This window comes from Arthrobacter sp. SLBN-53, assembly GCF_006715585.1.
Lineage (GTDB): Bacteria > Actinomycetota > Actinomycetes > Mycobacteriales > Mycobacteriaceae > Mycobacterium > Mycobacterium neoaurum_A.
Map to the genome: position 1 here is coordinate 2,229,856 of NZ_VFNN01000001.1, position 55,801 is coordinate 2,285,656.

Below are 55,801 nucleotides of genomic sequence, written 5' to 3' on the forward strand. Positions count from 1 at the left end.
CACAGGTCACCATCGTCACTCCCGGTGAGCCGGTGGCAGCCGGACCGTTCGACATCACCCTCGTCGTCGGTGACCACTGCCCGCCTGATCGTTTCCCCGGCGCCATCAGTGCCCCGGTGACACCACCGGTGCGGGCCGCGGCGTATCGCTGCGGTGAGGCCTGGTCGACGCTCATCGCCCACCGCCGCAGCGGGCGCACCCTGTTGGTGGTGGGCAGCGCCGGTTTCGTCACGGGCGCGCTGAGCGGCCATCGCGCCGAGGTCGTCTATCTGGGGGTCGGGCAGCTGGGACTGCAACCGGAGCGCTATCTGGTGGACTACTGGAACGAGACGGTGCGCACCGTCGGCGCCCGCCGTGTGGTGCTGATCCACTGGGATGATTTCTTCCGGCCGCTGGACCGGCCGCTGCGCGCCCTGCCCTATGCCGCCGACGACCTCGATGTCTCGATGCGGGTGCTGACCCGCCTGGCCGCCGACGACGGCGTCGACCTGCACCTGCCGACCCTGTGGCAGCCGACGGACCCATGGCGCTGACCCTGGCGATCGCCGCGCTGGCCGCGGTGCTCGGCGTCGCCCTGTTCGCGCCGCGCTGGCAGGCGCCCGTCGCGCTGGCCGCCGCCGGCCTGGTGGTCGGGACCGGCGCGGTGTCCTTGGCCGCGGCCACCGACGAGGTGACCGAACTGGCACCGGTGGTCGGCTTCCTGGCCGCGGTACTGGTGCTGGCCCGGCTCTGCGACGACGTCGGGTTGTTCCACGCCGCGGGGGTGATGATGGCCCGGGCGACCGCTGGTGGCCAGAATCGGCTGCTGGCATCGGTTTTCGGGATATCGGCGGTGGTGACCGCGGTATTGAGCCTGGACGCGACCGTGGTGTTGCTGACCCCGGTGGTCCTGGCCACCGCGCGGGCGCTCACGGTGCCCGCGCGTCCGCATGCCTACGCCACCGCGCATCTGGCCAACAGTGCCTCGCTGCTGTTACCGGTCTCCAACCTGACGAATCTGTTGGCCTTCAGCGCCGCGGGCCTGACCTTCCTCCATTTCGCGGCCGCGATGACGCTGCCGTGGATTGCCGCGATCGCCGTCGAGTTCGTGCTCCTTCGTTGGCTTTTCGCCAAGGATCTGCGTGTCGCCCCGCAGCACGATGCTCCCGATGAACCACTCCAGGTGCCGATCTTCGCCATGATCGTGGTGGGACTGACCCTCGCCGGGTTCGCGGTCACCTCCCTGGTCGGATTGTCCCCCGCGTGGGCGGCGCTGGCCGGCGCCGTGGTCCTCGGTGTGCGGGCATTGCTGACCCGCCGCACCACCGTGCGCAAGATCGTGGTGGCGCTGGACATCCCGTTCCTGGCATTCGTGTTGTGCCTGGGCATCGTGGTCGCCGCGGTCATGCACAACGGGCTGGAATCGGCGATGCATCGCATCATGCCGAGCGGGCAGGGACTACCGGCGCTGCTGGCCATCGCAGCGGTGGCCGCGGTGTTGTCCAATGTGGTCAACAATCTGCCCGCCGTGCTGGTCATGTTGCCGTTGGCCACCCCGATCGGGCCGGCCGCGGTGCTGGCGGTGCTGATCGGGGTGAACGTCGGGCCCAACCTGACCTATGTCGGCTCCCTGGCGAACCTGTTGTGGCGCAGCGTGGTCCGCCGCGATATGAAAGCCGGGTTCGGCGAGTTCAGCCGTATCGGGCTGGTGACCACGCCCGCGGTCCTGGTCGCCGCGGTGCTGGGCCTGTGGGGCTGGATCCAGCTCTTCGGGCTCTAACCGCGACGCTGGCGGGCGATCTCGGCGAGCACGACACCCGCGGCCACCGATGCGTTGAGCGATTCGGTGGGTCCGGCCATCGGGATCGAGACGATGGCATCGCAGTTCTCCCGCACCAGTCGCGACAGACCCTTGCCCTCCGAACCGACCACCACGACGGTCGGGCCCGAGGCGTCCAGTTCGTCGAGCGTGGTGTCACCCTCGGCGTCCAGGCCGACGATCTGCAGGCCGGCATCGGCCCAGCTCTTGAGGGTGCGATTGAGGTTGGTCGCCCGCGACACCGGAAGCCGGGCGGCCGCACCGGCACTGGTGCGCCAGGCCACCGCCGTCACCGAGGCCGATCGACGCTGTGGGATCACCACACCATGTCCGCCGAACGCCGCCGTCGACCGCACGATGGCACCCAGGTTGCGGGGATCGGAGATGTTGTCCAGCGCCACCAGCAACGCGGACTGGCTGTCGCGCTGGGCCGACTTCAACAGGTCGTCGGGATGGGTGTAGACGTAGGGCGGCACCTGCAGGGCCAGCCCCTGGTGCAGACCATTGCTCGACATCCGGTCCAGGTCGTGCTTCTGGACCTCCAGGATGGCGATGCCGGAATCGGCGGCCCGCTGTACGGATTCGGTGATGCGCTCATCGGCGTCGACGCCGAGCATGACGTAGAGCGCGGTGGCCGGCACACCGGCGCGCAGGCACTCCACGACCGGGTTACGCCCGAGGACGTATTCGGTCTCATCGGTCTTGCGATGGCGACCCTGTTGCGCGCGCGCGGCCTTGGCCGCGCGCTTACCGGCCGGATGGTGAGGCCGGTCCTTGGCCGCGGGGGTGGCCCCCTTGCCCTCGAGCCCCCGCCTGCGGACGCCGCCGGAGCCGACGGTCGGGCCCTTCTTGGTGCCCTCCTTGCGTACCGCGCCGCGACGCTGTGAATTACCCGCCATGGGTGTTGTCCCCTTCCAGCAGCGACCACTGCGGGCCGTCTGCGGTGTCGGTGACCTCGATACCGGCTTCCTTGAGCCGGTCGCGGATGGCGTCTGCGGCCGCCCAGTCACGTTTCTCACGAGCCTCGGCGCGCCCGGCGAGCGCCCAGTGCACCAGGACGTCCACGGCGGCCAGCGCCGCCGAAGTCTCGTCGCGGGTTTCCCAACGTTCGTCGAGCGGATCGCAGCCGAGGATCGCCATCATCGCCCGGATCGACCGGGCGGCGGCCATCGCGCCGTCGTGATCACCGGCGTCCAGCGCGCGGTTCCCTTCGGCGCGGGCGCTGTGCACCTCGGCCAGCGCGATCGGCACCGCGAGGTCGTCATCGAGCGCCGCCTCGAACTTGTCGGTCCAGGTGCTCGGTTCGATCGCGCCGACGCGGTTGCGCACCCGGTGCAGGAAATCCTCGATACCGGTGTAGGCCTTGGCCGCATCCTGCAGCGCGTTCTCGGAGAACTCGAGCATCGAGCGGTAGTGCGCACTACCCAGGTAGTACCGCAGTTCGGCAGCCCGAACACGTTGCAGCACAGCAGGAATCGCAAGCACGTTACCCAGCGACTTGCTCATCTTCTCGCCGCCCATGGTGACCCAACCGTTGTGCAGCCAGAATCGCGCGAACCCGTCGCCGGCCGCCTCGGCCTGGGCGATCTCGTTCTCGTGGTGCGGGAAAACCAGATCCATACCGCCGGCGTGGATGTCGAACTGCGCCCCCAGATACTCCTGGCACATGGCCACGCATTCGGTGTGCCACCCGGGGCGCCCACGACCCCACGGCGTCGGCCACGACGGCTCCCCCGGCTTGGCGCCCTTCCACAGGGTGAAATCACGCTGATCCCGTTTCCCCGTGGCGATGCCCTCGCCCTGGTGGACGTCATCGACCCGGTGGCCGGAGAGCTTGCCGTAATCGGGCAGGCTCGCGACGTCGAAATACACGTCACCATCACCGACGTAGGCGTGGCCGCGGTCGATCAGGCGCTCGATGAGTTCGACCATCTGGGTGATGTGTCCGGTGGCGCGAGGTTCCGCCGAGGGCGGTAGCACCCCGAGTGCCTCGTAGGCCGCGGTGAAGGCGCGCTCGTAGGTTGCCGCCCACTCCCACCACGGGCGGCCGGCGTCGGCGGCCTTGTTGAGGATCTTGTCGTCGATATCGGTGACGTTGCGGATGAACGCGACATCGAGGCCCTTTGCGGTCAGCCAGCGCCGCAGAACGTCGAACGCGACACCGCTGCGCACGTGGCCGATATGGGGCAGTCCTTGAACCGTTGCGCCGCACAGGTAGATCGACACATGGCCGGGACGCAGCGGCTCGAAATCACGAACGGCACCGGCAAGGGTGTCATACAGCCGTAGACCAGTCATCCCGGCCAACCGTTCGCTCCGCTCACGACGGGCCAGCTTACCGGCCTGCCGCGGGCTATCTGACCACAAGGGCCGTGGCGACCGCCGCCAGGCCCTCGCCGCGGCCGGTGAGCCCGAGCCCGTCGGTGGTGGTCGCCGACACCGACACCGGCGCCCCGATCAGATCGGACAGCACCGCCTGCGCCTCGACGCGGCGCGGACCGACCTTGGGCCGGTTACCGATGACCTGAACGGCGGCATTGGCCACCCGGAAACCCTCGGTATCGAGGAGCCCCCGGACATGGCGCAGCATGTCGGCGCCGCTGACGCCATGCCACTGGGGTTGATCGGTACCGAAGACGGCACCGAGATCACCGAGGCCGGCGGCGCTGAGCAGCGCATCACACAATGCGTGCGCGGCGACATCGCCATCGGAATGGCCCGCGCAGCCGTCGGCTTCGGTGAACATCAGACAGAGCAACCAACATGGTCGCTCGGCCTCGATGGGATGAACGTCGGTACCCAGACCGACGCGCAGATCCATCACATTCAGGACGCGGCGGCCAACGCCTCGTCGAGAATGATGGTGGCCTTCTCGTCGTCGGTGTTCTCGGCCAGCGCCAATTCACCGACCAGAATCTGGCGAGCCTTCGCCAGCATGCGCTTCTCACCCGCGGACAGACCGCGCTCCTGGTCACGACGCCACAGGTCGCGAACCACCTCGGCGACCTTGTTCACGTCACCGGAAGCCAGCTTCTCCAGATTTGCCTTGTACCGGCGCGACCAGTTGGTCGGCTCCTCGGTGTGCGGCGCGCGCAGCACCTGGAAAACCTTGTCGAGGCCTTCCTGGCCCACGACGTCACGCACCCCGACGTACTCGGCGTTGTCCGCCGGAACGCGAACCGTCAGATCCCCCTGCGAAACCTTGAGGACGAGGTATTCCTTCTGCTCACCCTTGATGGTGCGGGTTTCGATAGCCTCGATCAACGCAGCACCGTGGTGTGGATAGACGACGGTGTCTCCGACCTTGAAAATCATCAGTTTCGAGCCCCTTTCACAAGTCGATCTTATCACGGGGCCGGCCGGGGCGCGGATCAACAATGCAGGTCAGGGGCACCGCAGCTGAAGACTAGGGGTTGACACGGCGCTGGATACATGCAGTTGGACTGCTGTCCAGGTGGGCCGCGGGCGCCGTCGGAAGCCCTCGGCTACCGCCGCGAATCACGACCTACTACAGTGCATAGTCGAATCCGTCCGGTTAGCAGGAGGCTCAAGTGGTCGCAGTGAACCGCTCCAACACGCGTGCGTCCCGCCTGGCCGCCGGCGCCCTGATCGCCGGCCTCGCGCTCACCGGCTGCAGCGCGGGCCAGATCTCGCAGAGCGCCAACCAGCAACCAGCCGTCAATGGCACGGTGCACAACGTCGGCACCATCGCGTTGCGCAACGTGTTCCTGCGCGCTCCGCAGACCACCGACTATGTCCGCCCGGGCACCCCGGTGGAGCTGCTCTTCGCCACCGCCAACAACTCCAGCGACGTGACCGACAAGCTGGTGTCCATCACCTCCGATATCGGCACCGTCACCCTCAGCGGGCCGACCACGGTGCCGGCCGGCGGAATCCTCGTGGCGGGCAAGCCCGACGATCCGATGGAACTGGCCATGGTCGAACGTGCCGACGAGACACAGGCCGAGGTCACCCTGACCGAGCCGATCTCCAACGGGCTCACCTACGACTTCACCTTCAACTTCGAGAAGGCCGGCGCCACCACCTTCGCGGTGCCCATCTCGGCCGGTGAGGTGCCGCGCCGCGACGGCGAGCCCAACGAGGGCATGGGACCGGTCGGCGGACACGGCGAAGGCCACTGAATCTGACGTTCTGTCAGGGGTGACGGCTACCGTCGTCACGTGGCTTCGAAAGTACGTTCGCAATACCGATGCTCGGAGTGTCATCACGTCACGCCCAAATGGGTGGGGCGCTGCTCTGATTGCGGCACCTGGGGAACGGTCGACGAAGTCGTCGCACTCAGTGCGCTGAGCGGCGGATCCGCCCGCCGTGCGGTCGCACCGTCCTCGCCCGCCGTCCCCATCACCTCGATCGATCCCGGTGTCACCCGGCACCTGCCCACCGGCGTCGACGAGCTGGACCGCGTCCTCGGCGGCGGCCTGGTGCCGGGGTCGGTATCCCTGCTCGCCGGCGATCCGGGGATCGGGAAGTCCACGTTGCTGCTGGAGGTCGCCCATCGCTGGGCCCGCAGCGGCAGGCGCGCGCTGTACCTGTCCGGGGAGGAATCCGCCGGACAGATCAGGCTGCGCGCCGAGCGGACCGGCTGCACCCACGAGGAGATGTATCTGGCCGCCGAGTCCGATCTGCAGACCGCGCTCGGTCATATCGAGCAGGTGCGGCCCACCCTGGTCGTGGTCGACTCGGTACAGACCATGTCGAGTGCCGAGTCCGACGGTGTCACCGGCGGTGTCACCCAGGTCCGCGCCGTGACGACCGCGCTCACCTCGTACGCCAAATCGGCCGGCCCCGACGGGGTCGCGCTGCTGCTGGTCGGTCACGTCACCAAGGAGGGTGCCATCGCGGGCCCCCGTTCGCTGGAACATCTCGTCGATGTGGTGCTGCACTTCGAAGGTGATCGGAGCTCGGCGCTACGGATGGTGCGCGGGGTGAAGAACCGGTTCGGCGCGGCCGATGAGGTCGGTTGTTTCCTGATGCACGACAACGGGATCGAATGCGTGGCCGACCCGTCCGGGTTGTTCCGCGACCAGCGGCCGGCGCCGGTGTCGGGCACCGCGGTGACGGTCACCCTGGACGGCAAGCGGCCGCTGATCGGTGAGGTGCAGGCGCTCATCGGCGCCGAGAAGACCGGCAGTCCGCGGCGCGCGGTCAGCGGTATCGACTCAGCCCGCGCCGCCATGATCACCGCCGTGCTGGAGAAACGCTCCAAGCTGCCGCTCGGCCAGCACGACATCTACGTGTCCACCGTCGGCGGCATGCGACTGACCGACCCGTCCTCGGATCTGGCGGTGGCCATGGCCATCGCATCGGCCTATACCGAGATCGCGATGCCAGCCACCGCGATAGCCATCGGCGAGGTCGGACTGGCCGGAGATCTGCGCCGGGTGAACGGGATGGACCGCAGGCTCGCCGAGGCCGCCCGGCTCGGCTTCACCCACGCCGTCGTGCCGCCCGGGGTCAAGGACGTGCCCGCCGGTCTGACGTTGACGGTCGCCGACGACATCGGGACGGCATTGCGGCGGTTGCGCTCGATCGACCACAATGGCTCCCGATCCAAGGAGGAGCGATGGCGGTGACATCCAGGGGCAACCGCAACGTGGTGCATCTGGCCCGTCCGACCATGCGCGAGACACTGGGTCGGTTGGCACCGGGTACCGCGCTGCGCGACGGTCTGGAACGCATCCTGCGTGGCCGCACGGGAGCGCTGATCGTGCTGGGTTACGACGACAGCGTCGAGGCCATCTGCGACGGTGGGTTCTCCCTCGACGTGTTGTACGCACCGACCAGGCTGCGCGAGCTGTCGAAGATGGACGGCGCCGTGGTGCTGTCCACCGACGGGAGCCGCATCCTGCGGGCCAACGTCCAGCTCGTCCCGGACGCCTCCATCCCGACCGACGAGTCGGGCACCCGACACCGTTCGGCCGAACGCACCGCGGTGCAGACCGGGTTCCCGGTCATCTCGGTCAGCCACTCGATGAGCATCGTGACGGTATACGCGGCCGGTGAGCGCCACGTCGTGCCCGACACCCCGACCATCCTTTCCCGGGCCAACCAGACCGTTGCCACCCTGGAGCGGTACAAGTCCCGTCTCGACGAGGTGAACCGGCAACTGTCCACCGCCGAGATCGAGGATTTCGTGACGCTGCGCGATGTCATGACGGTGGCCCAACGCCTGGAGATGGTGCGCCGGATCAGCCTGGAGATCGACGCCGACGTCGTCGAGCTCGGCACCGACGGCCGCCAACTCAAGCTGCAACTGGAGGAACTCGTCGGCGACAACGACACCGCCCGCGAGCTGATCGTGCGTGACTACCACGCCAATCCGGACCCACCGAGCGCGGCGCAGGTGAGCGCGACGCTCGAAGAGCTCGACGCCCTGTCGGACAACGAACTGCTCGACTTCACCGCGCTGGCAAGGGTTTTCGGGTATCCCACGACGATGGAGGCCCAGGATTCGGCGATGAGCTCACGTGGCTACCGGGCGATGGCCGGGATTCCGCGGTTGCAGTTCGCCCATGTCGACCTGCTGGTGCGCTCGTTCGGATCGCTGCAGGGCGTTCTGGCAGCCAGCGCCACCGATCTGCAGTCGGTCGACGGTATCGGTTCGATGTGGGCGCGCCACATCCGCGAGGGCCTGTCCCAGCTGGCCGAGTCGACGATCGCCGACCAGCTGAGCTGACTCAGTTGCCCGGGGGCTGACCGGTGCCGTCGTGCGGCGGGCCATCGGCGGGCGGGGCATCGGCAGGCGGCGCGGGGGCACCCGGCGGGGCCGCCTCGGCGAGGATGAACGGCACCGTCGCCGAGCGCAGATTGCCCAGCTGCACCACCAGGTTGTAGGTCCCGGGGCCGATCGGTTCGCGCGGCAGCGGGCAGTTGGGGGCGGAGCCCATTCCGGTCCAGGTGACCTCGGTGGTGACCTGCTCGCCGGGCGCGAACTCCTTCACCAGCGTCTCGTTGGACGGCGCGCAATCCAGGTTCGACCACAACCGCTTGTTGTCCAGCGAGTACACGTAGGCGGCCAGGACGGCGGCACCGACATCGCGCTTGCAGGCGACCAGACCGATATTGGTGACCACCATGGTGAACTTCGGCTGATCACCCATCACATAGTTGGGTGCGCTGGTGATGCCCTTGACCGCCAGGGTGGAGTCCGGGCAGTCCTCACCGGCCTGCAGCACCGGCGGGGGAACCACCGCGGTGGTCGGCGTCGGCGTCGGGGGTGGCGCCGCCTGGGCCGGCGGAACGACCGGGGTCTTCACGCCCGGCTCCTCCCCCGGCAACGGGGTCGGCGCGGCGGATGCGGGAGCCTGTTCGGCCGACTGCTCGGCGGCGGTCGGATCGGTGCTGGTGCTGTTGGAGGCGACGATCGCGATGATGCCGGCGACGATCGCGATGACGACGACCGCAACCCCTATTGCCAGCGCTCTGCGGCGCCGGTAGATCTCCGGTGGCAGCGGGCGGTGCGGTTCGGTGTCTAGCACGACCTCAACGGTAAGCCGGGGTCAGGTCAGGTTGGCCGAGGCGGATCGGCGTGTCTCCTGTGACCTTACAAAGATCGTTTCGTGACAACCGGGCCCGCACTCGGCGGTCCGCTCACTGCTCGCCGATGTCTCCGAGGTGGGTGCGCAGCTGGACGCGGCCGTCGGAGAGGTGATACGTCAGGCCGACGATGGCCAGAGTGCCGGAGCGCACCCGATCGGCGATCACGGTGGAGCGGGCCATCAGCTGTGCGGCGGTTTCCTCGACATGGCGTGCCTCGAACTCGTCGACCCGGCCGAGGCCGTCCCGGCGGCCCGCCAGGATGGAGGGCATCACGCGTTCGACGATGTCGCGGATGTAGCCGCCCGGGATCTCCCCGGCGTCCAAGGCGTTGAGGGTGGCCTTCACCGCACCGCAGCTGTCATGGCCGAGCACCGCGATCAGCGGCACGTTGAGCACCGCGACGGCGTACTCGATCGAGCCCAGGACGGCGGTGTCGATGACATGGCCCGCGGTGCGCACCACAAACATGTCGCCGAGGCCCTGGTCGAAGATCAGCTCGGCGGCAACCCGGCTGTCACCACACCCGAACAGCACCGCGGTGGGTGTCTGCGCCTCGGTCAGGCGTGCCCGGTCTTCGATCCCCTGGCTGGGATGCTCGGGCCGACCCGCGACGAAACGCTCGTTACCCTCCTTGAGTGCCTTCCACGCGGAGATCGGATTCGAGTTCGGCATGAGCAGAAGTATGCCCCAGCCCGAATACGGCATCGACCCCGGCGAGCTTCTGGCGTGGTTCGACTCCGCCGAGCGCGACCTGCCGTGGCGACGACCGGAGGTCACCGCCTGGCAGATTCTGGTCAGCGAGTTCATGCTCCAGCAGACCCCGGTGAACCGGGTCGAACCGATCTGGCTGGATTGGATTGCGCGGTGGCCGACACCATCGGCCACCGCTGCCGCGTCCGCCGCCGATGTGCTGCGCGCCTGGGGCAAGCTCGGGTATCCGCGCCGCGCCAAGCGGTTACACGAGTGCGCGGCGGTCGTCGCGGCCGAACACGGTGACGTGGTGCCCGCCGATGTCGAGACCCTGCTCGGACTGCCCGGCGTCGGCGCCTACACCGCGCGGGCCATCGCCTGCTTCGCCTACCGCCAACGGGTTCCCGTCGTCGATACCAATGTGCGCCGGGTGGTGGCCAGGGTGGTGCACGGCGTCGCCGAGACCCCCGCCCGTTCCGGCGACCTCGCCGAGGTGGCCGCCCTGCTCCCCGAAGGCCCTGCCGCCCCGCGCTTTTCGGCCGCGCTGATGGAACTCGGCGCAATCGTGTGCACGGCGCGCAACCCCCGCTGTGGGATCTGCCCGTTGAGCTCGTGTCGGTGGAAGTCGGCCGGCTACCCGCCGGCGAGCACCCCGGCCCGCCGCGTCCAGCGCTACGCGGGCACCGACCGTCAGGTCCGCGGCAGGCTGCTCGACGTGCTGCGGGCAGGCACCGGACCGGTCACCAGGGCCCAACTCGACGTCGCCTGGCTGACCGATACCGCCCAGCGTGACCGGGCGCTGGATTCGCTGCTGACCGACGGTCTCGTGGAGCAGACCTCGACGGGGCTGTTCGCCCTGGCCGGCGAAGGTGACGATGCGGGTGAGGGACGAGCCCGCTGAGGAACCGAGCATCCCACCACGAAGGTGACGATGCAGGTGAGGGACGATGCGGGTGAGGACTAGGCGCTCTGCTCGCTGGCGTCGTCGCAGGAGAACCGGCGCCGGTAGTCCGACGGTGTGACCCCGATGACGCGGCGGAAGTGGTGGCGCAACAGCGTCGCGGTACCGAATCCGCAGCGGTCGGCGACGCGGTCGATGTCGAGGTCGGTCTCCTCGAGCAGACGCCGGGCGTAGAGCACCCGCTGGTCGGTGATCCACTGCATCGGGGTGCGTCCGGTCTCCTCGACGAACCGGCGGGCGAAGGTGCGCGCCGACATGTTGGCCCGTGCCGCCAGCGCCGCCACCGTGTGTTGCTTGTCGAGGTTGGCCAACATCCAATCCAGCTGCGGGGCAAAGCCTTCCGAGTAGCGAACCGGGATCGGCTGGTCGATGTACTGGCGTTGCCCGCCATCGCGTTGCGGGGGGACGACCATCCGGCGGGCGATCTTGTTGGTCACCTCCGCACCCAGCTCCCGGCGCACCAGATGCAGGCAGGCATCGATACCTGCGGCGGTGCCCGCGCTGGTGATCAGGTTCCCGTCGTCGACGAACAGCACATTGCGGTCCACCCGAGCGGTGGGGTTGGCGGCGGCCAGGTCGTCGGCGTGCATCCAGTGCGTGGTGCACGGCCTGCCGTCGAGCAGACCGGCGGCACCGGCCAGAAACGCCCCCGAACACACCGTCAGGACGGTCGACCCGGATTCGACGGCCCGTCGGACCGCCGCCAGCGCCTCTGGCAGATAGTCGGATCCGGCGATCGCCGGGATGGCGACCAGGTCGGCACCGATCAGATCATCGAGCCCGTGGTCGGGGGTGAGGGTGGCACCCACCGAGGTGCGGACCGGCTCGCCGGCGCGAGGGCCGCACACCTTGAAGTCGAAGTTGGGGACGCCGTCGGCAGAGCGGTCGATGCCGAAGACCTCGCAGATCACGCCGAACTCGAAAATCGCTAGACCATCCAGCACCAGCACCGATACGCTCGATATCGCCATGGCAGCATTTTATCTGAAGGTGTCTTTTCTGCCACTGTTGGCGGAATATCGATCAACGGAGCATTACTGCCATGACCACCGCACTGACCTACCTCGCCCTCATCGCCGTCCTGCTCGCACCCTTCGCCCTCACCCTCGCGCTCGGCCGCGCCGCCCGGCGCTCGGGCATCCTGCGCCTGCACCTCGACCAGTTCCGCATCGCCGCGCCACTGGCAGGCAGCTTCCACGCCGACGACCGTGACGGACTGCGCGCCCAACACGACATCGACGCGATCCACAGCAGGTTCGCCGAGCATCCGACGTGGCCGACCTCAAGCGCCTCCGGTGAGCGCCGCTAAGAACCCCTCGACGGCCTCGCGATAGACCTCCGGCGCATCGTCGTGGATCAGATGACCGGCCCCTGGAACCGGACGATACGTTGTCCGATAACCGATTTCGTGCATCCGACGCATCTGGCCGGGCGGCGCGACGGTACCCTCGGCCTCCAGGAGCAGCACCGGCGCCCGCACCGCCTCCCACTGCTGCCAGTAGTCGCGCATGCCCCACTGGCCGGCGATCTCGATCCAGCGTTCGACATGCCCGTGCAACCGCCACCCCGTGGCCGTGCGGTCGAACGCCTCCAAGAAGTACTGCCCGGCCACCGGTCCGAACTCCCGATAGACCTGCTCGGCGGTCTCGAACTCCACCGGCAACGCCTGCACCCACGGTTCCCATGGCCCGGTGGTGCGGCCGCGGAAGTCCGGCGCCATGTCCTCGACCACCACGGCGGCCACCAGGTCCGGGCGTTCGGCGGCCAGACACCACGAGTGCAGACCGCCCATCGAATGGCCGATCAGCGTCACCGGGGTGCCCAACACGGCCACCGCGTCGGCCAGATCCTGTACGAACCGCTCGGTGCTGATCGGGTGCGGATCGTCGACGTCGCGGCCGCGGTGCCACGGGGCGTCATAGGTGTAGACCGCACCCAGTTCGGTCAGCCACGGCAGCTGCCGCGACCAGGTACTACCCCTGCCCATCAGGCCGTGCACCAGAACCAGCGGGGCCCCGGCGCCACCGCGCGCAGTCAGAAGTTCGGTCCGCATGCCGACATCCTGCCCGGGCCGGACACGGGTAACCTCATGCCATGCCCGTCGTGAAGATCAACGCCATCGAGGTCCCGGCCGACGCAGGCCCGGAACTGGAGAAGCGGTTCGCCCACCGCGCCCACGCCGTCGACAACCAGCCCGGCTTCCTCGGCTTCCAGCTGCTGCGCCCGGTCAAGGGCGAGGATCGCTACTTCGTGGTGACCCAGTGGGAGTCCGAAGAGGCCTTCCAGGCCTGGGCCAGTGGCCCGGCCGTCGAGGCGCACGCCGGACAGCAGACCAAGCCCGTCGCCACCGGCGCGTCACTGCTGGAGTTCGAGGTTGTGTTGGACGTTGCGGGGACCGGCAAGTAACGCGCCGCGGCGCGTAATCGCTCTCACCGCGCTGGCCGCCGCCGTGGCCGTGATCGGTTCCGGCTGCACGCATACCGGGCCGCCGGTGGCCGAGGCCGCCTACGGCATGCACATCGAGACCAACACTCCGCAGGGGCTGCGCGCCAAGCAACTGCTGGACATGGTCAATTCCGACTGGCCGATCGGTGTGGTGCCCGTCGCGACGCTTGCCGCCCCGCAACAGGTCGAGTTCGTCGCCGGCGCGATGGATCGACTGTGGGCGGACCGCCCCATCACCGTCACCGCGCTGTCCCTCGGTGCCGGTGAAGCCACCCTGCATGTGCGCAACTCCTACAACGTCGAGCAGAAGATCGAGATGCGCACCGGCGACGGCGGCCTGGTCGACCGGTTCGAGGTGACCGTCGAACCGCCCAAGATCACCCAGTGGTCCGATATCGACACCGAGATCCAGAAGTCCGGCGCCACCTATGCCTACCAGGTGTCCAAGGTGTCCGACGGCAGGTGCGACATGGTGGCGGGAACCGATGTCGACACCGCCATGCCGTTGGCATCGATCTTCAAGCTCTACGTCCTGCTGGCGCTGGCCGAGGCCGTCAACGCGGGCACCGTCTCGTGGGACGAGCAGCTGACCATCACCAAAGAGGACAAGGCCGTCGGCTCCGCGGGCTTCAACGATCTGGACCCGGGATCACGAGTATCGGTCAAGGCCGCTGCCCAGCAGATGATCTCGGCCAGCGACAACATGGCCACCGATATGTTGATGGCACGCCTGGGGCCCGGCGCGGTGGAACGGGCGCTGGTCGCGGCCGGACATCACGACCCGTCGTCGATGACCCCGTTTCCCACTGCGCACCAACTGTTCTCGATCGGCTGGGGCAAACCGGATGTCCGCGAGGAGTGGAAGAGCGCGTCACCGCAACGGCGTGCCGCCATGCTGGCCCGTACCGGAACGTTGCCCTATGAACCGGATCCGATGCTGACCCGCGTCCCGGCGTCGCCATACGGCATCGAGTGGTACGGCACGCCGATGGACATCTGCCGGGTGCACGCCGCGCTGCAGGCCGCGGCCACCGGGCCGGCGGCACCCGTGCGCGACATCCTCTCGGCCACCCCCGGTATCGAACTGGACAAGGCGCGATGGCGTTATGTCGGGGCCAAGGGCGGCAACCTGCCGGGCGATCTGAGCTTCAGCTGGTACGCCGAGGACCGCACCGGACAGGGCTGGGTGGTCAGCTACCAGTTGAACTGGCCGGAGTACCGCAGCCTGACCGCGGCCACCTGGCTGCTGTCGATCGCAACCCAGTCATTCGGGCTCATTCCCTGACAGACGGGCGCGCTGGGCCCGCCTTCACAGCGAGTCGATGGCGGCACGCAGCTTGGCGGCGGCCTCGTCGGCGATCTCACGCATGCCGGGTCGGTCGGAGACCTGGACCATGATCTGCGGGTCCATCGCGTCGACGATCACCGTGCCCTTTTCACCAGAGGTGTCCGCGCGGACAGCTACATTGCAGGGCAACAGCAATCCGATCTGGCGGTCGGCGTTGACCGCGCGGTGGGCCAGCGGCGGGTTGCACGCACCGAGGATCAGATAGTCCTCGATGTCCTCGCCGAGCTTGGCCTTCAGGGTCGCCTTCATGTCGATCTCGGTGAGCACACCGAAACCCTGGTCCGCCAATGCTTTGCGGGTGCGCTCCACCGCATCCTCGAACGTCGTGTGCAGCGTGGTCGACAGTGCGTAGCTCATGTTTCCTCCATTTCGTCGTCGTTCACGCACCCTCAACCTATCCAGCTCGGCCCCGGACATCGGCTGGTTCAGCGCAGCCGCAGCGTCCAGGCACCGCGGAAGTGCACGGTCACGCGGGCCGCCGGCGCGATATCGACGCGCCAGAAGGATGTCGGTGCCGCGTTCAGTGCGGTCAGGATGACGGCCCTGATGACGGCGGGATGGGTGACCGCGGTGTGCCGGCCACCGCGCGCGGCCACACCGTCGAGCCAGTGACGCACCCGGTCGCACAGTGCGGCGATCGACTCGCCGCCGTGCGGAGCCGCCGTCGGGTCCGTCAGCCAACTCGCCAGCCCGGCGGGGTCCACATCCTGCAGTGACATCCCCCGCCACCGACCGCAGTCGAGGTCGGCCAGCGCGGGTTCGATGGCCGCCGGTCCGCGCAGCGCCTGCGCGGTCTGGCCGGCCCGCTGCTCGGGGCCGCAGCACAAAATGCCGGGATCTGTGCCGGTTCGAGTCGCTGCGAGGTCGGCGACCTGGCGGGCACCGAGCGCGTTGAGAGGTTCGTCGGCGGGGAATCGTCCGGCTGCCATCGCCTCGGTCATGCCGTGAGAGACGAGGGTCAGCCGGACGACCTCACTCACGCCGCGACGAACTCGCGCTTGTTCTCCAGGAGCCGCGACACCAGTGCGGCGAACACCAGACCGATCGTCGCCCACATCACCAGCTGCGTGCCCAGCGAGTAGAGCCGGAACTGGTAGAGGTCGTCGGCGGGGAACGCGCCGAAGATGATCACGCCTGCGTCATCGCGGATCGGGCCGGGAGTCTCGGCGATGGTCGGCATGATCAGGAACACCACGGCGATCGCCACCAGGTAACCGGCACCGCCGATCAGAGCGGCATTCCAGGCACCGAACCTGTCGGCCAGCCGCCGCCCCGCCAGCACCGCGCCCACCAGCAGCGCCGCCGACAACACGGTCAACAGCAGATACAGCAGGGTGCGCTGCTGGATCGTCTCGTCCAGGCTGACCGCCGGCGGGTTCGGCGGGTACTTCAGCGACGGCACGATCCATAACGCGATCAGCATGCCGCCGGCCAGCAGGACGGCGGTGGCCCTGGCCGACAGCGTGGAAATCCGTCCGTACGCGACACAGAACAGGACGGCCAGCAGCGCGCCCATCGCCACACTGAACGCGACCAGCCCGAAGCCCAACCCGATCGTGGACTGGACGGTCCGGGTGATCTCGATGCCACCGTCGGCACCGTGTTCATGAGCGTGGCCGCCGTGCTCGATCGCCTGATGTGCGGCGCTGACGCCGTCCTCGAACTCGATGGCACGGTCGATGACCGGCTCGATGAAGATCCAGGACCAGACGAATGCGAGTACGCCGCCGAGGGCGCCGGCCAGGAGGCCGCGCCCGATGATTGCCTTTTCCATCGGTTTTTGTTCTGCTTTCGGCGTCTAGTGGCAGGGGAAGCCGAGCAGATGGCGGGCGTCATGCACGAACTCGTGGATGACGGTGTTGGCGCCGAACACGGAGGTGGCGCCCTGATCCATACCGACGAAGTAGAGCACCAGCAGGGCGAAGAATGCCGTCAGCGACAGCCAGGCCACCGCGCTCGCGGCGGACAGGTCCACCGCACGTGCACCGGCCCTGGGGGTTTCAGCAGAAGTCATATCCGATCCTTTCGGGAGTTCGCGTCCCAGATTCGTATCGTTGGGACGGACACCGGGTCTGACTTTCACAGTGGCGCGACCGTTCTGGGATTGCACCAGATTCCGTCATCCGTCGAGAGCAGTTCGGATACTACGCCGGTCCTTCGGATGCGGATAGACAAAGCCCCCCGCCGGATTGCTCCGGGCGGGGGGCTCTGTGCAGTTGTCGTTACTCGGCCGCGGTGGCCGCCAGATCGGCGTCCTCCGTGGACCCGGCCGACTTGGGCCGGCCCGCGAACGTGAACTTCGCGTTCTCGCCGGCACCCTCGCCGTCCCAGCCCTCGACGTCGACGGTGACGATCTGACCCGGTCCGACCTCTTCGAACAGGATCTTCTCCGACAGCTGGTCCTCGATCTCGCGCTGGATGGTGCGACGCAGCGGCCGCGCACCCAACACCGGATCGAAACCACGCTTGGCCAGCAGTGCCTTGGCCTGGTCGGTCAGCTCCATCTCCATGTCCTTGGCCCGCAGCTGGTTGCCGACCCTGCCGATCATCAGGTCGACCATCTGGATGATCTCGTCCTGCGTCAGCTGGTGGAACACGATGATGTCGTCGATACGGTTCAGGAACTCCGGACGGAAGTGCTTCTTCAGCTCGTCGTGCACCTTGAGCTTCATCCGCTCGTAGTTGTTCTCGCCGCCACCTTGGGTGAACCCGAGACCCACCGCCTTGGAGATGTCGCTGGTACCCAGGTTGGAGGTGAAGATCAACACGGTGTTCTTGAAGTCGACCGTGCGGCCCTGACCGTCGGTGAGACGGCCGTCCTCCAGCACCTGCAACAGGGTGTTGTAGATCTCCTGGTGCGCCTTCTCGATCTCGTCGAACAGCACAACGGAGAAAGGCTTGCGGCGCACCTTCTCGGTGAGCTGGCCGCCCTCTTCGTAGCCGACGTAGCCCGGAGGGGCACCGAACAGCCGCGACGCGGTGAAGCGGTCGTGGAACTCGCCCATGTCGATCTGGATGAGCGCATCGTCGTCGCCGAACAGGAAGTTCGCCAGCGCCTTGGACAGCTCGGTCTTACCGACACCGGACGGGCCGGCGAAGATGAACGAACCCGACGGGCGCTTGGGATCCTTGAGCCCGGCGCGGGTGCGGCGGATCGCCTTCGAGACGGCCTTGACGGCGTCCTCCTGGCCGATGATCCGCTTGTGCAGCTCGTCCTCCATGCGCAGCAGACGCGTGGTCTCGGCCTCGGTGAGCTTGAACACCGGGATACCGGTCCAGTTGCCGAGCACCTCGGCGATCTGCTCATCGTCGACCTCGGCAACCACATCCAGATCACCGGAGCGCCACTGCTTCTCACGCTCGGCACGCTGCGCGACGAGGGTCTTCTCCTTGTCGCGAAGGTTGGCGGCCTTCTCGAAGTCCTGCGCGTCGATCGCCGATTCCTTCTCCCGGCGGGCGTCGGCGATCTTCTCGTCGAACTCGCGCAGGTCCGGCGGAGCAGTCATCCGGCGGATCCGCATCCGGGCACCGGCCTCGTCGATCAGGTCGATCGCCTTGTCCGGCAGGAACCGGTCGTTGATGTAGCGGTCGGCCAGGGTGGCCGCGGCCACCAGCGCACCGTCGGTGATGGACACCCGGTGGTGCGCCTCATAGCGGTCACGCAGACCCTTGAGGATCTCGATGGTGTGCTCGACGGTCGGCTCGCCGACCTGCACCGGCTGGAAGCGGCGCTCCAGGGCGGCGTCCTTCTCGATGTACTTGCGGTACTCGTCGAGCGTGGTGGCACCGATCGTCTGCAGCTCGCCTCGCGCCAGCTTCGGCTTGAGGATCGACGCGGCGTCGATGGCGCCCTCGGCGGCTCCGGCACCGACGAGCGTGTGCAGCTCGTCGATGAACAGGATGATGTCGCCGCGGGTGTTGATCTCCTTGAGCACCTTCTTGAGGCGCTCCTCGAAATCACCGCGGTAGCGACTGCCGGCGACAAGGGACCCCAGGTCCAGGGTGTAGAGCTGCTTGTCCTTGAGCGTCTCGGGGACCTCGCCGTGCACGATCGCCTGGGCCAGGCCCTCCACCACGGCGGTCTTACCGACGCCGGGCTCACCGATGAGTACCGGGTTGTTCTTGGTGCGCCGGCTCAGCACCTGCATGACCCGCTCGATTTCCTTCTCACGGCCGATGACCGGATCGAGCTTGCCCTCCATGGCGGCGGCGGTCAGGTTGCGGCCGAACTGGTCGAGGACCAGCGAGGTCGACGGGTTGCCGGATTCGCCTCCGCGACCTCCGGTGCCCGCCTCGGCGGCTTCCTTACCCTGGTAGCCGCTCAGCAGCTGGATGACCTGCTGACGGACCCTGGTCAGTTCGGCGCCGAGCTTGACCAGCACCTGGGCAGCCACGCCCTCGCCCTCGCGAATCAGACCGAGCAGAATGTGCTCGGTGCCGATGTAGTTGTGGCCGAGTTGCAGCGCTTCGCGCAGCGACAGTTCCAGCACCTTCTTGGCCCGCGGCGTGAACGGGATATGCCCCGAGGGCGCCTGCTGGCCCTGGCCGATGATCTCCTCGACCTGGCTGCGCACCCCTTCCAGGGAGATACCCAGCGACTCCAGAGACTTGGCCGCTACGCCTTCACCTTCGTGGATGAGGCCCAGCAGGATGTGCTCAGTGCCGATGTAGTTGTGGTTGAGCATCCTGGCCTCTTCTTGGGCCAGGACGACGACCCGACGGGCACGGTCGGTGAATCTTTCGAACATCCGTGGTTACCTGCTCTTCCTCACGTGGGTCGGCAACGTGCGCTGAACTACTCGCCGCTCCTTGCGTCCACTGTAGTGGGCACGCGACACGGGTGCTTTTCTCGGTGCCGCGGTTTAAGACATAACGCGCGGCGAAGCCAGAACGTTTCCCGAAAGGGGATGCACAGAGTTCGCCGTCAGCGAAGTTGTTTACCCGGCCGACCGTGGCGCAATCGAACTTTTCGTGGCGATCAGGTCGCCGCGTGGAATGCGTCGATGACCTCTGCCGGGATACGGCCGCGGGTCGAGACATTGTGACCGTTGCGGCGGGCCCAATCGCGGATGGCCGCGCTCTGCTCGCGGTCGATGGCGGCGCGGCCCCGCCCGGTACCCGCCGAGCGGCCGCGACGCCGACCGCCGACCCGCCGTCCAGCCTCGACCCACTGCTTGAGGTCACCGCGCAGTTTGGCGGCGTTCTTGGAAGAAAGGTCGATCTCGTAACTCACACCGTCCAACGCGAATTCCACGGTTTCGTCCGCGGCAGCTTCACCGTCGAAATCGTCAACCAGCGTAACGGTAACTTTCTTCGCCATTCAGCTCACACTGACCCTTCTGTGGCCATACCTAGATTTGTCCCGAGACCCTGCGGCAATGCTTACATATGTGCCGAACTCATTCAACAACCGCACCGTTAATGGGCTCAGATTGAGTGTCTGCGCACAATCGGGAACAAAACTGTCTCCCTAATCGTCAGCCCCGTCAAAGCCATCAGCAGTCGGTCAATACCCATTCCGGTGCCGGTGGTCGGCGGCATCGCGTACTCCAGAGCGGCCAGGAAATCCTCGTCGAGGCGCATTGCCTCGTCGTCACCGGCCGCCGCCGCCCTGGCCTGCGCGGCAAAACGTTCGCGCTGGACCACGGGATCGATCAGTTCGGAGTATCCGGTCGCCAGTTCGAACTTGCGCACATAGAGATCCCACTTCTCCGTCACGCCCGGAATGCTGCGGTGGGCGCGGGTCAGTGGGCTGGTCTCGACCGGGAAATCACGCACGAAGGTCGGTTCCCACAAGTTCTCACCGACAGTGTGTTCCCACAGTTCCTCGACCAATTTCCCGTGGCCGTAACCGCGATCCGATGGAATCTCGACCCCGAGCCGGTCGGCAATTGACAACAGGTGTCGCAGTTCGGTGTCCGGGGTGATCTCTTCCCCCAAAGCGGCCGACAGTGACGGGTACATTTCCAGCGTCTGCCATTCGCCATCAAGATCATAGATAGTGCCATCGGCGAGTGGCACCTGGCGAGTTCCCAACGCCTCGTCGGCAACTTCCTGAATTAGTTCACGAGTGACGATCGCGGAATCGTCGTATGTCCCGTAAGCCTGATAAGTCTCCAACATCGCGAATTCCGGCGAATGCGTGGAATCGGCGCCTTCGTTCCGAAAGTTCCGATTCAGCTCGAAGACCTTCTCGAAACCACCGACAAGACACCTTTTCAGGAACAGCTCCGGGGCGATCCGCAGGTAGAGGTCGGTGTCGAGGGCATTCGAGTGCGTGACGAACGGCCGCGCGGCGGCACCGCCGGGCAGCGTCTGCAGCATCGGCGTCTCGACCTCGAGGAAGCCCCGGCGCTCCAACGCCGAGCGCACCGCGCGGACCACCGCAATGCGCTGTCTGGCGATGCTGCGCGCCTCGGGGCGCACGATCAGGTCGACATAGCGCTGCCGCACCCGCGATTCCTCGCTCATCTCCTTGTGCGCAACCGGCAACGGCCGCAGCGCCTTGGAGACGATCTGCCAGGAATCGGCGAGCACGGACAGCTCGCCGCGGCGCGAGCTGATGACCTGGCCGTGGGCGAAGACGATGTCGCCGAGGTCGACGTCGGCCTTCCAGGCGTCCAGCGACTCCTGGCCCACCTCGGCGAGGCTGATCATGAGCTGCAGCTGGGTGCCGTCACCGTCTTGCAGCGTGGCGAAGCACAGCTTGCCCGAGTTGCGGGCGAAGACGACCCGGGCGGCCACCCCGACCAGGTCCCCGGTCTGGGTATCGGCGGCCAACTCCGGATACGCGGCCCGCAGCTCGCTCAGGCTGTGGGTGCGCGCCACCTGCACCGGGTAGGGGTCACGGCCTTCGGCGAGCAGGCGCTCACGCTTGGCCTGACGGATCCGGTACTGCTCGGGGATGTCGTCTTCATCAGAACTCACGACATGCCAGCTTAATCAGCGTCGACCACGCTGGTTGTCGCGGTTGCGCTCGAACACCAGCCGCAGCCCCTCCAGGGTCAGGTGCTGGTCGTAGTGACCGACGGTGCGCAGGTCCGGCAGCACCAGCGGCGCCGAGTTTCCGGTGGCCACCACGGCCACATCGGAGCCGCCGAAACCGGAGACATCGGCCCTGATGCGGTCGACCAGTCCATCCACCAACGCCGCGAAACCGAACACCGCACCGGACTGCATGCATTCCACGGTGTTCTTGCCGATCACCGAACGCGGTCGGGTGAGCTCGACCCGGCGCAACGCCGCAGACCGCGCGGCGGCGGCATCGGAGGACACCTGCACGCCGGGAGCGATGGCACCGCCGAGGAACTCCCCTTTGGCCGAGACCACGTCGACGCAGATCGATGAGCCGAAGTCGACGACGATGGCCGGTGAGTTGTACTTGCTGTAGGCCGCCAGGCAATTGACGATCCGGTCGGCGCCGACCTCCTTGGGATTGTCGACCAGCAGCGGGATCCCGGTGCGCACACCGGGTTCGATGAGCACCTGGGGAATCGATGGCCAGTACTGGTCGAGCATCAGCCGGATCTCGTGGAGCACCGAGGGCACCGTCGACAGGGCGGTCGCCCCGGTGAGGCGCTCGGAGTCGTCACCGATCAGACCGTCGATGGTCAACGCCAACTCGTCGGCGGTGACTTCGGATTCAGTGCGAATACGCCAGTGCTGCACCACTTTTCCGTGCGTCCCCGGGCCGGCTATGAGGCCGACCACGGTGTGGGTGTTGCGGACGTCGATGGCGAGCAGCACGGCTAGCGGGGTGACATCAGGCCGGCGGCGTCGGCCGGCACATGGGCGGGATCGGAACCGAGATCGATCTGTTTGTTCTCGGCATCGACGAAGACGATCCGGGGCTGATACGTGCGCGCCAGGGAATCCTCGATGGTGGCGTAGGCGATCAAGATGACGAGATCACCGGGATGGATCAGATGTGCTGCCGCACCGTTGATCCCGATCACACCGGTTCCACGCTGCCCGGTGATGGCGTAGGTGACCAGTCGATTGCCGTTGTCGATGTCGACGATGGTCACCTGCTCGCCTTCGAGGATATCGGCGGCGTCCATCAGGTCGGCGTCGATGGTGACCGAACCGACGTAGTGCAGGTCGGCCTGAGTCACCGTGGCACGGTGAATCTTCGATTTGAGCATCGTGCGTAACATCAGTTCCTCCAAGGCAATTCGTGCTCGTCAAAAGGGACGTCCGGACCGGGACCGGACGGCACCCCGAGATCGATCGCGATATTGTCCAGCAGCCGGGTGCGGCCCAGCCGGACGGCCAGCAGCATGCGCGCCCGCCCGGTCTGCGGCGCGGGCCCCAACCAGGTGTCGCGGACCTCCAGGTAATCCACGCTGATGGCGGGGACCTCCTCCAGGACCGCCCGCGCGGCGTCCAGCGCGGCGTCGGCACCCTCGCCGGCGGCGTACGCCCCGGCCAGCAATGCCGACGGAATGGCCAGTGCCTGTTCGCGTTCGAGTTCGTCGAGGTAGCGGTTGCGTGAGGACATCGCCAGCCCGTCGGATTCCCGAACGGTGGGCACGGCGACGATCCGGGTGTCCAGGTTCAGGTCGTCGGCCATCTGCCGCACCAGCACCAGCTGCTGGTAGTCCTTCTCGCCGAAGAACGCCTGGTCGGGTCGCACGATCTGGAGCAGCTTCATGACGACGGTCAGCATGCCCGCGAAATGCGTGGGCCGGACCGCGCCCTCCAGCTGAGATCCCAGCTCACCGGGGTGTATCGAGGTACGCGGACCTGCCGGGTACATATCGGCCGCGGTGGGGGTGAACGCGATCTGCACGCCTTCGGCGCGCAGCGCCAGCAGGTCCTCGTCGAGGGTGCGCGGATAGGCGTCGAGATCCTCACCGGCCCCGAACTGGGTGGGATTGACGAAGATCGACACCACCACCACCGAGCCCGGTACCTGCTGTGCGCGGCGGATCAGGGTGAGATGGCCGTCGTGCAGGGCACCCATCGTCGGCACCAGCATGACGCGCCTGCCGGTGCTGCGCAGGGCCCTGGTCACCTCGGCGATCTCGCCGGGCCGTCGATAGATGTTGAGTTCCCCGGCCGTGAACGCCGGCGGTCGGCGATCGATCACGATGTCTCCTTCGCAGCGCCGTTGTCGAGTAGTACGTCGAACACGTCCGCAGGCGCGTGGGCACGCTGGGCCGTCCGCAGTGAATTGGCCCGATAGGCCTGGGCCAGCGCCGGATCCGTCTCGGTGAGCGCACCGAGATGACGTGCCACCGCGGCGGCGTCGCCGCGGGCGACCGGACCGGTCAGGGCGGCCTGGCCGCGCTGCAGCGCGTTCTCCAGTGAGGCGCGCGCCAACGGGGCGACGATCCGCTCGGCCAGCCCGCCAGGGGCGTCGCCGATGAGCTCCTGGCCGAGCAGCTCCTGTCCGCGCAATGCGTCACGCAACGCCTCGATCGCGTCGAGCACCACGGTGATCAGGTGGTTTCCGGCGTGAGCCAGCGCGGCGTGATAGAGGGTGCGGGCGTCCTCGCGGACCCGGAACGGTTCGCCGCCGATCTCAAGGACGAGCGACTGGCCGATGGCGTAGCCGATCTCATCGGCCGCGGTCACCCCGAAACAGGCGTCGGACAACCGGTCGATGTCCTCGTCGGAACCGGTGAAGGTCATGGCCGGATGGATGGCCAGCGGCAGGCATCCCTGTTCGGTCAGCGGCGTCAGGATGCCGATCCCGTTGGCGCCGGAGGTGTGTACCACGATGGTCCCCGGTCGTACCGAGCCCGTGCCGGCAAGACCGCTGACCAGCGCCGCCAGCTCGGCATCGGGCACGGCCAGCAGCAGCAGTTCGGCGCGGGCAGCGACCTCGTGCACCGGAACGATGGCGGTGTCCGGTAGACGGCGAGCTGCGCGTTCGCGCGACGGCACCGAGATGGCGCTGCAGGCGACGACGACATGTTCGGCGCGTTCGAGCGCGACCCCGAGCGCGGTGCCGACCCGGCCTGCCGAGATGATGCCGACGCTGAGCCGGGCCGGACGCAGTCCGTCGACCATGACAGACGACCTCGCAGATTCGCTGGTACTGAAACGTTGCGGTCCTGCCGTCGCAGGTACCGCACGGGCTGCGGTGAGCCTAGCTCACTCCTCGCGACGCCTGCGTCGGCCGCCTCCGCCGGGGCTGGCCTGCAACCGGGACAACAATTCGGAGACCGGCTGGCCACCGCTGTGCTGACCGCCGGGCTCGGGCTCGGGTGCCGCGGGTGCGTCGTCGGGTCCGCGATGCCGCGGCGCAGGGGCAGGCGGCATCGGGTCCACCGGCGGGGCGACCGGCGGAGTCTGATCGGCCTCGGGCGGCACCGCGTGCCGGGACCGCCGATATGCCTCGGCCATATCGGGATTGGCATGGCGGCCGCGGCGCGCTTCCCGATCGGCCACTGCATCGGGCATCGGGGTGGGCGGTGAGGTGGGCATCGGGGTGGGCGGTGAGGTGGGCACCGGGGCCGGGGCGGGTGGCGGGACGGGCGGGGTCTGTGGCTCCGGCTCCGGTGGGCTCCAATTGCTGCCCGGGGCGCCGGCCGGAATCCACTGGCCGTCGGCCGGGGCCGGGTTCCACTGTGCCACCAGCGGTTCGGCTGGTTCGACCGGCTCCACGCGCGGGGGCACCACGGTGGGCGCAGGGGTCGGAGTCGTGGTGCGCCGCTGCCACGGCGGCGCGGACTGCTCGCCCTGGGGGCTCTCCGATGCCCGCCGATGCGCACCCCCGGCGGGCTCGGCCGGCGGCGCCCATCCGAACTCGGGTGGCTGCGGTTCGACGGGCACGTCGATGATCGGGCTCTCCTCGGTGCGCGGTTCAGCCTCACTGCGCACGGGGGCGTCGATCCGGCTGGCGATGACCCGACCCGCCGGACGTTCGGTCTCAAGGGCCGGTCGCTCGTCGAGATCGGCGTCGAAGAGGATCTCCAGGTTGGCCCGCAACGCCGCGAGTTCGGCGCGCAATGCGGCCACCTCGTCGGAGGACTGGGCGCGCAGCTCAGCGGACAGCTCGCGACGCAACTGGGTCTCGACGGCCAGTTCGTACTCACGACGGGCCGAGATCTCGCGGTCCAGCTGCAGGTCGTACACGTATTTCAGGTCGCGCACCTTGGCCTGGTCCAGATCGCTCTGCCTGCGATAGATGAAGGAGGCGAAGGCCGCGGCCACCGCCGCCCACAGGGCCAGCACCACAGCCAGTTTGAGCAACTCGACACGATTGGTGAACACCAGCACGGTGCTCGAGACGATGGCCAGGACCAGCAGGACGGTCAACAGCACCCACCCCGGCCTGCGGTTGACGCGCCGAACGCGCATGCCGCGGGAGGGGTCGGTCATGGGCTCCGACTGTACCGGTCGCAGGTGGCATCGCGTGGCGACCGGTGCGGCGATTCGCCCTAGTCGGCCGCACCTGGAAGCGGATCGGCGGTGTCGTTCTGGTCGTCCGGTGATTTGCAGCAGTACTGCAGCCACAATCCCGCGGCGACCAACACGAGCGCGCACACCGCGGCAACCACCGCACCGCCGGTGTCCTCGCCGGCGACCCGCACGGTGTCCCGGCGCGGCAGCAGGTAACCGAGAACGCCGGTCCACCACCCCAACACCAGCGCCCCCACCCAAGCGGATGCCTTCGCGATGAGCACCGACCGGGCCACCGCGAGCGGATGCAACCGTCCCGCCCCCACGCCGACCTTGCCGTCGGCGATCCGACGGCGCACGAACTGCCCCCAGACCGCTATCGCGACGGCAACGGCCAGCAGCGAGATCCCGCTCCACGCCGTGATCGGCGGGAACCACCGGTACAGGCTGATGACGAGCAGGTAGCCGATAACCGCCGCCACGGCGGTGGCCGCTGCCAGATCACGGACGCGGGTCGGTCCCATCAGAGTGCCAGCATCAGATCGGTGCGGCGCACACCGGCAAGCTCCTCGGCGGCCAGCTCGGCCAGCAGGTCGGCGACCGGCCGTCCCGACAGTTCGGCCTCCGGATCGGCCGCCAGCCACGGGATCAAGACAAAGGCACGTTCGTGGCCGTGCGGATGCGGCAGCGTCAGATCGCTTTCGCTGCACAGTAATTCGACGCCGTTGTCGTCTCGGCAACAGATGACGTCGACATCGAGGGTGCGTGGGCCCCAGTGCACCTCGCGGACGCGGCGAGCCGCGGCCTCCAGGGCCTGCCCACGCCGCAACCAGCCGTAACCGTCGAGTGCGGGGTCGTCGGCGATCAGCACGGCGTTGAGGAAGGCGCCCTGTTCGACCCCGCCCCAGGCGTCGGTCTCGTAAACCGGCGAGACCGCAGCGACGCGCGTCCCCAGGTCGTCGACGACCGATTGCAGATGGGCCAGCCGGTCACCCAGGTTGGAGCCGATCGACAGCACCGTCCTCACCGGGCACCGCGCCGGGACCGCCGCGCCACCACGGCGACATCGTCGAAGGCCAGCGGAATGGGCGCCGACGGTTTGTGCACGACGACCTCGACGGCATGGATCCGTTCGTCGGTCATGACGTCCTCGGCGATCTCGGCCGACACCGTCTCGATCAGGTTGCGCGGCGGCCCACCGACGATGTCGGCGGCCCGCTGGGCCAACCCGCCGTAGTCGACGGTGTCGGCCAGGTCGTCACTGGCCGCGGCCGCGGCCAGGTCCACCCAGACGGTGATGTCGATGATGAAGTCCTGGCCGTCGCGGCGCTCGTGGTCGAACACGCCGTGGTGGCCGCGCACGTTCAAACCCCGCAGTTCGATGCGATCAGCCATTTTCCTCCTCCAGTGCGCCGGACCAGGCCGCGAGAACCTTCAGCGCGTCGACCGAGGCCTGCACATCGTGAACCCGCACACCCCAGGCACCGTGCTGGGCGGCCAGTACCGACACCACGGCGGTGGCGGTCTCGCGTCCGCCGGGTGGTCGGGCCGTGCCATCCGGCCCGGCCAGCAGCGCGCCGAGAAAACGCTTGCGTGAGGCGCCCACCAGCACCGGTATGCCGGTGCCGACGAACTCGGGCAGGGCACGCAGCAGTTGCCAATTGTGTTGTGCGGTCTTGGCGAATCCGAGGCCCGGATCGATGATGAGGTTTGCTGGGTCCACCCCCGCCGCCACGGCGGCATCCACGCTGCGCAGCAGTTCCGCACGCACCTCGGCGACGACGTCGGTATAGGCGGCAACATCGTGCGGGTCGTCGGCCCGCACCGACCGCCAGTGCATCAGCATCCAGGGCACCCCGGCCTCGGCCAGCAGGGCGGCCATGTTCGGATCGGCCCGCCCGCCGGAGACATCGTTGACGATCGCGGCGCCGTGTTCGAGCGCGGCGCGTGCCACCGCCTCGTGCATGGTGTCGATACTGACGGTGACGCCGGCGGCCGTAAGTTCACGCACGACCGGCACGACACGGGCGGTTTCCACGGCGGGGTCCACGCGGACCGCCCCCGGCCGGGTCGACTCACCGCCGACGTCGATGATGGCGGCGCCGGCGGCAACCATGGCGTGGGCGTGCTCGAGGGCGCGGTCTCGATCGAGGAACAGGCCGCCATCGGAGAACGAATCATCGGTGACGTTGAGGACACCCATCACCCGCATGCGCGTGGAGCTCACCGGCGCAGGATCAGGTCCAGTGCCTCGGCCCGGGACGCGTTGTCGGTCTTGAACTGACCGCGCACCGCTGATGTGGTCGTCACGGCACCGGGTTTGCGAATGCCACGCATCGCCATGCAGAGGTGCTCGGCCTCCATCACCACGATGACCCCGCGCGGATCGAGCTTGCGCATCAGCGCGTCGGCGACCTGCGCGGTCAGTCGTTCCTGCACCTGCGGACGCTTGGCATACAGGTCGACGAGTCGGGCGATCTTGGAGAGCCCGGTGACGCGACCGTCCCGGCCGGGGATGTAGCCGACATGGGCGACCCCGTGGAAGGACACCAGGTGGTGCTCGCAGGTCGAATACATCGGGATCTGCTTGACCAGCACCAACTCGTCGTGCTGCTCATCGAAGGTGGTGTTGAGCACCGCGTCGGGATCGGTGTAGAGCCCCGCGAAGATCTCCTTGTATGCCCTGGCCACCCGTGCGGGGGTGTCGATGAGGCCGTGCCGGTCCGGGTCCTCGCCGACTGCCAGCAGCAGTTCTCGCACCGCCGCTTCCGCGCGCGGCTGATCGAACTCGGCCTGGACGAATCCGCTCGTGCTCTCGCCGTTCTTGCCCGACGTCGTCATCGACGCTCCGTTTCTGGTCAACCTCGTGGAGGTGGCGGATTCTGCGGCGGGGGGCCGTAGTGGCCCGGCGGCGAACCGTGTCGAGGGCCACCGTACTGCCCGTGCTGGGGATCGGGTTGCCCCTGCTGCGGCGGACCGTACTGCTGCTGTGGCGGGGGGCCGTACTGCTGCTGCGGCGGCGGCCCGTACGGCGGTGGCGGGGTTCCCTCGCGCGGCGGCCAGCCCGGTGCGTGCCAGCCCGCGGGGGCGCCGTAGTCGGGTTGGGCGTGGCCACCGGGAGCGGCGTGCGCACCGTGGGAGCCATTGGACCCGTTGGCACCCGATCCGTTGGCACCCGATCCGTTGGCACCATTGTTGCCGCCGTCGGCGGGCCTGTTGGCTTCCGCCGCCCGGCTGGCCTCCAGGATCGCGGCCTTATAGGCGGGCTCCTTCACCGGCGGCGGCCACGGCTCACCACGTTCGATCGCGATCTCACCCGGCGTCTTGATCGGCGGCTTGTCCGACGGTATCCGGCCACCGAAGTCATTGAAGATGGTGATCCGGGGACGCTTCTTGACCCCGTCGAAGATTGCTTTGAGCTCCTTGCGGTGCAGGGTCTCCTTCTCCAGCAACTCGCCGGCCAGGATGTCGAGCACGTCGCGGTACTCGGTGAGGATCTCCCAGGCCTCGGTGTGCGCGGCCTCGATCAGCTTGCGCACCTCGTCGTCGATGATCTGCGCGACCTCGTGGCTGTAATCCGCCTGGGTGCCCATGGAGCGGCCCAGGAACGGATCGCCGTGTTCGGTGCCGTAGCGGACCGCGCCGAGCTTGGCGCTCATGCCGTACTCGGTGACCATGGCGCGGGCGATCTTGGTGGCCTGCTCGATATCGGAGACCGCCCCGGTGGTGGGCTCGCGGAACACCAGTTCCTCGGCGGCGCGGCCGCCCATCGCGAACACCAGCCGCGCGACCATCTCCGAGCGGGTCATCAGGCCCTTGTCATCCTCGGGTACCGCGACGGCGTGCCCGCCGGTCCGGCCGCGGGCCAGGATGGTGACCTTGTAGATCGGCTCGATATCGGGCATCGCCCACGCCGCGAGCGTGTGGCCGCCCTCGTGGTAGGCGGTGATCTTCTTTTCCTGCTCGCTGATGATGCGGCTCTTGCGGCGCGGACCGCCGACGACACGGTCGACGGCCTCTTCGAGCGCGGCGCCGGTGATGACGGTCCCGTTCTCGCGGGCGGTCAGCAGCGCCGCCTCGTTGATGACGTTGGCCAGATCGGCGCCGGACATGCCGACGGTCCGCTTGGCCAGCCCGTCCAGGTCCGCGTCGGGTGCGATCGGCTTGCCCGCCGAGTGCACCTTGAGCACGGCGCGGCGCCCGGCCAGGTCCGGGTTGGACACCGGGATCTGGCGGTCGAAGCGGCCGGGACGCAGCAGCGCGGGATCCAGGATGTCGGGGCGGTTGGTCGCGGCGATCAGGATGACGCCCTGGCGATCGCCGAAACCGTCCATCTCGACGAGCAGCTGGTTCAGCGTCTGCTCGCGTTCGTCGTGGCCACCGCCGAGGCCGGCGCCGCGCTGACGACCGACGGCGTCGATCTCATCGACGAAGATGATGCAGGGGCTGTTCTGCTTGGCCTGCTCGAACAGGTCACGCACTCGTGAGGCGCCGACACCGACGAACATCTCGACGAAGTCCGAACCCGAGATGGTGAAGAACGGCACCCCGGCCTCACCGGCGACGGCGCGCGCCAGCAGGGTCTTGCCGGTACCGGGAGGACCGAACAGCAGCACACCGCGCGGGATCTTCGCGCCGAGCGCCTGGTAGCGGCTCGGGTTCTGCAGGAAGTCCTTGATCTCGTAGAGCTCCTCGACGGCCTCGTCGGCGCCGGCCACATCGGCGAAGGTGGTCTTGGGCATGTCCTTGGAGAGCTGCTTGGCCTTGGACTTGCCGAAGCCGAAGCCCATCCGGCCGCCGGACTGCATCCGGGAGAACATGACGAACAGCCCGACCAGCAGGAGCAGCGGGAGCATGTAGATGAGCAGGGTGCCCAGCACACTGCCCTGGTTGACGACCGTGTTGATCTTGGCGTTCTTGGCGCTGAGCTTGTCGAACAGCTGCACACCCACGCCGGTGGGGTACTTCGTGAGGATCTTGTCGCTGTTCTCGGTGTCACCGTTGCCGGACTTCAGATCGAGGCGCAGCTGTTGCTCGCGATCGTCGATCTGGGCGCTGTTGACGTTGCCCGCCTCGATCTGGGCCATCGCCACCGAGGTGTCCACCGGCTTGTAGCCGCGGGTGTCGTCACTGAAGTAGAAGAAGGACCACCCAAGCAGCAGCACCACGGCGATCGCCGTGAGCGTGCGAACGACATTCTTACGGTTCATACGTCAGTTCGGTTCATCGATATTCGCGGCCGCGCGAGTGCGCCGGCCGACCCGGTCCTTCCGATATACGCAGTTGGGAAACTTAAGGCTACCGCTTGAACAACGATCGGAAGTTCCCGGCCGGGATGCTCGTCACGGCCGGGAACGTGTGCTTGGGTGAGACGATGCTCACACCAACCCAGCGGTTAGTTGATACCAACGGCGTGACGCTGCGCGTGACGGAGGCAGGTGAGCGCGGCAACCCGGTGGTGGTGCTGGCTCACGGCTTCCCCGAGCTCGCACATTCCTGGCGCCACCAGATCCCTGAGCTGGCGGCCGCCGGCTACCACGTTTTGGCCCCGGACCAGCGTGGATACGGTGGCTCCTCGCGGCCGGAGGCGATCGAGGACTACGACATCATCGAGCTGACCAACGACATCGCCGGACTGCTCGACGATGTGGGCACCGAACGCGCGGTGCTGATCGGTCACGACTGGGGCTCCCCGGTGGTGACGAACTTCCCGCTGTTCCATCCCGATCGGGTCCGCGCGGTCGCCGCGCTGAGTGTTCCGCCGATCCCACGGGCATCGGCCCCGCCCACCCAGATCTGGCGCGGGATCTTCGGCGACAACTTCTTCTACATCCTGTATTTCCAGGAACCCGGGGTCGCCGATGCCGCGCTGGGCGCCGATCCGCGGGCCTCGCTGCAGCGGATGGTCGCCTTGGAGGGCTTCGGCGGCCCGGTCGACGAAATGGCCGGCAATCCGCTGCCCCCGCTGCCCGAGTGGATGAGCGCCGAAGAGTTCGACGAGTACGCCCGGGCTTTCGAGGCGACCGGCTTCACCGGCCCGTTGAACTGGTACCGCAACTTCGACCGCAACTGGGAGCTCACAGACCCGGCTGCCGGCCGGGTGGTCACCACCACCATCACCGCACCCGTGCTGTTCCTTGCCGGCAGTGCCGACCCGGTGCTGAGCTTCACCCCGCGAGACCATGTCCGTGAGGTGGCCACCGGCGAGTACTACGAGGTTCTGCTCGAGGGTGCCGGCCACTGGCTGCAACAGGAGCGCCCGACCGAGGTCAATGCCGTGCTGCTGGAGTTCCTCGGGGGGCTGGCGTGAGCGCGCCGCTGAACTTCGGGGTGTTCCTCACCCCGTTCCATCCGCCCGGCCAGTCCCCCACCCTGGCTCTGCAGTACGACATGGACCGCGTCGAGGAGCTGGACCGGCTGGGGTATGACGAGGCCTGGTTCGGTGAACACCATTCCGGCGGTTACGAACTGATCTCCTGTCCCGAGGTGTTCATCGCGACCGCCGCCGAGCGCACCCGCCACATCAGACTGGGCACCGGGGTGGTGTCACTGCCCTATCACCATCCGCTGATGGTGGCCGACCGCTGGGTGCTGCTGGACCATCTGACCCGTGGCCGGGTGATGTTCGGGACGGGCCCCGGCGCACTGCCCTCGGACGCGTACATGATGGGCATCGATCCGGTCGACCAGCGCCGGATGATGCAGGAGTCCCTCGAGGCGATCCTGGCGTTGTTCCGGGCGGCGCCCGACGAACGCGTCGATCGCCAGACCGATTGGTTCACGCTGCGCGACGCCGCGCTCCAGGTTCGGCCATACACCTGGCCATATCCCGAGATATCGACCGCGGCAATGGTTTCCCCGTCCGGTCCGCGACTGGCCGGCCAGCTGGGAACCTCCCTGTTGTCGTTGTCGATGTCGGTGCCCGGCGGTGCGGCAGCGGTGGAGACCACCTGGGATATCGTCACCGACCAGGCCCAGCGGTCCGGCCGCGACGTCCCCGATCGCAAGGATTGGCGGGTGCTGGGCATCGTGCACGTCGCCGACACCAAGGAGCAGGCCATCGAGGACTGCACCTACGGGTTGCAGGACTTCGCGAACTATTTCGGCGCGGCCGGTTTCGTCCCGCTGTCCAACGCGACCGATGGCGGCGCCGATGATGCCCGCGCGTTCGTCGAAGACTATGCGGCCAAGGGAAATTGCTGCATCGGCACCACCGACGAGGCAATTGCCTACATCCAGGACCTGCTGGATCGCTCGGGCGGATTCGGCACCTTCCTCATGCTGGGACACGACTGGGCCTCACCGGCGGCGACCTACCACTCCTACGAACTGTTCGCCAGGGAGGTGATCCCGCATTTCAAGGGTCAGCTGACCGCTCCGCACGCCTCCCACGAGTGGGCGAAGGGTATGCGAAATCAGTTGCTCGGCCGCGCGGGACAGGCGATTGTCAACGCGATCACCGACGCCGCCGAAGACTCCGCACCCAAGGCGACGAGCTGATGCGCGCCGCCGTTCTGCGCAATGGTGCGATGGTGGTCCGCGACGATGTCCCCGAACCCGTCCCCGTCCCCGGCCCAGGTCAGGTGCTGGTGGCGGTCAAGGCCTGCGGGATCTGCGGGTCGGACCTGCATTTCGCCTCGCATGGCGAGGAGATGTTGGCGGCCGGCGCGGAGATGGAGGGCATGCCCGACACGCTGTCAGGCATCGATCTTGCCACCGATGTCTATATGGGCCACGAGTTCAGCGCCGAGATACTGGACGCGGGCCCAGGTACCGACGCGCCCGCCGCCGGCACGATCGTCACGTCGGTCCCGGTGCTGGTGTCACCGTCCGGTCTGGAGATGATCGTCTACAGCAACTCCACCGTCGGCGGTTACGCCGAGCGGATGCTCCTGTCGGCACCGCTGCTGCTGCCGGTGCCCAACGGACTGGACCCGCGGCATGCCGCGCTGACCGAACCGATGGCCGTCGGTCTGCACGCGGTGAACACCTCGCAGGTCCAGCGCGGGGAGACCGCGCTGGTGATCGGGTGTGGGCCGATCGGGATCGCGATCATCGCCGCGCTGCGCTACCGCGGTGTGGAAACCATTGTGGCGTCTGACTTCTCACCCACCCGACGTGAGTTGGCCGCGCGGATGGGTGCGCACGTGACGGTCGATCCGAGCCAGGGATCACCGTTTCACCGGAGCACGCCGGCAGTGGTGTTCGAGGCGGTGGGCGCCCCGGGCATCCTCGACGACGTCATGCGCAGGGCACCGGCAGGTACCCGGGTGGTGATCGCCGGAGTCTGCATGCAACCCGACACGGTGCACCCGTTCTTCGCCAGCGCCAAGCAGCTCAGCCTGCATTTCGTCTTCGGCTACGACCCGGCCGAGTTCGCCGAGTCGCTGCGGGCCATCGCCGAGGGGGATATCGACGTGGCCCCGATGATCACCGGCGAGGTCGGACTCGACGGTGTGGCGGAGGCCTTCGCCGATCTGTCCGATCCCGAGCGGCATTGCAAGATCCTCGTCACGCCGTGAACGGTTATGGTGCGAACATGACCTTCGCGCAACGATTGCCGGTCCGTGTCAGCCTTGCAGCCCTCGCCGGCGCCCTCGCCATCGGGATGACCGCCTGTGATTCGAACTCCGGTCCGGTCGCGACGGGTCAGCCCGCCGCGTCGACGGGTCGACAGGTCACCGTGGTGGGCTCTGGCGAGGTGCAGGGCACCCCGGACACGTTGACGGTGTCGGCGGCGATGGAGGCGATCGCGCCCGACGTCTCCGGCGCACTGAACCAGACCAGTCAGCGCCAGCGAGCCGTGATCGACGCGTTGACCGGTGCCGGCATCGAGGAACGCGATATCAGCACCAGCCAGGTGTCGCTGCAGCCGCAGTACAACAACGACGGCACCCGCATCGACTCCTACCGCGCCAGCAACGGGGTGGACGTGAAGATCCGCGACGCCGGCCGGGCCTCCGACGTCCTGGCGCTGATAGTCGACGCCGGTGGCGACGCGACACGGATCAACTCCGTGAGCTATTCGATTGCCGACGACTCCCAGCTGGTGCGTGACGCACGCGCCCGTGCCTTCGAGGACGCCAAGGCCCGCGCCCAGCAGTACGCCGAACTGTCGGGCCTGGACCTGGGTGACGTGGTGTCGATCTCGGAGGCCTCCGGGTCGACTCCCCCGCCCCCGATGCCGATGCCCCGCGGCGCAATGGCCGAGGCGGTTCCACTGTCACCAGGACAGCAGACCGTCGGGTTCACCGTCACGGCGGTGTGGGAACTGAGCTGACCCCAGACGTCTGTCGGCAGTGACGGGGCCAGCTCAATCCCAGGCGGCGCCTGATTCGCTGTGTAGTTGTCAAGGTGCGCTTCAGCTTTGGGGCCTCGGGGCTTTGGGGCGTTGGGGGTTATGCGGCGGTGGGTAGGTCGGTCATGGTGCGTCGGGTGTGGGAGCGCAGATGCTCCGGTTCGGCCCCTTCTGGTGTGTGGGGTGGGATGAACCAGGGGTGGCGGTCTGGGCCGAGATAGACCTGCCAGCCACCGTGATGGATCAAGCTTTGGTGCAACCGGCACAGCAGCACCCCGTTGTCCACACTCGTTGCACCCCCGGCGCTCCAGGGGTGGATGTGGTGGGCATCGCACCACGACACCGGCCGCCCACACCCGGGATGGGCGCACCCACCATCGCGGACGGCCAGCGCTTTACGGATCGCCGGGGTGAACAACCGCTGGGCGCGCCCGACATCCAACGGCACCCCGGCGTGGTCGACGATCACCGACGTCAGCGTGGAATCGCAGGCGATCAGCTCGGCGGTCGCGGCGGAGATCGGGCCACCGAACCCCAACCGATCCACCACCTCCCCACTGTTGCCCGCCGTCACGCCCGGGGCCACCGGTCGGATCAGGGTGACGTGCGGGAGTACGCCACCGGACATCGGACGCCTTGACTGCGACAGGTAGGTGCGCAGCACCTGCCCCAACGCCTCCGCCCGCCGGGCATCAACGGACCGGGGATCCGGGGATCCGTCCGGTAGCGGGACCGGTCGGCACAACGGATCCAACGCCGCACACAACTCTTCCCCGGTCCCGACGTCCAGATCCAGGGTGGCCTCGAACCGGCCCTCAGCGTTCTGCACCAACGTCATCTCGTTCAGCGTCGCGTTCTCGGCGACCGGCACCACCCGGTCGGCAGGGGCAAGACTCGCACCCCGGTCGATGGCGATCGCCCGGGCTTTGGCCGCCACCTCGGCCGGGGAGGTCTGCACCATCAATGCACGCACCACCGTCGCCCGTTCCTCGTCGGACAACGGCGTCCGTGACTCCACGTGCGCGACACCTTTGCCGACGGCGTCGGCGAACTCGATACCGATCCCACCCAACCGCTGCGCGGTCGTCAACGCCGGCAACGACGATGCGGCGCGCCCCACCCGTACCGCCCGGGCCGCCGCACCCGGGGCCATCCCCAACAACCTCAACACGTCGGCGCCGGTGCACAGGTGCCGCCGACCCGGCACACCCGCCCGCTCGGCCGCCACCACCGCCGAGGCGATCACAAAGTCCAACAGATTCCGGGCCGACACCGCAGCAGCCAACACACCCAGCAACGCCTCGTCATCGACCACCGGCCGCGGACAATCCACCAACCGGCCCAAGCGCGGCCCGACATCACCCTCCGGTGGTACCGGAGCGAGATCGTCGATCAGCGCGTCGACAAACGCATCAAGACAGCTGGCGTCCATAACGGATACCGACTTCCCCCCACAGCACCCACCAAGGGGCACCACCCCACACACACAGCCCGCACGATCCCCCAAACAGGACCGTCGAACCCCGCGGCGACCGGAGTCGCGGTCTGCGGCTCACCAGATCCGAGGATCGAGAACCGCGGCGCATTCGAACTTATGTTCGATCTTACTCCAGGAAACCCTCAGCCGCAAGGGGTTATGGATCGCAAAAGGCAGTCATTGGGCCGATCGGTCCGACAGCGCCACGCGGGATTCTTTCGAAGCATCCGACACATGGCGAATCTCGATCGCGCGGGGCGCACCACGCGCTCGAAGTCCAGAACCGGAACCAACGGCGGACGACATCACTCCCCGTAGGACATGCTGACACCACTACGGCGACTGGTACACCTTCGGCTCCAGCGTGCCGATATAGGGCAGGTCGCGGTAGCGCTCGGCATAGTCGAGGCCGTAGCCGACGACGAACTCGTTGGGGATGTCGAAGCCGATATAGGTGACGTCGACATCGGCGCGCACCGCATCGGGCTTGCGGAGCAGCGTGCAGACACGCAGCGACCGGGGATTGCGTGTCGCCAAGTTGCGCAACAACCAGGACAGCGTCAGCCCCGAATCGATGATGTCCTCGACGATCAGCACGTCACGGTCGTGGATATCGCGATCCAGGTCCTTGAGGATGCGCACCACACCCGAGGAGGACGTCGAGGATCCGTAGGAGCTGACCGCCATGAACTCCAGCTGGGTGGGCACCCCGATGGCACGTGCCAGGTCGGTCACGAACATGACGGCGCCCTTGAGCACCGTGATCAGGAGCAGATCCTGGTCACCGTCGCCGGCACGATAATCGGCGGCGATCTGGGCGGCGAGTTCAGCAGTCTTGGCCTTGATCTCGTCTTCGGACAGCAAGACCGACTTGATGTCGCCGGGATACAACTCCGCAGTCACGCCCACAGCGTAGCGGTGCTCACCCGACGGGTTCACAGTAGAGCGTCAGCAGCCCGTCCCGGCGGGCCACGAACAAGCGCTCGGCGGGCACCTCACCGGGCACCGCCACCCCGCCCTGACCGCGCCATTGCGTGATCAGGGCCTCCACGGCGCGTAACTGGCCGTCGTTGAGATTGCAGGCACCACTTCCCAGCAGCCAGCCGCGGATCACCCGGCGGCGGATCGCGCTGGGCAGCACCGCCAGATCGGAGACATCCAAGGTGTCGCCATGGGTGGCGTGGGTCCCGGCCAACGCGTCCAACGCCTCGGTGTCCTCCCGCAGCGCGGTGGCGGTACGGGCCAGGGCCGCGGCCACGCCACCGCCGAGCACCTCCTCCAGCAGCGGGAGCACCTCGGTACGCAACCGGACCCTGGTGAAGCGGGGATCGGTGTTGTGCGGATCGTGCCACGGTGTCAGCCCCAGCTCGGCACAGGCTGACACCGTCGTGGCGCGCCGCTGCCCCAGCAGCGGCCGACACCACGGATCATCGAGCGGACGCATCCCGGCGATCGAACGGGCACCCGAACCACGCCCTAGGCCGAGCAGCACCGTCTCGGCTTGATCATCGAGTGTGTGCCCGAGCAGCACCGGCATACCGCCACGACCGCGATCGAGAGCGCGGTAACGCGCGGTCCGCGCCGCCGCCTCCGGACCACCGGCGGTACCGACCTCGACCCGAAGAACCTGTGCGTCAACACATCCGAGCCGGATCGCATGCTCACGCGCGGCGGTGGCCACCCGCTCCGAACCGTCCTGCAGTCCGTGGTCGACGATGAGCGCGGTGGTCGGTCTCAGCATCGCGGCCACCGCCGTGAGCGCCAGCGAATCGGCACCACCGGACAGCGCGACCGCCCATGGCCCGGCAGAGCGCAGCTGCGTCGCAGCGAAATCCGCTACGGCTGACCGCAATTGCGCTACAGGACCCGATCGATCCATCGCTGCGGTTCCTCGATCTCCTCCGGCTTGGGCAGCGTCTGTGCATCGGTCCAGATGGCGTTGAAGCGATCCATGCCCACCCGGGACACCACCTCGTCGACGAAGGACTTGCCGCGGGTGTACTGACTGAGTTTGGCATCGAAACCCAGCAGGGTACGGATGAGTCGCTGCAGAGGAGGTTGTTTGCGTTGGCGCCGTTCGTCGAAGCGATGCCGGATGGTGGCCACCGTCGGCACCACGGCGGGCCCGACGGCGTCCATGACATGCTCGGCGTGTCCCTCCAACAACGTGCCGAGCACCAGCAACCTGTCCAGCGCCGCGCGCTGCGGTTCGGCCTGCACCGCCCGCAGCAACCCCAGCACACCGGTCGAATTCGGCTCGTCGGCGGAGCCGCTGCGTTGATTGCGCACGTACTCGGCGAGCCGACCCACCAGGTCACCGATCTGATCGGCACCGTCACCGTCACCGGTCAGCGTGTCCAGCGATGACGACATGTGCTCGGCCAGCCAGGGATTGGCGCGGAACTGGACCCGATGGGTGACCTCGTGCAGACATACCCACAGCCGGAAGTCGGCCGGATCGACCCGCAGCTGCCGCTCCACGGCAATGACGTTGGGATAGACCAGCAGTAACTCGCCGCCGTTGGAGAAGGGGTCGTACTGCCCAAGGATTCCGCTGGAGATGAAGGCCAGCACCGCACCCGTCTGGGCACCGGTGACCTTGGCGGCCAACGCTGCCGCGACGCCGCGGGACCGTTCGTCCGAGCCGCCGGTCATCGCCCGCATGGACTGGGTGGCCGCCTGCACCCACTGCGGACGGTCGACCACCCTGGCTTCGGGGACCTCGGCGCCCTCGTTGAGGTGCGTCACCTCGCGGACCGGCAACTCGGCGGTGCGGGCAGCCTCGGCCAGCTGAGCGATGGCCTGATCACGGGTGTAATCGGTGGTCGCCGGCGCGGGCCGGGACAGTTTGGCACCGACGGTGGCTGCCACCGCCCAGTCCACGGCGGCCCCGACCGACTGACTCATCCGCCGCACCCGCACAGTCGCAGCTTGGCGGCCAAGGCGTCGAGCGAGGTGCGACCGGTGGGCCCGGCATTGTTGGACAACAACGCGAAGGTGAGCACCCGGCCGCTGCTGTCGGTGACGATGCCGGCCAGGCTGTTGGTCCCGGTCAGCGAACCGGTCTTGGCACGCAACCAGCCCGCCGAGGCCCGCCCCTCGTCGGTGTCGAGATACCTGTTCGACAGCGTTCCGCTGCCACCGGCAATCGGCAGCAGGTCGACCAGCGGCCGCAGTTTCGGTTGGTCATCTCCGACAGCGACAGCGATCACCTGGTCCAGGGTAAGCGCGGTCAGCCGGTCGTCGACCGAAAGGCCACTGGAATCAAGCAGTTTGGCCCCCGTGGTGTCGATACCGGCGGCGCGCAACTGCCCGAGCACCGCTTGTGCCGCGCCGTCGAAGCTCTGCGGACGGTTCAGCGCGGCGGCCACCTCACGCCCGATGGATTCGGCCATCACGTTGTCGGACTCGTACATCATCTGGCGCAACCGCTCGATCAGCGGCGGAGACTGCACCGACGCGATCTCGTCGGCGTCGGCACTGGACCGGGTGCTGACCATCACCGATGCCGGGTCGACACCCAACGCCACGGCCAGCGCACGGCCGGCATCCAGCCCGGGGGTGCGCGAACGACGCGAGTCGTAGGACACCGGTTGGGTACGACCACCGTCGAGCATCACCGATTCCATCGGCGCGATATCGCCACCGTCGATGTCCAGCGGATCCCAGCCGATCGCCATCGTCGGGCCGCTGTAGGCACTCAGGTCGACCTGCACCGCCGTGACCCGCACGCCGGCCTTCTTGACCTGGTCGGCCAGGTCGCTGATCCGCGCCGCACCCTTGTACCAGGTGCGCTTGTCACCGTCGAAGGCCGACAGTGTCGGGTCTCCGCCGCCGCGCAGCACCACCACGCCGGGTCGGTCACCCTCGCGCACCGTGGTGGTCAACCTGGCATCCCGGTCCAGGGTCAGCAGTGCCGCCGCGGTGGTCAGCGTCTTGTTGGTCGACGCCGGCTGCATGGGGATGTCCTCACCCTGGGACCACAGCTCCTGCCCGGTGACCGCATCGGTGACCCGGCCGGTGAGCATTCCGAGGTTCGGGTCGGCCAGCGCGCCGGCCAACATCGCCGCCATACCCTTGGCCGTCGGCTCGGTGACCGCATCGCCCAGCGGTGCCACACCGGGAGCCGCCGTCACCGCCGCCGGCTGGGCCGGCAATGCGTTCTTCGCCGCAGTCCGCGACGACGTCACGATCGCGGCGACCCCCACCACGACGGCGACGAGAACGAGAACCACCAGACCGATCACCAGGTGGGTTGATCGGCGCCATCGACCGGGCCGCATAACGTGCAGCGTATCGCTCCTCTAAGGTGGACCCGCCAGACCAACCGAGGCGAAGGAGCTGTTCGGGTGTCGTTCGACGTCGTCATCGAGATCCCCAAGGGGTCCCGCAACAAGTACGAAGTGGATCATGAGACCGGACGGGTCAAGCTGGACCGGTACCTCTACACCTCGTTCGGCTACCCCGCTGACTACGGGTTCTTCGAGGACACCCTCGGCGAGGACGGCGATCCGCTGGACGCCCTGGTGCTGCTGCCCGAGTCGGTCTTCCCCGGCTGCACTGTCGAGGCGCGGCCGGTCGCGATGTTCAAGATGACCGACGAGGCCGGCGGCGACGACAAGCTGCTCTGCGTGCTCGCCGACGACCCGCGCTGGGAGCACATCCAGGATGTCGGTGACGTCTCCCAGTTCGAGCTGGACGCCATCAAGCATTTCTTCGTGCACTACAAGGACCTGGAGCCGGGCAAGTTCGTCAAGACGGCCGACTGGGTCGGCCGCGAAGAGGCCGAGGCCGAGCTGCAGCGCTCGATCGAACGGTTCAAGGCTCAAGGTCACTGATCGGCTCCGCCGATAGAAGGCCACTGATCGGCTCCTGATTTAGCACCGCCGTAACACGCGGTAACCCGGCCGTGTCCTGGCCCTCTGATGATTGATGCGTGTTGCTGCATCAGGGAATCGGCCTGGACGTGTTCAACGCGTTGCCCGAACGCAAGGCCGTACACGCGCTCTACGAGTGCTGCAACAGCTACGTGCTGGCCCGCGAACTCGTCCGCGGCCGCCCTTATCCCGATCACGACGCACTGTTCCGCCGCGCCGATGCCGCGCTGTTCGAGCTGCCCGAATCCGCCGTGGATCAGATCCTGGACGCGTGCCCCGATATCGGTCGGCGACCGCGCAGCGCGAAGTCGCAGGCCGAACCCTGTGCGGTCTGGGATGACGATGCCGAACTGATGGCAGCGCTGAGCGCCGCCTCGCGGCAGTACGCGCAGCGCTACGGGTTCACCTTCGTGATGTTCGTCGACGGGCACTGCGCACGCGATGTCCTGGCCGCCGTCACCGACCGGATGCACCATGACACCGAGACCGAACGCAAGATCCTGCGCAACGAACTGGCCAAGATCGGCCGCAGCAGATTGGAACGGATGCTCGGCCCCGAGGGCGGTTACCAGAACTGGTAGATACGCCCGACGGTGATCGGCCATGATGGCTGCCATGACCGTCGACGGTGTGTGCGACCCCCGGTTCGAGCAGGTGGCCGACGCGCTCGGCCGAGCCATCGACGACGGTGAGGAGTGCGGCGCCGCGATCGCGATCGATATCGGCGGCGAGCTGGTCGTCGACATCTGGGGTGGTCACGCCGACGCGGCACGCACCACGCCGTGGACCGCCGACACCATCGTCAACGTGTGGTCCTCCACCAAGAACGTCACCGCACTGGCCGGGCTGATGCTGATCGACCGCGGCCTGGTCACAGCGCAGACCCCCGTCGCCGAGGTGTGGCCCGAGTTCGGGGCCGGCGGCAAGGACCGCATCGAGTTCCGGCATCTGCTGACGCATTCCTCGGGAGTATCCGGGTGGGATCAGCCGGTGACACCCGAGGACATCCTGGACTGGGACCGCTCCACGACCATGCTCGCAGCGCAGTCCCCCTGGTGGGAACCGGGTTCGGCCACCGGCTACCACGCGCTGACCCATGGCCACCTGATCGGGGAAGTGGTTCGCCGGGTCACCGGAAAACCGTTGAAGCAGTTCGTCGCAGAGGAGATCGCCGGTCCGCTCGGCGCCGACTTCCAGATAGGCGCCCGGCCCGAGGACGCACCGCGGATCGCCGAGATCATCGCTCCGGCAGATCCTTTCGAGGGGATACCGCCCATGCCGGACTGGACCGAGCAGATGCTCAAGACGTTCACCGGGCCGGCGCCGGAGCCGCAGATCGCGAACACCCCACAGTGGCGGGCCGCAGATATCGGCGCCGCCAACGGGCACACGAACGCACGAGCCCTGGCCAAGATCCTGTCGGTGATCTCGCTGGGCGGCAGCGTCGACGGTATCCGCCTGCTGCGACCCGATACCGTCGACGACATCTTCGAGCCACAGATCGAGGGTCCCGACCTGGTACTGGCCGGGCACCACCTGCGCATGGGTCTTGGATACGGTTTACCCAGTCCCGCAATCGGTTACATTCCGGACGGCAAGATCTGCTTCTGGGGTGGCTGGGGCGGATCCTGGGAGTCGATGAACCCGGACTCGCGCACCACGATCGCCTACGTGATGAACAAGATGGGCCCCGGTATCGAGGGGTCGGCCCGCACCGACCGCTACTTCCGGCTGATCTACCAGGCGCTCGACGGCATCGGTTGACCCAACCGGTCAGCGCGTCACCACATTGTGCAGCGGCTCGCCACGCACCAGACGGCCGATATTGGCCGCGATATCGTCGACCCGGCCCCGGAAGGTATCGGTCGTGATGCCCGAGGAGTGCGGGGTCATCAGCAGGTTCGGCAGCTCGTGGAACGGAAGGTCCGCAGGTGCGCCGAGGGCACCGCGGCCGGTGGCCTCGGGATAGCGGTACCAGACGTCGATCGCGGCGGCGCCGAGGCGACCGGTACGCAGCGCGTCATAGACGGCGCGCTGGTCTACCAGCGGGCCGCGGCCCACGTTGATCAGAATCCCGTGCGGACCCAGCGCATCGAGCTGGGTGCGGCCGATCATCCCGGTGGTCGCCGGTGTCAGCGGCGCTGACACGACCAGGACATCCGACGCGCCGGCCAGCTCGTCGAGCCTGCTCACATCGTCCACCCGGTCCAGTCCGTGATCGCCGGTCACCCGGCCGGATCCGGTGACCGCCGCGCCGCCACAGCCCCACTGCCGCAGCAACTTCCACGACTGTCGGCCGATATGGCCGAACCCGACGAAACCGATCCGCGCACCAGCGAGCGTCGGTGGCTGGGCGATGGTGTCGTCGTAGACCGCGCTGGCCCAGACGTCCCTGCGCAATGCCGCATCCTGGGCCAGGAAGCCGCGACGCAACATGATGGCTGCCGCCACGACATACTCGGCGATCGACCGTTCGTGATGGAACGTGTTGGCCACCAGCACATCGGGGGCCAGCGCATCGAATGCCACCCGGTCGGTGCCTGCTCCGGCCACATGCACGAGCTCCAGTTTCTCGGCGACGGCGGCCATCTCGGCGGTGAACCGACCACCGACATGCACCGAGGCGTCACGCAGGCACTCGACCGAACCATCGGCATCCGCCCAGAACAGTTCGACACCTGCCGGTACCGCTGCCTCGAAGCGCACCCGGTGTGGGACCAGGTTACGATCTGCCACATAGACTTTCATGCGCGCTGCAGGCAGGGCCGCTTGCTGTCGAACGTCCAGCCCGGGATCAGATACTGCATGGCGATGGCGTCGTCGCGGGCGCCCAGCCCCTCGGCGAGGTACAGTTCGTGCGCGGCTGCCACCCGGTCCTCGTCGAGCTCGACCCCGAGCCCGGGTGCCGCGGGCACGTCGAGGTATCCGTCGACGATCTCGTACGGCGCCTTGGTGATGCGTTGGCCATCCTGCCAAATCCAGTGCGTGTCGATGGCGGTGATCTCTCCCGGTGCCGCCGCGGCAACCTGGGTGAACATCGCCAGTGACACGTCGAAGTGGTTGTTGGAGTGCGACCCCCAGGTCAGGCCCCAGGCCGCGCACAATTGCGCGACGCGCACCGAGCCGTTCATCGTCCAGAAGTGCGGATCGGCGAGCGGGATGTCGACGGCACCGGCCCGGATGGCGTGGCCCAGCTCGCGCCAGTCGGTGGCGATCATGTTGGTGGCCGTCGGCAGGCCGGTGGCGCGCTTGAACTCTGCCATCACTTCGCGCCCGGAGAACCCGCCCTCGGGCCCCACCGGGTCCTCTGCGTAGGCCAGCACATCGGTCAACCCCCGACAGGTCGCGATGGCATCCTTGAGCAGCCATCCGCCGTTGGGGTCCAACGTGATCCGCGCCTCGGGGAAGCGACGGGCCAGTGCGGCGACGGCGGCGGCCTCCTCGGCGGCAGGCAGCACCCCGCCCTTGAGCTTGAAGTCGGCGAAGCCGTAGCGCGCGTGCGCCGCCTCGGCGAGCCGGACAACCCCCTCGGGTGTCATGGCCTCGCGGTGTCGGACCTGCAGCCATTCGTCGGCCGGATCACCGGAGACGGCCTCGTCGGCGGCCGTGCGGTAGGGCAGATCGGTCCTGGCACTGTCCCCGACGAAGAACAGATACCCCAGGGCCTGAACGCGATCTCGCTGCTGCCCCTCCCCCAGCAGCGCGGCGACCGACACGCCGAGGTGCTGCCCGAGCAGGTCGAGCATGGCCGATTCGACCGCGGTCACGGCGTGCACCGTGACTCGCAGATCGAAGGTCTGGGCGCCGCGGCCGCCGGCGTCACGGTCGGCGAAGGTGCGGCGGATATCGCCGAGCACGTTGTTGTAGGCACCGATACCGCGGCCCTCGACCAGCGGTCTGGCCTCCAGAAGCGTGCGCTCGATCGCGGCGCCACCGGGGACCTCGCCGACACCGGTGTTGCCGTCGGAGTCCTTGAGGATCACCAGGTTCCGGGTGAAGTAGGGGGCGTGTGCCCCGCTGAGGTTCAGCAGCATGCTGTCATGCCCGGCGATGGGGACCACCCGCATCTCAGTGACGATCGGGGTGCGCTTCGACGAGCTCATATCGACCAGCCTATAAATATCGGTTGATGCACGTCCAACACTGATGTGGCATCAATTGATTCAGCGATTGAATGCTCGAGAACGTCCGCTGCCGACATCAGGCGAACCACTTGTCGCCATTGGCCATCGGACGCAGCACCCGGCTGACCTTGTCACCGACGGCGCACAGTGCCTCGATGAGGCCGCGCTCACGTTCTGCGGTCAACCGTGCGATCGGTACCGAGGCGCTGATCGCGTCCTGGGCCGGCCAGCAGTAGCGCAGCGCGACCGCGAAACAGCGCACTCCCTGAGTGTTCTCCTCGTCGTCGGTGGCGTAGCCGCGGATACGTACGGTGTCCAGCGCCTCGGCCAGCTCATCGTGGCAGGTGATGGTCCCCGGCGTGATCGCCGCCAACTCGGCGGGCAGGTGATGGTGGCGATCGACGCCGGTGCGTTCGGCCAACAGCGCCTTGCCCAGCGCGGTGGCGTGTGCCGGCAGCCTCCTGCCGACCCGATTGGTGGCGCGGCGATACTGCTGGGATTCGCGGGTGGCCAGGTAGACGATGTCGGTGCCGTCGAGGCGGCCGAGGTGGAATGTCTCGTCCCAGTCGCTGCGCAGATCGTCCAGGAACGGCGCGATCATGGGCAGATACGGATCTCCGTCGAGATAGCTGGTGCCCACCAGTAGCGCACGGATCCCGATGCCGTAGAGCGTCCCGGTCTCGTCCGCACGCACCCAGCCCTGTGCCATCAGGGTGCGCAGCAGGGCGTGTGCGCTGCTGCGCGGCATGCCGAGATCCTCACTGATCTCCCGGATTCGGGCTGGTTCGTCCTGTCGCGCGGCCAGGTACTCCAGCAGCTCGACGGTGCGGACAGCCGACTTGACTCCCGCGCGTGCAGTCGATTCGGTCATAACAGGCCTGTCTGTCGGACGACGAGAACCACCGCGCCCGCGGTGGATGCGGCGATGGCGGTCCACCGCTGCCGCAAGGGAGTGAGGATGCGGTTGGCGTAGCGCGACAACACATATCCCAGAACCGCCGCCGGTACGAGGAGTGCGAACATCTGCACTGTGTGGTGGTCCACGGCACCGGTCACGCCCAGCATGGCGATGGACATGAGCGAGCCGACCAGGAAGAAGCCTGCCATGGTCGCTCGCAGCTGGGCACCACTGCTGCGCTGCCACACCAGCGCCATCGGCGGTCCGCCGATGGATGTCGCGGTACCGAGCACACCGGAGGTGGCGCCGGCCAGCATCAGGTTGCGCCGCCGGGGTTCGGGAATCCAACCCAGGCTGGTGATCGCCACGCCGGCGAGCACCACGGCCGCGATCAGGATCGCCAGGGCGCGTTCAGGTATGACCGCCAGCAGCAGTGCGCCGGCGATGGTCCCGGGAACCCGGCCGAGCAGCGCCCACCCGGTTCCGCGCATATCGATGGCAGTGCCTTCGCGCAGCACCACCAGCAGCGTGAGCAGGGTGGCCAGCATGATCAACGTGCCGGGTACCAGCGCGGGATCGAAGATTGCGACCACCGGTGCGGCCAGCATGCCCATACCGAAGCCGATGGAGCCCTGCAGACAGGACGCCAACATCACCGCGACCATGATGACCGCGAACCCGGGCACGCTCGTATTCATGTCCCGCACGCCCCATGGTCCGAGGTCCCCGCCACCCAGCTCATGCGCTGTGCGACAACGCCGATGCCTCGTGCAGGGCAGGGTGATGACATTCCGCGGTGTGGCCTGCGACCACGGGATCGACGGCCAACGGTGGACGCTGCCGGGCACAGATGTCGGTCGCGTGGGCACAGCGGGTCCGGAAGCGGCATCCCGACGGCGGGTTCAGCGGTGAGGGCACCTCGCCCGTGAGCAGGATCCGCTCGCCGCGCGCCGCGTCGTGCAGCTTGGGCGCGGCCGACATGAGAGCGGACGTGTAGTGATGCTCGGGCCGATCGAAAACCGCTTCGGTGGGCCCGGTCTCGATGATCCGGCCCAGGTACATCACGGCAACCCGGTCGGCGACGTGGCGCACCACCGACAGATCGTGGGAGATGAAGACGTAGGAGATCTTCAGCTCCTGCTGCAGGTCGTTGAGGAGGTTGAGGATCTGCGCCTGCACCGAGAGGTCCAACGCCGACACCGGCTCGTCGCAGATGATGACCTCGGGATTCAGCGCGAGAGCCCGGGCGATGCCGATGCGCTGGCGCTGGCCACCGGAGAACTCCTGCGGGTATTTGCCGAAGGCCTTCGCGCCCAGGCCGACCAGATCGAGCAGGCCGCGCACCCGCATATCGCGGTCGGCGCGGGTCTTGTACAGGGACCGGTGTGTACGCCATGGTTCGGCGATGATCTCGGCCGCCGTCATCCGCGAGTTCAGCGAGGCGTAGGGATCCTGGAACACCATCTGCACGCGACGCCGGAACTTCAGCAGTTCCTTGCCTTTGAGCGCGAACGGATCGATTCCCTCGAAGCTCACCGAACCCGTGTCGGGGCGTTCCAGCATCATCAGGGTGCGGGCGAGGGTGGACTTGCCACAACCGGATTCGCCGACCAGACCCAGCGTCTCACCGCGGGCCATATCCAGATTGATGCCGTCGAGCGCGGTCAGTGTCTTGCCGCCGGACACCCGGAAGGACTTGGTGAGGTCGCGGACCTCGAGCACTGAATCGGGTGCCGTTGTCGGATCAGACATGGGAGACCTCCGAGGGGAAGTGGCAGGCGGACGCGCGCCGGCTACCGACGGACTGCAGGGCGGGACGGGTGCCGCGGCAGATATCGGCGACCAGCGGGCAGCGGTCCTGGTACACACACCCGGCCGGGATCGAGTGCAGGTCCGGCGGACTCCCGCCGATCGATTTGAGCTCGGCACCGCGCTCGGCGTCGACCGGCACCGAATCGAGCAGCCCTTTGGTGTACGGGTGTTTCGGATCGGCGAAAACCTCCGACACCGGACCGGTTTCGACGATGCTGCCGGCATACATGACGGCGACGCGATCGGCCTCCTCGGCGACAAGGGCGAGATCGTGGGTGATCAGCACGACCGCCATGTCGTATTCCGCACGCAGGCTCTTGAGCAGGGCCATGATCTGCGCCTGCACGGTGACGTCCAGCGCCGTCGTCGGCTCGTCGGCGATCAGCACCTTCGGGTTGAGTGCGACGGCCATCGCGATGAGCAGGCGTTGGCGCATGCCCCCGGAGAACTGGTGCGGGTAGGCCTTCATCCGTTCTTCGGGCTGCGGGATGCCCACGCGCGCCATCAGTTCCACCGCCTTGGCCTTGGCTTCTTTGGCCTTCATGCCGTGATGGATGCGGAACGGTTCGGCCAACTGGGTGCCGACGGTGTAGAGCGGGTTGAGCGCGGTCAGCGCGTCCTGGAAGACGATCGCCAACTCCGGGCCCGCCATCTCGCGTCGCTTCTTACGGCCCACCGAGAGAATGTCGACATCGCCGATGCGGGCCGTGCCGTCGGCGACCTGTGCCACCGGTTCGAGCAGACCGACGAGCGCAGTGGCGGTCATCGATTTACCGCAGCCGGACTCACCGAGCAGTGCCAGCGTCTCACCGGTGCGGGCGGCGAAGCTGACATGGTCGACGGCCCGGACGGTACCGGTGATGGTGCGGATATCGACGGTCAGGCCCTCGACGCGCAGCGCGGGATCGGCGTCCACCTGGTCCATGGGGAGATGTTCTGCGACAGCAGTCATTAGATGGCCTTTCCGGACTTGGTGAAACGGGACAACCGCTTCTGCGGGACGGTGAGTCGCCACCGCTGGGCGGGGTCGGTGGCGATGCGGGCCCAGGCGGCCAGGATGGTCGCCGAGACGGTGGTGATCACGATGGCCAGTCCTGGCAGGAAGGACAGCCACCACGCGGTGTGCAGGTAGGTGCGCCCCTGGGAGACCATCAGGCCCCAGCTGACATCGGGCGGCTGGATGCCGATACCCAGGAAGCTCAGCGAACTCTCCGCCAGCATCACGTAGCAGAAGTCCAGGGTCGCGACGGTGAGCAGGGTGGGCAGCACGATCGGCAGCACATGCCGGGTGATGATGGACCGCCCGCTTGCCCCGAACGTACGTGCAGCGTCGACGAACACGCGGCTGGACAGTTCGGCGGATTCGGCGCGGGCGGTGCGCAGGTACACCGGGATACGGGTGATGGCCAGTACCGCAACGATGTTAGCCGCGCTCGGGGAGAACACATAGAGCACCACCACCGCCAGCAACAGCGACGGAAAGCTCATGATCACATCGGCGACGCGCATCGCGACGGTCTCCCGCCAGCCGCGGTAGTAACCGGCCCACATTCCGATGACCGAGCCGATGACCGCCGAGATCACCACGGCCGGAACGGCCACCGACACGGTGGTCTGACAGGCCACGATCAACCGGGCCAGCATGCTGCGGCCCAGCGGGTCGGTGCCGAGCACATTGGCCCAGCCGTGGGCAAGGGTGAACGGCGCCTGATTGGAGTTATCGAGGTCGATGCGGGTCGCCAGATCTCCGACCAACATGGGGCCGAAGATCGCGGTGAGGAAGACCAGGCTCAGCACCACCGCCGCGGCGGCGGCGACGCGGTCGTTGATCAGCAGGCGGAACCACACGGAGCCGGCGGAGCTCTTCTTGGTGACCGGTTCGCCGACGATGGCGGTGGTCGGCTTGACCGGGACGAGATCGATCTGAGTGCTCATCTTCAGTTGGCTCCCTTAGACCTTGACGGGTTCGCGGACGCGGGCATCGAGCAGCGCGTAGCACGCGTCGATGGCGATGTTGAGGATGAAGATGCTGACGGCGGTGAGCAGGACCGCCGCCTGCAGCACCGCGAAATCGCGTTGCAGGATCGCGTCGATCATGAGCTTGCCGATGCCTGGCCAGCCGAAGATGGCCTCCACCACCACCGCGCCGTTGATCAGGCCGACGGCCAGGTCGCCGGCCACGGTCAGGGCGGGAGCGGCGGCATTGCGCAGTGCGTGATGGGTGACCACGCGCATATCGCCTGCGCCCTTGCTGCGCGCCAGCCGGACATATGGTGCCGAGAGCGCGGAAACCATTGCGCCGCGGACGACCTGGGTGAGCACGCCGAGCGGGCGGATCATCAGGGTCGCGATCGGCAGGATCCAGGACAGCACACCCGCATCAGTGCCGGAGGTGGGCAGCCAGCCCATCAGGACCGCGAACAACCAGACGCCGGTGATGGCGAACCAGAAGTCCGGGATGGAGGCGGCGGTCATGGACAGCAGGCTGGAGAACCGGTCGGCCAGCGAGTTGGGCCGGTAGGCCGCCCAGCAGCCGATCACCACGGCGCCGATGATGGCGAGCAGCATGGTGACGAACGCCAGTTGCAGGGTGGCCGGGAAGGCGCGCAACGCCATCTGGGCGGCCGATTCGCCGGTGCGCAGCGAGGTGCCGAAGTCGAGATGGATGACACCCTTGAAGTAATCGAGCAATTGGACGATCAGTGGATCGTTGAAGCCGTTCGACTCGGCGAAAGCGGCGCGCTGGTCGGCGGTGGCAGATTCGGGCAGGTACAGGTTGGTGGGGTCGCCGGTGAGCCGGGCGAGCAGGAAGACACCGAGCAGCACGATGATCAAAGGGATGGTGCTGGTGTATATCCGGCGCCGCAGGAATGCGAACATGGCGTGTCCTCTTTCGGGAGCGGTCGGGTCAGGACTGGTCGGCGCGGTCGCCGGCCGCGGGTGTCATCGCGGCCAGGCGCATCTCGTCGCCGGTCGCCGGGTCGGGGGTGTAGTCGACGCGTGGCGACTTGCCGAGGATGCCCTTCATGTGGGCCAGGTAGGCCATCTGCATGATCTCCTGTGGCTCCTCGGCGAACAGTTCGGCGAAGGCATCCTGGCGGGCCTGCCCGGTGAGCGCCTCGGCGGCGCGGATCTTGGCATCGAACTCCGGTGTGCCGTAGGCAGCCTGCGGGCCGTCGGAGAGCATGTACTGGTCGAGGGTGAAGGCGGCGTCGCCGGCCTGGTTACCGTGCATGATCATCAGCAGATAGGGCCCGGTATTCGCCGGGAACGGCCGCAACTGGTACTGCAATTGGCTTGCGGTGTCCATCATCTCGATCTTGACGTTGAGGCCGATCTCGGTGAACTCGCTCTGCAGCACCTCGATGGTCTCGGTGATCTTGGGAAACTGGGCGGTCCGCCCGATCAGCCGGATCTGGCGGTCGACGGGGACACCGTCGGCCTTGGCCTTGGCGATGAGTTCCTTGGCCTTGTCCAGATCGTGCGGCCACAACGGCAGTTCGGCGTTGTAGCCGACGACACCCGAGGGGATCAGTTGGGCGGCAGGTTCACCCAGGTCACGGAACAGCGCCTTGACGATACCGGTCCGGTTGACGGCGTAGTTGATCGCCTGACGCACCCGGATATCGTCCAATGGCGGCTCGGTGGTCTGCATCCGCAGGGCGGTGGTCTCGTTGTTCTGGAAGGGCACGCCGAGATCACCGGCGCCGTCCTCGGGCCCGAGCCCGACAGCGATATCGGCCTCGTCATTGGTGATCATGGCGGCGCGCACGCTGCCCTCACTGCGCCAACGGTATTCGGCCTTCCCGAACGCCGGAGCCGCTCCCCAGTAGGAGGGATTGCGGGTCAGGGTCAGCTTCTGGCCGTACTCCCAGCGCTCGATCGCATAGGGTCCGGTGCCTATCGGTTCGCGCACCTTCTCATCGACACTGGTGCCGCGCGGCACCATCTCGATGAACGAAATACGCAGCGGCAGGATGGGATCCGGTTCCGTGGTACCAATGACGACGGTTTCGGCATCCGGGGTGTGCAGGGCGAGGGTCTCGTCGCCGAAGACGTACCCGTCGACGTTGCACTGTAGGTCAGAATTCACGGCGCGGTCGATGGAGAAGGCGGCATCCTCGGAGGTGAAGGGCGCACCATCGGAGAAGGTGACGCCGTCACGCAACCGGAAGGTCCACTCGGTCGGGCTGGTCTGCTGCCATTCGGTGGCCAACAGCGGCTGCAGGTCTCCAGTGGTGGCATCGCGTTCCAGCAGCGGTTCGGTGATGTTGGAGCGCACCACGATCCCGGTCGACGTCAGCGAGCTCTCGCAGGGCTCCAGCGTCGGGGGCTCCTGTTGCAGCACGATGCGCAGGGTGTCGGGGTCATAACCGCCACCCCCGGAGTTGGCAACGGTGCACCCGGCTGCCAGCACAGCTGTACCGGCGATCACCAGCAGCCTGGGCGCCATGCGTGTCGCAGCCATCGGGACCTCCAGATCGGGGATTGGGGTGTACCGGCCAGCGGAGTGATGTCCATGTATGTGGACACCATCTGTGACGGTAGACACACCGTAGGAGGGCCGTTCCGACAGCGTCAACCGTCCGAAACCCACGGATCCGCTGCCATTCGGCAGCCGACCGACGCCACCACCGCGCTCCATAAATTGCCTATGAGCTGCTGTTATGCCACCGGCGCCCGATGTTTGATACCTCGAAGCGGTGGGCAAATCGCCAATCATGCATGTTCTGTATCAACCCATGCTATTTCCGTGTTGGACAGGTATCCGCAGGTCTCCCTAACGTGACATCGAGGAACGAAGGAGCCACATGGGAACATCAGCGCGATCCATCGACCGTGTCCTGCAGGTCGGTCCACTCAAACCGTCGCTGGCCGACACCCTCGCCACCCGGTACGACGCCCTGCTCCTGCCCGAGGAGAACGCCGCCCGCGAGGCGTTCCTGGCCGAGTATGCCGACGCGGTGATCGCCGTGGTGACATCGGGTCGCACCGGCGTGGACGCCGCTCTGCTGAGCGCGCTGCCGCGACTGGGCGCCGTCATCAACTTCGGTGTCGGATACGACACCACCGATGTGGAGGCCGCCGAACTTCGGGGCGTCGGGGTGAGTAACACCCCCGACGTCCTGACCGACTGTGTCGCCGACACCGCAGTCGGACTGTTGATCGACACCATGCGCCAGCTCTCGGCATCCGACCGCTATGTGCGCGCGGGCCGCTGGCCGGCCGAGGGCAACTACCCATTGACCCGGCAGGTCAGCAACACCCGCGTCGGCATCATCGGGCTCGGCCGTATCGGCGGCGCAATCGCCAAGCGTCTCAGCGCCTTCGGCTGCACCATCAGCTACCACAATCGCCGGCGGGTGGCCGATTCGCCGTACCGATACGTCGAAACCGCAGTGGACCTGGCCCGCGATGTCGACGTGCTGGTGATCGCTGCCGCCGGTGGCAGCGCCACCAACAAGCTGGTCGACGCCGCCGTGCTCGATGCGCTCGGCGCGCAGGGATACCTGATCAACATCGCCCGGGGCAGCGTGGTCGACGAGCAGGCACTGGTGAGCGCCCTGCGCGAGGGACGGTTGGCCGGTGCGGGTCTGGACGTCTTCGCGGCCGAACCGCAGGTCCCCGCCGAGTTGTTCGAGATGGACAACGTCGTACTGCTCCCCCACGTCGGCAGCGCGACCGTGCAGACCCGCGCCGCCATGGAGGCGCTCACCCTGCGCAACCTCGACGAGTTCCTGGCGACCGGTCAGCTGGTCACGCCGGTAGTGCAGCCCGCCGCCAGGGTGTAGCCGCCGATCGCAATGTGACCCTGACAGCGCCACCGTGGATATATCCATGACGACGCTCTCAGGGTCACATTGCGTTGTGCGAGTCAGCCTCCGAAGCCATCCAGCAGGTCGTCGGTGGTCCACTCCCGGGCCGGGAGCACATCACGCAACAACCGCAGCAGCGCCGGATTCGTGCTGTCCTGGCGCCAGCAGGCATCCAGCTCGACCGGCCGTTCGCGGAACGCGCCGATGGTGCGGAACACCACGCCCTCGGGATGCAGGGTGGCGGCCGACGCCGGCACCAGCGCGATGCCGATCCCGGAGCGCACCAGCACCAGCATCGTGTGCACCTGGGTGACGAACTGGACATAGCGCGGCGTGGCCCCGGCGATGGTGAACGTACTGATCAGCAGTTCGTTGAAGTAGCGCGCCTCGACCGGCGAGTACATCACGACATCCTCGCCGTCGAGGTCGTTGAGGGTGAGCTGGCGGGCCTGCCCGACCAGCGGATGGCCCGCGGGCAGCGCGGCCACCAGCTGCTCGTGCAGTAGCGGGCGAGAGACGATGCCGGGGCGTTTGAGCGGCGGCCGGGCCATCCCCAGGTCGATGTCACCACTCATCAGCGCCTCGATCTGTACCGAGGAAACCATCTCGCGCAGTTCGAGTTTGACATCGGGCAGCTTCTCGCGGGTACGTTCCAGCAGACGCGGCAGCACCGCGTGCGCGGAGGCCGCGGTGAAGCCCACCACCACGGTGCCCAGATCTCCGGCGGGTACCCGCTTCACGGTGAGCGCCGCGCTCTCGGCCAGTTGGAGGATGCGGCGGGCATCCGGCAGGAAGGCCGCCCCGGCCGGGGTCAGCGTGACGGTGCGGGTGGTGCGGTCGATGAGCTGGACCCCGAGTTCGGCCTCCAGCTGCTGGATCTGGCGACTGAGCGGGGGCTGGGTCATGTGCAACCGCTCTGCGGCCCGCCCGAAATGCAGTTCCTCGGCCACGGCGATGAAGCAGGACAATCGGGCCAGCGAGAACATCGATGCACTCCTCGTATCACCGCGCCACTGCGGGACGTCGGTGGTGCATCAGTTTAGCGTGCGGCGAAGCTCTCCAGTTCGTACCGATTGTGGAAGTCACGCAACTTCTCGTAGCGGTAGCGGTTGTAGGCCATCGGCTCCAACACCAGCCACCTGGGCAACCGCCGGGCGGCGCGGATCACCACCCGGTACAGCGCGAACTCCAGCTGCTTGGCCGGATTCCATTCACTGCCAAGCAGATCCATCATCACCGAATGTGTCGCCGATTCGGCGCAGATGCGGGCCGGGCGCGCCAGGACCGGCACCATCAGCCGCCAGCCAGGCTCGATGAGTCGGTGCAGCCATGCCGGACCGAACAA

Annotated in this window: 59 protein-coding genes (2 of these 59 running past the window's edge); 17 read left to right on the top strand and 42 right to left on the bottom strand. The window is 67.7% G+C overall.

Annotation, left to right across the window (positions count from 1 at the left end; translation table 11 throughout):
- Together FBY28_RS10615 and FBY28_RS10620 are read left to right on the top strand one after the other, a co-directional pair.
- A protein-coding gene (locus tag FBY28_RS10615; RefSeq protein WP_141866549.1) for an MBL fold metallo-hydrolase crosses the window boundary here: on the top strand, positions 1-533 show its 3' portion. Its footprint begins 382 nt before the window's first position; the window shows 533 of its 915 coding nt (coding positions 383-915); its start codon lies off the left edge, out of view; its stop codon occupies positions 531-533.
- Entirely contained in the window at positions 524-1,759 is a 1,236-nt protein-coding gene (locus FBY28_RS10620; protein ID WP_141866551.1) for an SLC13 family permease, read from the top strand. The genes FBY28_RS10615 and FBY28_RS10620 overlap by 10 nt, the downstream gene beginning before the upstream one ends.
- Here the strand turns inward: FBY28_RS10620 and rlmB are convergent.
- The 4 genes from rlmB to carD are packed head-to-tail and all read right to left on the bottom strand — an operon-like array spanning position 1,756 to position 5,113.
- Positions 1,756-2,697: a 23S rRNA (guanosine(2251)-2'-O)-methyltransferase RlmB gene (gene rlmB / locus FBY28_RS10625; RefSeq protein WP_141866553.1), complete on the bottom strand. Its 942-nt coding sequence runs from the start codon at positions 2,695-2,697 to the stop codon at positions 1,756-1,758. The genes FBY28_RS10620 and rlmB overlap by 4 nt on opposite strands.
- Positions 2,687-4,096, bottom strand: coding sequence for a cysteine--tRNA ligase (gene cysS / locus FBY28_RS10630; protein WP_141866555.1), 1,410 nt, complete (start codon positions 4,094-4,096; stop codon positions 2,687-2,689). The genes rlmB and cysS overlap by 11 nt, the downstream gene beginning before the upstream one ends.
- A gap of 55 nt (positions 4,097-4,151) precedes the next feature.
- A complete protein-coding gene (gene ispF / locus FBY28_RS10635) occupies positions 4,152-4,619 on the bottom strand; it encodes a 2-C-methyl-D-erythritol 2,4-cyclodiphosphate synthase (RefSeq protein ID WP_216847617.1) in 468 nt (155 codons plus the stop codon).
- 5 nt (positions 4,620-4,624) lie between these two features.
- Positions 4,625-5,113 (bottom strand): RNA polymerase-binding transcription factor CarD, encoded by a 489-nt coding sequence (gene carD / locus FBY28_RS10640; protein WP_019512593.1) that lies wholly within the window; start codon positions 5,111-5,113, stop codon positions 4,625-4,627.
- A gap of 236 nt (positions 5,114-5,349) precedes the next feature.
- On the opposite strand from carD, the gene FBY28_RS10645 reads away from it, so the two are divergent.
- From FBY28_RS10645 to disA, 3 genes are read left to right on the top strand one after another with little or no spacing between them, the layout of a single operon-like run.
- Positions 5,350-5,940 (top strand): copper chaperone PCu(A)C domain-containing protein, encoded by a 591-nt coding sequence (locus FBY28_RS10645; protein ID WP_174241599.1) that lies wholly within the window; start codon positions 5,350-5,352, stop codon positions 5,938-5,940.
- A 39-nt stretch (positions 5,941-5,979) separates the two neighbouring features.
- Positions 5,980-7,392, top strand: coding sequence for a DNA repair protein RadA (gene radA / locus FBY28_RS10650; RefSeq protein WP_141866559.1), 1,413 nt, complete (start codon positions 5,980-5,982; stop codon positions 7,390-7,392).
- Positions 7,383-8,495, top strand: coding sequence for a DNA integrity scanning diadenylate cyclase DisA (gene disA, locus FBY28_RS10655; RefSeq protein WP_141866561.1), 1,113 nt, complete (start codon positions 7,383-7,385; stop codon positions 8,493-8,495). The genes radA and disA overlap by 10 nt, the downstream gene beginning before the upstream one ends.
- Before the next feature lies 1 nt (position 8,496).
- Here disA and FBY28_RS10660 read toward each other — a convergent pair whose 3' ends face one another.
- Both FBY28_RS10660 and FBY28_RS10665 read right to left on the bottom strand, forming a co-directional pair.
- Entirely contained in the window at positions 8,497-9,297 is an 801-nt protein-coding gene (locus FBY28_RS10660) for a hypothetical protein (RefSeq protein ID WP_141866563.1), read from the bottom strand.
- A 112-nt stretch (positions 9,298-9,409) separates the two neighbouring features.
- Positions 9,410-10,030 (bottom strand): carbonic anhydrase, encoded by a 621-nt coding sequence (locus tag FBY28_RS10665; protein WP_141866565.1) that lies wholly within the window; start codon positions 10,028-10,030, stop codon positions 9,410-9,412.
- Here FBY28_RS10665 and FBY28_RS10670 point away from each other — a divergent pair.
- Positions 10,029-10,949 carry an iron-sulfur binding domain-containing protein gene (locus tag FBY28_RS10670; RefSeq protein WP_141866567.1) on the top strand — a complete coding sequence of 307 codons (921 nt, stop codon included), beginning with the start codon at positions 10,029-10,031 and terminating at the stop codon, positions 10,947-10,949. The genes FBY28_RS10665 and FBY28_RS10670 overlap by 2 nt on opposite strands.
- Positions 10,950-11,008: 59 nt before the next feature.
- On the opposite strand, the gene FBY28_RS10675 is transcribed toward FBY28_RS10670, so the two are convergent.
- Positions 11,009-11,980 (bottom strand): GlxA family transcriptional regulator, encoded by a 972-nt coding sequence (locus FBY28_RS10675; protein WP_141866570.1) that lies wholly within the window; start codon positions 11,978-11,980, stop codon positions 11,009-11,011.
- Positions 11,981-12,051: 71 nt separating this feature from the next.
- Here FBY28_RS10675 and FBY28_RS10680 point away from each other — a divergent pair, with 71 nt between their 5' ends.
- On the top strand, positions 12,052-12,318 hold the full coding sequence (locus FBY28_RS10680) for a hypothetical protein (protein ID WP_141866572.1): 267 nt from the start codon (positions 12,052-12,054) through the stop codon (positions 12,316-12,318).
- Here the strand turns inward: FBY28_RS10680 and FBY28_RS10685 are convergent.
- Positions 12,292-13,062: an alpha/beta fold hydrolase gene (locus FBY28_RS10685; RefSeq protein ID WP_141866574.1), complete on the bottom strand. Its 771-nt coding sequence runs from the start codon at positions 13,060-13,062 to the stop codon at positions 12,292-12,294. The two genes, FBY28_RS10680 and FBY28_RS10685, sit on opposite strands and share 27 nt — an antisense overlap.
- A gap of 41 nt (positions 13,063-13,103) precedes the next feature.
- Here FBY28_RS10685 and mhuD point away from each other — a divergent pair, with 41 nt between their 5' ends.
- Both mhuD and FBY28_RS10695 read left to right on the top strand, forming a co-directional pair.
- The gene (mhuD, locus tag FBY28_RS10690) at positions 13,104-13,415 is read left to right on the top strand and encodes a mycobilin-forming heme oxygenase MhuD (protein ID WP_019512603.1); all 312 of its coding nucleotides are present in this window, start codon (positions 13,104-13,106) and stop codon (positions 13,413-13,415) included.
- Positions 13,396-14,739, top strand: coding sequence for a serine hydrolase (locus FBY28_RS10695; protein ID WP_216847618.1), 1,344 nt, complete (start codon positions 13,396-13,398; stop codon positions 14,737-14,739). Before mhuD ends, FBY28_RS10695 begins: the two co-directional genes overlap by 20 nt.
- Positions 14,740-14,763: 24 nt before the next feature.
- Here the strand turns inward: FBY28_RS10695 and FBY28_RS10700 are convergent, their stop codons facing one another.
- The 18 genes from FBY28_RS10700 to ftsH form a co-directional block, all read right to left on the bottom strand.
- Complete coding sequence (locus FBY28_RS10700; protein WP_141866576.1) at positions 14,764-15,159, bottom strand: DUF302 domain-containing protein; 396 nt, start codon at positions 15,157-15,159, stop codon at positions 14,764-14,766.
- A gap of 68 nt (positions 15,160-15,227) precedes the next feature.
- Positions 15,228-15,782, bottom strand: a complete 555-nt coding sequence (locus tag FBY28_RS10705; protein WP_141866578.1) for a histidine phosphatase family protein — start codon at positions 15,780-15,782, stop codon at positions 15,228-15,230.
- A complete protein-coding gene (locus FBY28_RS10710) occupies positions 15,779-16,576 on the bottom strand; it encodes a CbtA family protein (RefSeq protein ID WP_141866580.1) in 798 nt (265 codons plus the stop codon). Before FBY28_RS10710 ends, FBY28_RS10705 begins: the two co-directional genes overlap by 4 nt.
- A 24-nt stretch (positions 16,577-16,600) precedes the next feature.
- A complete protein-coding gene (locus FBY28_RS10715) occupies positions 16,601-16,816 on the bottom strand; it encodes a CbtB domain-containing protein (RefSeq protein WP_141866582.1) in 216 nt (71 codons plus the stop codon).
- Positions 16,817-17,024: 208 nt separating this feature from the next.
- Positions 17,025-19,550, bottom strand: a complete 2,526-nt coding sequence (gene clpC1 / locus FBY28_RS10720; protein ID WP_141866584.1) for an ATP-dependent protease ATP-binding subunit ClpC — start codon at positions 19,548-19,550, stop codon at positions 17,025-17,027.
- Between the two features lie 230 nt (positions 19,551-19,780).
- On the bottom strand, positions 19,781-20,122 hold the full coding sequence (gene lsr2, locus FBY28_RS10725) for a histone-like nucleoid-structuring protein Lsr2 (protein WP_019512609.1): 342 nt from the start codon (positions 20,120-20,122) through the stop codon (positions 19,781-19,783).
- 107 nt (positions 20,123-20,229) lie between these two features.
- Complete coding sequence (gene lysS / locus FBY28_RS10730; RefSeq protein ID WP_141866587.1) at positions 20,230-21,729, bottom strand: lysine--tRNA ligase; 1,500 nt, start codon at positions 21,727-21,729, stop codon at positions 20,230-20,232.
- 15 nt (positions 21,730-21,744) lie between these two features.
- Positions 21,745-22,548 carry a type III pantothenate kinase gene (locus tag FBY28_RS10735; protein WP_019512611.1) on the bottom strand — a complete coding sequence of 268 codons (804 nt, stop codon included), beginning with the start codon at positions 22,546-22,548 and terminating at the stop codon, positions 21,745-21,747.
- 2 nt (positions 22,549-22,550) lie between these two features.
- Positions 22,551-22,958, bottom strand: coding sequence for an aspartate 1-decarboxylase (gene panD, locus FBY28_RS10740; RefSeq protein WP_141866588.1), 408 nt, complete (start codon positions 22,956-22,958; stop codon positions 22,551-22,553).
- A complete protein-coding gene (panC, locus tag FBY28_RS10745) occupies positions 22,958-23,893 on the bottom strand; it encodes a pantoate--beta-alanine ligase (RefSeq protein ID WP_141866590.1) in 936 nt (311 codons plus the stop codon). The genes panD and panC overlap by 1 nt, the downstream gene beginning before the upstream one ends.
- Positions 23,890-24,819: a Rossmann-like and DUF2520 domain-containing protein gene (locus FBY28_RS10750; RefSeq protein WP_141866592.1), complete on the bottom strand. Its 930-nt coding sequence runs from the start codon at positions 24,817-24,819 to the stop codon at positions 23,890-23,892. The genes panC and FBY28_RS10750 overlap by 4 nt, the downstream gene beginning before the upstream one ends.
- Before the next feature lie 84 nt (positions 24,820-24,903).
- Positions 24,904-26,133 (bottom strand): DUF6779 domain-containing protein, encoded by a 1,230-nt coding sequence (locus FBY28_RS26005; protein ID WP_160145472.1) that lies wholly within the window; start codon positions 26,131-26,133, stop codon positions 24,904-24,906.
- Positions 26,134-26,192: 59 nt separating this feature from the next.
- Positions 26,193-26,678 carry a DUF3180 domain-containing protein gene (locus FBY28_RS10760; protein WP_141866594.1) on the bottom strand — a complete coding sequence of 162 codons (486 nt, stop codon included), beginning with the start codon at positions 26,676-26,678 and terminating at the stop codon, positions 26,193-26,195.
- On the bottom strand, positions 26,678-27,181 hold the full coding sequence (gene folK, locus FBY28_RS10765; protein WP_141866596.1) for a 2-amino-4-hydroxy-6-hydroxymethyldihydropteridine diphosphokinase: 504 nt from the start codon (positions 27,179-27,181) through the stop codon (positions 26,678-26,680). The genes FBY28_RS10760 and folK overlap by 1 nt, the downstream gene beginning before the upstream one ends.
- Positions 27,178-27,549, bottom strand: coding sequence for a dihydroneopterin aldolase (gene folB / locus FBY28_RS10770; RefSeq protein WP_141866598.1), 372 nt, complete (start codon positions 27,547-27,549; stop codon positions 27,178-27,180). The genes folK and folB overlap by 4 nt, the downstream gene beginning before the upstream one ends.
- The gene (folP, locus tag FBY28_RS10775; RefSeq protein WP_286177931.1) at positions 27,542-28,381 is read right to left on the bottom strand and encodes a dihydropteroate synthase; all 840 of its coding nucleotides are present in this window, start codon (positions 28,379-28,381) and stop codon (positions 27,542-27,544) included. Before folP ends, folB begins: the two co-directional genes overlap by 8 nt.
- Positions 28,378-28,995: a GTP cyclohydrolase I FolE gene (gene folE, locus FBY28_RS10780; RefSeq protein ID WP_141866601.1), complete on the bottom strand. Its 618-nt coding sequence runs from the start codon at positions 28,993-28,995 to the stop codon at positions 28,378-28,380. Before folE ends, folP begins: the two co-directional genes overlap by 4 nt.
- A 17-nt stretch (positions 28,996-29,012) precedes the next feature.
- Entirely contained in the window at positions 29,013-31,364 is a 2,352-nt protein-coding gene (ftsH, locus tag FBY28_RS10785) for an ATP-dependent zinc metalloprotease FtsH (protein ID WP_141866602.1), read from the bottom strand.
- A 164-nt stretch (positions 31,365-31,528) separates the two neighbouring features.
- Between ftsH and FBY28_RS10790 the strand changes: the two genes are divergently transcribed.
- From FBY28_RS10790 to FBY28_RS10805, 4 genes are read left to right on the top strand one after another with little or no spacing between them, the layout of a single operon-like run.
- Complete coding sequence (locus FBY28_RS10790) at positions 31,529-32,464, top strand: alpha/beta fold hydrolase (RefSeq protein ID WP_174241600.1); 936 nt, start codon at positions 31,529-31,531, stop codon at positions 32,462-32,464.
- Positions 32,461-33,654, top strand: coding sequence for an LLM class flavin-dependent oxidoreductase (locus FBY28_RS10795; RefSeq protein WP_141866603.1), 1,194 nt, complete (start codon positions 32,461-32,463; stop codon positions 33,652-33,654). Before FBY28_RS10790 ends, FBY28_RS10795 begins: the two co-directional genes overlap by 4 nt.
- On the top strand, positions 33,654-34,676 hold the full coding sequence (locus FBY28_RS10800; protein WP_141866604.1) for a zinc-binding dehydrogenase: 1,023 nt from the start codon (positions 33,654-33,656) through the stop codon (positions 34,674-34,676). The genes FBY28_RS10795 and FBY28_RS10800 overlap by 1 nt, the downstream gene beginning before the upstream one ends.
- A gap of 17 nt (positions 34,677-34,693) precedes the next feature.
- Complete coding sequence (locus FBY28_RS10805; RefSeq protein ID WP_174241601.1) at positions 34,694-35,434, top strand: SIMPL domain-containing protein; 741 nt, start codon at positions 34,694-34,696, stop codon at positions 35,432-35,434.
- Between the two features lie 118 nt (positions 35,435-35,552).
- Here FBY28_RS10805 and FBY28_RS10810 read toward each other — a convergent pair whose 3' ends face one another.
- From FBY28_RS10810 to dacB, 5 genes are all read right to left on the bottom strand, one after another.
- Positions 35,553-36,884 (bottom strand): HNH endonuclease signature motif containing protein, encoded by a 1,332-nt coding sequence (locus FBY28_RS10810; RefSeq protein WP_141866608.1) that lies wholly within the window; start codon positions 36,882-36,884, stop codon positions 35,553-35,555.
- A gap of 378 nt (positions 36,885-37,262) precedes the next feature.
- Positions 37,263-37,832, bottom strand: coding sequence for a hypoxanthine phosphoribosyltransferase (gene hpt / locus FBY28_RS10815; protein WP_286177936.1), 570 nt, complete (start codon positions 37,830-37,832; stop codon positions 37,263-37,265).
- A gap of 19 nt (positions 37,833-37,851) precedes the next feature.
- Complete coding sequence (tilS, locus tag FBY28_RS10820) at positions 37,852-38,781, bottom strand: tRNA lysidine(34) synthetase TilS (protein WP_286177937.1); 930 nt, start codon at positions 38,779-38,781, stop codon at positions 37,852-37,854.
- 5 nt (positions 38,782-38,786) lie between these two features.
- Entirely contained in the window at positions 38,787-39,836 is a 1,050-nt protein-coding gene (locus tag FBY28_RS10825) for an Rv3626c family coenzyme F420 biosynthesis-associated protein (RefSeq protein ID WP_174241602.1), read from the bottom strand.
- Positions 39,833-41,212, bottom strand: a complete 1,380-nt coding sequence (dacB, locus tag FBY28_RS10830) for a D-alanyl-D-alanine carboxypeptidase/D-alanyl-D-alanine endopeptidase (RefSeq protein ID WP_141866615.1) — start codon at positions 41,210-41,212, stop codon at positions 39,833-39,835. Before dacB ends, FBY28_RS10825 begins: the two co-directional genes overlap by 4 nt.
- A 66-nt stretch (positions 41,213-41,278) precedes the next feature.
- On the opposite strand from dacB, the gene FBY28_RS10835 reads away from it, so the two are divergent.
- The 3 genes from FBY28_RS10835 to FBY28_RS10845 all read left to right on the top strand — a co-directional run bounded on the left by FBY28_RS10835 (position 41,279) and on the right by FBY28_RS10845 (position 43,570).
- Positions 41,279-41,767 carry an inorganic diphosphatase gene (locus FBY28_RS10835; RefSeq protein ID WP_019510803.1) on the top strand — a complete coding sequence of 163 codons (489 nt, stop codon included), beginning with the start codon at positions 41,279-41,281 and terminating at the stop codon, positions 41,765-41,767.
- Positions 41,768-41,865: 98 nt separating this feature from the next.
- A complete protein-coding gene (locus FBY28_RS10840; RefSeq protein ID WP_174241603.1) occupies positions 41,866-42,387 on the top strand; it encodes a 2-oxo-4-hydroxy-4-carboxy-5-ureidoimidazoline decarboxylase in 522 nt (173 codons plus the stop codon).
- A gap of 34 nt (positions 42,388-42,421) precedes the next feature.
- Positions 42,422-43,570, top strand: coding sequence for a serine hydrolase domain-containing protein (locus FBY28_RS10845; RefSeq protein ID WP_286177939.1), 1,149 nt, complete (start codon positions 42,422-42,424; stop codon positions 43,568-43,570).
- Positions 43,571-43,579: 9 nt separating this feature from the next.
- Here the strand turns inward: FBY28_RS10845 and FBY28_RS10850 are convergent, their stop codons facing one another.
- From FBY28_RS10850 to FBY28_RS10890, 9 genes are all read right to left on the bottom strand, one after another.
- The gene (locus tag FBY28_RS10850) at positions 43,580-44,542 is read right to left on the bottom strand and encodes a 2-hydroxyacid dehydrogenase (RefSeq protein ID WP_286177940.1); all 963 of its coding nucleotides are present in this window, start codon (positions 44,540-44,542) and stop codon (positions 43,580-43,582) included.
- A gap of 8 nt (positions 44,543-44,550) precedes the next feature.
- Complete coding sequence (locus tag FBY28_RS10855) at positions 44,551-45,909, bottom strand: enolase C-terminal domain-like protein (protein WP_141866621.1); 1,359 nt, start codon at positions 45,907-45,909, stop codon at positions 44,551-44,553.
- Positions 45,910-46,006: 97 nt separating this feature from the next.
- A complete protein-coding gene (locus FBY28_RS10860) occupies positions 46,007-46,801 on the bottom strand; it encodes an IclR family transcriptional regulator (protein ID WP_141866623.1) in 795 nt (264 codons plus the stop codon).
- The gene (locus FBY28_RS10865; RefSeq protein WP_141866625.1) at positions 46,798-47,526 is read right to left on the bottom strand and encodes a sulfite exporter TauE/SafE family protein; all 729 of its coding nucleotides are present in this window, start codon (positions 47,524-47,526) and stop codon (positions 46,798-46,800) included. Before FBY28_RS10865 ends, FBY28_RS10860 begins: the two co-directional genes overlap by 4 nt.
- A gap of 40 nt (positions 47,527-47,566) precedes the next feature.
- Complete coding sequence (locus FBY28_RS10870) at positions 47,567-48,580, bottom strand: ABC transporter ATP-binding protein (RefSeq protein WP_141866627.1); 1,014 nt, start codon at positions 48,578-48,580, stop codon at positions 47,567-47,569.
- The gene (locus FBY28_RS10875) at positions 48,573-49,565 is read right to left on the bottom strand and encodes an ABC transporter ATP-binding protein (RefSeq protein WP_141866629.1); all 993 of its coding nucleotides are present in this window, start codon (positions 49,563-49,565) and stop codon (positions 48,573-48,575) included. The genes FBY28_RS10870 and FBY28_RS10875 overlap by 8 nt, the downstream gene beginning before the upstream one ends.
- Positions 49,566-49,591: 26 nt before the next feature.
- Complete coding sequence (locus FBY28_RS10880) at positions 49,592-50,575, bottom strand: ABC transporter permease (RefSeq protein ID WP_141866631.1); 984 nt, start codon at positions 50,573-50,575, stop codon at positions 49,592-49,594.
- 15 nt (positions 50,576-50,590) lie between these two features.
- Positions 50,591-51,520, bottom strand: a complete 930-nt coding sequence (locus FBY28_RS10885) for an ABC transporter permease (RefSeq protein ID WP_141866633.1) — start codon at positions 51,518-51,520, stop codon at positions 50,591-50,593.
- Between the two features lie 28 nt (positions 51,521-51,548).
- Positions 51,549-53,108, bottom strand: a complete 1,560-nt coding sequence (locus FBY28_RS10890) for an ABC transporter substrate-binding protein (protein ID WP_141866635.1) — start codon at positions 53,106-53,108, stop codon at positions 51,549-51,551.
- Between the two features lie 343 nt (positions 53,109-53,451).
- Between FBY28_RS10890 and FBY28_RS10895 the strand changes: the two genes are divergently transcribed.
- Positions 53,452-54,432 carry a 2-hydroxyacid dehydrogenase gene (locus tag FBY28_RS10895; RefSeq protein WP_141866637.1) on the top strand — a complete coding sequence of 327 codons (981 nt, stop codon included), beginning with the start codon at positions 53,452-53,454 and terminating at the stop codon, positions 54,430-54,432.
- An 83-nt stretch (positions 54,433-54,515) separates the two neighbouring features.
- On the opposite strand, the gene FBY28_RS10900 is transcribed toward FBY28_RS10895, so the two are convergent.
- Entirely contained in the window at positions 54,516-55,442 is a 927-nt protein-coding gene (locus FBY28_RS10900) for a LysR substrate-binding domain-containing protein (RefSeq protein ID WP_141866639.1), read from the bottom strand.
- A 53-nt stretch (positions 55,443-55,495) separates the two neighbouring features.
- Positions 55,496-55,801 carry the end of an oxygenase MpaB family protein gene (locus tag FBY28_RS10905; RefSeq protein WP_216847619.1) on the bottom strand. Its footprint extends 648 nt past the window's final position, so 306 of the gene's 954 nt are visible here — the last part of the coding sequence; its start codon lies beyond the right edge, outside the window; its stop codon occupies positions 55,496-55,498.

What these genes read in the sequence shown, in the direction of transcription:
- FBY28_RS10620 (WP_141866551.1), top strand. Translation starts at nt 524, where the DNA reads ATGGCGCTGACCCTGGCGATCGCCGCGCTGGCCGCGGTGCTCGGCGTC.
- rlmB (WP_141866553.1), bottom strand. Translation starts at nt 2,697, where the DNA reads ATGGCGGGTAATTCACAGCGTCGCGGCGCGGTACGCAAGGAGGGCACC.
- cysS (WP_141866555.1), bottom strand. Translation starts at nt 4,096, where the DNA reads ATGACTGGTCTACGGCTGTATGACACCCTTGCCGGTGCCGTTCGTGAT.
- ispF (WP_216847617.1), bottom strand. Translation starts at nt 4,619, where the DNA reads ATGGATCTGCGCGTCGGTCTGGGTACCGACGTTCATCCCATCGAGGCC.
- carD (WP_019512593.1), bottom strand. Translation starts at nt 5,113, where the DNA reads ATGATTTTCAAGGTCGGAGACACCGTCGTCTATCCACACCACGGTGCT.
- disA (WP_141866561.1), top strand. Translation starts at nt 7,383, where the DNA reads ATGGCGGTGACATCCAGGGGCAACCGCAACGTGGTGCATCTGGCCCGT.
- FBY28_RS10670 (WP_141866567.1), top strand. Translation starts at nt 10,029, where the DNA reads ATGAGCAGAAGTATGCCCCAGCCCGAATACGGCATCGACCCCGGCGAG.
- FBY28_RS10665 (WP_141866565.1), bottom strand. Translation starts at nt 10,030, where the DNA reads ATGCCGAACTCGAATCCGATCTCCGCGTGGAAGGCACTCAAGGAGGGT.
- FBY28_RS10675 (WP_141866570.1), bottom strand. Translation starts at nt 11,980, where the DNA reads ATGGCGATATCGAGCGTATCGGTGCTGGTGCTGGATGGTCTAGCGATT.
- FBY28_RS10680 (WP_141866572.1), top strand. Translation starts at nt 12,052, where the DNA reads ATGACCACCGCACTGACCTACCTCGCCCTCATCGCCGTCCTGCTCGCA.
- FBY28_RS10685 (WP_141866574.1), bottom strand. Translation starts at nt 13,062, where the DNA reads ATGCGGACCGAACTTCTGACTGCGCGCGGTGGCGCCGGGGCCCCGCTG.
- mhuD (WP_019512603.1), top strand. Translation starts at nt 13,104, where the DNA reads ATGCCCGTCGTGAAGATCAACGCCATCGAGGTCCCGGCCGACGCAGGC.
- FBY28_RS10700 (WP_141866576.1), bottom strand. Translation starts at nt 15,159, where the DNA reads ATGAGCTACGCACTGTCGACCACGCTGCACACGACGTTCGAGGATGCG.
- FBY28_RS10710 (WP_141866580.1), bottom strand. Translation starts at nt 16,576, where the DNA reads ATGGAAAAGGCAATCATCGGGCGCGGCCTCCTGGCCGGCGCCCTCGGC.
- FBY28_RS10715 (WP_141866582.1), bottom strand. Translation starts at nt 16,816, where the DNA reads ATGACTTCTGCTGAAACCCCCAGGGCCGGTGCACGTGCGGTGGACCTG.
- clpC1 (WP_141866584.1), bottom strand. Translation starts at nt 19,550, where the DNA reads ATGTTCGAAAGATTCACCGACCGTGCCCGTCGGGTCGTCGTCCTGGCC.
- lsr2 (WP_019512609.1), bottom strand. Translation starts at nt 20,122, where the DNA reads ATGGCGAAGAAAGTTACCGTTACGCTGGTTGACGATTTCGACGGTGAA.
- panD (WP_141866588.1), bottom strand. Translation starts at nt 22,958, where the DNA reads ATGTTACGCACGATGCTCAAATCGAAGATTCACCGTGCCACGGTGACT.
- FBY28_RS10750 (WP_141866592.1), bottom strand. Translation starts at nt 24,819, where the DNA reads ATGGTCGACGGACTGCGTCCGGCCCGGCTCAGCGTCGGCATCATCTCG.
- FBY28_RS26005 (WP_160145472.1), bottom strand. Translation starts at nt 26,133, where the DNA reads ATGACCGACCCCTCCCGCGGCATGCGCGTTCGGCGCGTCAACCGCAGG.
- FBY28_RS10760 (WP_141866594.1), bottom strand. Translation starts at nt 26,678, where the DNA reads ATGGGACCGACCCGCGTCCGTGATCTGGCAGCGGCCACCGCCGTGGCG.
- folB (WP_141866598.1), bottom strand. Translation starts at nt 27,549, where the DNA reads ATGGCTGATCGCATCGAACTGCGGGGTTTGAACGTGCGCGGCCACCAC.
- folE (WP_141866601.1), bottom strand. Translation starts at nt 28,995, where the DNA reads ATGACGACGTCGGGCAAGAACGGCGAGAGCACGAGCGGATTCGTCCAG.
- ftsH (WP_141866602.1), bottom strand. Translation starts at nt 31,364, where the DNA reads ATGAACCGTAAGAATGTCGTTCGCACGCTCACGGCGATCGCCGTGGTG.
- FBY28_RS10790 (WP_174241600.1), top strand. Translation starts at nt 31,529, where the DNA reads ATGCTCACACCAACCCAGCGGTTAGTTGATACCAACGGCGTGACGCTG.
- FBY28_RS10800 (WP_141866604.1), top strand. Translation starts at nt 33,654, where the DNA reads ATGCGCGCCGCCGTTCTGCGCAATGGTGCGATGGTGGTCCGCGACGAT.
- FBY28_RS10805 (WP_174241601.1), top strand. Translation starts at nt 34,694, where the DNA reads ATGACCTTCGCGCAACGATTGCCGGTCCGTGTCAGCCTTGCAGCCCTC.
- FBY28_RS10810 (WP_141866608.1), bottom strand. Translation starts at nt 36,884, where the DNA reads ATGGACGCCAGCTGTCTTGATGCGTTTGTCGACGCGCTGATCGACGAT.
- FBY28_RS10825 (WP_174241602.1), bottom strand. Translation starts at nt 39,836, where the DNA reads ATGAGTCAGTCGGTCGGGGCCGCCGTGGACTGGGCGGTGGCAGCCACC.
- dacB (WP_141866615.1), bottom strand. Translation starts at nt 41,212, where the DNA reads ATGCGGCCCGGTCGATGGCGCCGATCAACCCACCTGGTGATCGGTCTG.
- FBY28_RS10845 (WP_286177939.1), top strand. Translation starts at nt 42,422, where the DNA reads ATGACCGTCGACGGTGTGTGCGACCCCCGGTTCGAGCAGGTGGCCGAC.
- FBY28_RS10855 (WP_141866621.1), bottom strand. Translation starts at nt 45,909, where the DNA reads ATGAGCTCGTCGAAGCGCACCCCGATCGTCACTGAGATGCGGGTGGTC.
- FBY28_RS10860 (WP_141866623.1), bottom strand. Translation starts at nt 46,801, where the DNA reads ATGACCGAATCGACTGCACGCGCGGGAGTCAAGTCGGCTGTCCGCACC.
- FBY28_RS10865 (WP_141866625.1), bottom strand. Translation starts at nt 47,526, where the DNA reads ATGAATACGAGCGTGCCCGGGTTCGCGGTCATCATGGTCGCGGTGATG.
- FBY28_RS10870 (WP_141866627.1), bottom strand. Translation starts at nt 48,580, where the DNA reads ATGTCTGATCCGACAACGGCACCCGATTCAGTGCTCGAGGTCCGCGAC.
- FBY28_RS10875 (WP_141866629.1), bottom strand. Translation starts at nt 49,565, where the DNA reads ATGGACCAGGTGGACGCCGATCCCGCGCTGCGCGTCGAGGGCCTGACC.
- FBY28_RS10880 (WP_141866631.1), bottom strand. Translation starts at nt 50,575, where the DNA reads ATGAGCACTCAGATCGATCTCGTCCCGGTCAAGCCGACCACCGCCATC.
- FBY28_RS10885 (WP_141866633.1), bottom strand. Translation starts at nt 51,520, where the DNA reads ATGTTCGCATTCCTGCGGCGCCGGATATACACCAGCACCATCCCTTTG.
- FBY28_RS10890 (WP_141866635.1), bottom strand. Translation starts at nt 53,108, where the DNA reads ATGGCTGCGACACGCATGGCGCCCAGGCTGCTGGTGATCGCCGGTACA.
- FBY28_RS10895 (WP_141866637.1), top strand. Translation starts at nt 53,452, where the DNA reads ATGGGAACATCAGCGCGATCCATCGACCGTGTCCTGCAGGTCGGTCCA.
- FBY28_RS10900 (WP_141866639.1), bottom strand. Translation starts at nt 55,442, where the DNA reads ATGTTCTCGCTGGCCCGATTGTCCTGCTTCATCGCCGTGGCCGAGGAA.